This is a genomic window from Sphingomonas sp. Leaf30, from assembly GCF_001422525.1.
Taxonomy (GTDB): Bacteria; Pseudomonadota; Alphaproteobacteria; order Sphingomonadales; family Sphingomonadaceae; genus Sphingomonas; species Sphingomonas aerolata.
Genome location: NZ_LMKZ01000001.1, coordinates 1,224,321 through 1,280,489, shown reverse-complemented (window position 1 = coordinate 1,280,489; position 56,169 = coordinate 1,224,321). Strand labels below are relative to the sequence as shown.

General features: G+C 67.3%; 56 protein-coding genes and 2 riboswitches (1 of these 58 cut by a window edge). Of the genes, 12 read left to right on the top strand and 44 right to left on the bottom strand.

Annotated elements, in window-relative coordinates; genetic code table 11:
* The 3 genes in view from cobM to ASE89_RS05925 are tightly spaced (each overlapping or abutting the next) and all read right to left on the bottom strand, a layout consistent with a single transcriptional unit that may run on beyond the window.
* Positions 1 to 607: the 5' portion of a precorrin-4 C(11)-methyltransferase gene (gene cobM, locus ASE89_RS05935; protein WP_056674834.1), read on the bottom strand. It extends 179 nt beyond the left edge of the window; the window shows 607 of its 786 coding nt (coding positions 1–607); the start codon lies at positions 605 to 607; the stop codon falls past the left edge of the window.
* Positions 604 to 969 (bottom strand): cobalamin biosynthesis protein, encoded by a 366-nt coding sequence (locus tag ASE89_RS05930; RefSeq protein ID WP_056674833.1) that lies wholly within the window; start codon positions 967 to 969, stop codon positions 604 to 606. The genes cobM and ASE89_RS05930 overlap by 4 nt, the downstream gene beginning before the upstream one ends.
* Positions 966 to 2,171: a bifunctional cobalt-precorrin-7 (C(5))-methyltransferase/cobalt-precorrin-6B (C(15))-methyltransferase gene (locus ASE89_RS05925; protein ID WP_056674831.1), complete on the bottom strand. Its 1,206-nt coding sequence runs from the start codon at positions 2,169 to 2,171 to the stop codon at positions 966 to 968. Before ASE89_RS05925 ends, ASE89_RS05930 begins: the two co-directional genes overlap by 4 nt.
* Between ASE89_RS05925 and ASE89_RS05920 the strand changes: the two genes are divergently transcribed.
* Complete coding sequence (locus ASE89_RS05920) at positions 2,161 to 2,910, top strand: cobalt-precorrin-6A reductase (protein ID WP_056675423.1); 750 nt, start codon at positions 2,161 to 2,163, stop codon at positions 2,908 to 2,910. The two genes, ASE89_RS05925 and ASE89_RS05920, sit on opposite strands and share 11 nt — an antisense overlap.
* Here the strand turns inward: ASE89_RS05920 and cobJ are convergent.
* The 7 genes from cobJ to ASE89_RS05885 form a co-directional block, all read right to left on the bottom strand.
* On the bottom strand, positions 2,886 to 3,650 hold the full coding sequence (gene cobJ / locus ASE89_RS05915) for a precorrin-3B C(17)-methyltransferase (RefSeq protein ID WP_197979326.1): 765 nt from the start codon (positions 3,648 to 3,650) through the stop codon (positions 2,886 to 2,888). The genes ASE89_RS05920 and cobJ overlap by 25 nt on opposite strands.
* A complete protein-coding gene (cobI, locus tag ASE89_RS05910; protein ID WP_269082944.1) occupies positions 3,647 to 4,417 on the bottom strand; it encodes a precorrin-2 C(20)-methyltransferase in 771 nt (256 codons plus the stop codon). The genes cobJ and cobI overlap by 4 nt, the downstream gene beginning before the upstream one ends.
* A gap of 5 nt (positions 4,418 to 4,422) precedes the next feature.
* Entirely contained in the window at positions 4,423 to 5,052 is a 630-nt protein-coding gene (locus ASE89_RS05905) for a precorrin-8X methylmutase (RefSeq protein WP_056674829.1), read from the bottom strand.
* On the bottom strand, positions 5,052 to 6,176 hold the full coding sequence (locus ASE89_RS05900; protein ID WP_056674827.1) for a cobalamin biosynthesis protein CobG: 1,125 nt from the start codon (positions 6,174 to 6,176) through the stop codon (positions 5,052 to 5,054). The genes ASE89_RS05905 and ASE89_RS05900 overlap by 1 nt, the downstream gene beginning before the upstream one ends.
* Entirely contained in the window at positions 6,173 to 9,466 is a 3,294-nt protein-coding gene (gene cobN, locus ASE89_RS05895; RefSeq protein WP_056674825.1) for a cobaltochelatase subunit CobN, read from the bottom strand. Before cobN ends, ASE89_RS05900 begins: the two co-directional genes overlap by 4 nt.
* 5 nt (positions 9,467 to 9,471) lie before the next feature.
* Positions 9,472 to 10,521 (bottom strand): cobalamin biosynthesis protein CobW, encoded by a 1,050-nt coding sequence (gene cobW, locus ASE89_RS05890; RefSeq protein ID WP_056674823.1) that lies wholly within the window; start codon positions 10,519 to 10,521, stop codon positions 9,472 to 9,474.
* Between the two features lie 137 nt (positions 10,522 to 10,658).
* A riboswitch (cobalamin riboswitch) is annotated at positions 10,659 to 10,875 on the bottom strand.
* A gap of 160 nt (positions 10,876 to 11,035) precedes the next feature.
* Positions 11,036 to 12,073 (bottom strand): HoxN/HupN/NixA family nickel/cobalt transporter, encoded by a 1,038-nt coding sequence (locus ASE89_RS05885; RefSeq protein WP_443024340.1) that lies wholly within the window; start codon positions 12,071 to 12,073, stop codon positions 11,036 to 11,038.
* A gap of 179 nt (positions 12,074 to 12,252) precedes the next feature.
* Positions 12,253 to 12,465: riboswitch (cobalamin riboswitch) on the bottom strand.
* A gap of 237 nt (positions 12,466 to 12,702) precedes the next feature.
* Here ASE89_RS05885 and ASE89_RS05880 point away from each other — a divergent pair.
* Together ASE89_RS05880 and lexA are read left to right on the top strand one after the other, a co-directional pair.
* Entirely contained in the window at positions 12,703 to 13,887 is a 1,185-nt protein-coding gene (locus ASE89_RS05880; RefSeq protein ID WP_056674821.1) for a molybdopterin molybdotransferase MoeA, read from the top strand.
* Between the two features lie 68 nt (positions 13,888 to 13,955).
* The gene (lexA, locus tag ASE89_RS05875) at positions 13,956 to 14,681 is read left to right on the top strand and encodes a transcriptional repressor LexA (RefSeq protein WP_056674819.1); all 726 of its coding nucleotides are present in this window, start codon (positions 13,956 to 13,958) and stop codon (positions 14,679 to 14,681) included.
* A gap of 502 nt (positions 14,682 to 15,183) precedes the next feature.
* Here lexA and ASE89_RS05870 read toward each other — a convergent pair.
* Positions 15,184 to 17,391: a ComEC/Rec2 family competence protein gene (locus ASE89_RS05870; RefSeq protein ID WP_236701621.1), complete on the bottom strand. Its 2,208-nt coding sequence runs from the start codon at positions 17,389 to 17,391 to the stop codon at positions 15,184 to 15,186.
* A gap of 19 nt (positions 17,392 to 17,410) precedes the next feature.
* On the opposite strand from ASE89_RS05870, the gene gltX reads away from it, so the two are divergent.
* Genes gltX through ASE89_RS05855 form a run of 3 tightly spaced genes read left to right on the top strand, consistent with a single transcriptional unit; the run spans position 17,411 to position 20,427 of the window.
* Entirely contained in the window at positions 17,411 to 18,916 is a 1,506-nt protein-coding gene (gltX, locus tag ASE89_RS05865) for a glutamate--tRNA ligase (RefSeq protein WP_082451244.1), read from the top strand.
* A 25-nt stretch (positions 18,917 to 18,941) separates the two neighbouring features.
* A complete protein-coding gene (locus ASE89_RS05860) occupies positions 18,942 to 20,225 on the top strand; it encodes a citrate synthase (protein ID WP_031395755.1) in 1,284 nt (427 codons plus the stop codon).
* 1 nt (position 20,226) lies between these two features.
* Positions 20,227 to 20,427 carry a hypothetical protein gene (locus tag ASE89_RS05855; RefSeq protein ID WP_056674815.1) on the top strand — a complete coding sequence of 67 codons (201 nt, stop codon included), beginning with the start codon at positions 20,227 to 20,229 and terminating at the stop codon, positions 20,425 to 20,427.
* Here the strand turns inward: ASE89_RS05855 and ASE89_RS05850 are convergent.
* The 4 genes from ASE89_RS05850 to ASE89_RS05835 form a co-directional block, all read right to left on the bottom strand.
* Positions 20,383 to 21,801 (bottom strand): sensor histidine kinase, encoded by a 1,419-nt coding sequence (locus ASE89_RS05850; protein ID WP_056674813.1) that lies wholly within the window; start codon positions 21,799 to 21,801, stop codon positions 20,383 to 20,385. The genes ASE89_RS05855 and ASE89_RS05850 overlap by 45 nt on opposite strands.
* Complete coding sequence (locus tag ASE89_RS05845; RefSeq protein WP_056674811.1) at positions 21,798 to 22,928, bottom strand: DUF2336 domain-containing protein; 1,131 nt, start codon at positions 22,926 to 22,928, stop codon at positions 21,798 to 21,800. The genes ASE89_RS05850 and ASE89_RS05845 overlap by 4 nt, the downstream gene beginning before the upstream one ends.
* A 34-nt stretch (positions 22,929 to 22,962) precedes the next feature.
* Positions 22,963 to 24,144 (bottom strand): hypothetical protein, encoded by a 1,182-nt coding sequence (locus ASE89_RS05840; RefSeq protein WP_037527531.1) that lies wholly within the window; start codon positions 24,142 to 24,144, stop codon positions 22,963 to 22,965.
* A gap of 80 nt (positions 24,145 to 24,224) precedes the next feature.
* Entirely contained in the window at positions 24,225 to 24,518 is a 294-nt protein-coding gene (locus tag ASE89_RS05835) for an Hpt domain-containing protein (RefSeq protein WP_056674809.1), read from the bottom strand.
* 182 nt (positions 24,519 to 24,700) lie between these two features.
* Here ASE89_RS05835 and ASE89_RS05830 point away from each other — a divergent pair, with 182 nt between their 5' ends.
* Complete coding sequence (locus tag ASE89_RS05830) at positions 24,701 to 26,896, top strand: hypothetical protein (protein ID WP_330219044.1); 2,196 nt, start codon at positions 24,701 to 24,703, stop codon at positions 26,894 to 26,896.
* Between the two features lie 23 nt (positions 26,897 to 26,919).
* Here the strand turns inward: ASE89_RS05830 and ASE89_RS05825 are convergent, their stop codons facing one another.
* The 26 genes from ASE89_RS05825 to relB form a co-directional block, all read right to left on the bottom strand.
* Positions 26,920 to 27,201, bottom strand: coding sequence for a DUF1467 family protein (locus ASE89_RS05825; protein ID WP_031393778.1), 282 nt, complete (start codon positions 27,199 to 27,201; stop codon positions 26,920 to 26,922).
* Positions 27,202 to 27,205: 4 nt separating this feature from the next.
* The gene (locus tag ASE89_RS05820) at positions 27,206 to 28,843 is read right to left on the bottom strand and encodes a ribonuclease J (RefSeq protein ID WP_056674805.1); all 1,638 of its coding nucleotides are present in this window, start codon (positions 28,841 to 28,843) and stop codon (positions 27,206 to 27,208) included.
* A gap of 63 nt (positions 28,844 to 28,906) precedes the next feature.
* Entirely contained in the window at positions 28,907 to 29,683 is a 777-nt protein-coding gene (locus ASE89_RS05815) for a type III pantothenate kinase (protein ID WP_056674803.1), read from the bottom strand.
* 72 nt (positions 29,684 to 29,755) lie between these two features.
* Positions 29,756 to 30,523 carry a biotin--[acetyl-CoA-carboxylase] ligase gene (locus ASE89_RS05810; RefSeq protein WP_192002983.1) on the bottom strand — a complete coding sequence of 256 codons (768 nt, stop codon included), beginning with the start codon at positions 30,521 to 30,523 and terminating at the stop codon, positions 29,756 to 29,758.
* Positions 30,490 to 31,935, bottom strand: a complete 1,446-nt coding sequence (gene nuoN / locus ASE89_RS05805; RefSeq protein WP_031440946.1) for an NADH-quinone oxidoreductase subunit NuoN — start codon at positions 31,933 to 31,935, stop codon at positions 30,490 to 30,492. Before nuoN ends, ASE89_RS05810 begins: the two co-directional genes overlap by 34 nt.
* Positions 31,935 to 33,467: an NADH-quinone oxidoreductase subunit M gene (locus ASE89_RS05800; protein WP_056674800.1), complete on the bottom strand. Its 1,533-nt coding sequence runs from the start codon at positions 33,465 to 33,467 to the stop codon at positions 31,935 to 31,937. The genes nuoN and ASE89_RS05800 overlap by 1 nt, the downstream gene beginning before the upstream one ends.
* A complete protein-coding gene (nuoL, locus tag ASE89_RS05795; protein WP_056674798.1) occupies positions 33,467 to 35,575 on the bottom strand; it encodes an NADH-quinone oxidoreductase subunit L in 2,109 nt (702 codons plus the stop codon). Before nuoL ends, ASE89_RS05800 begins: the two co-directional genes overlap by 1 nt.
* Before the next feature lie 5 nt (positions 35,576 to 35,580).
* Entirely contained in the window at positions 35,581 to 35,889 is a 309-nt protein-coding gene (gene nuoK, locus ASE89_RS05790; RefSeq protein ID WP_031393835.1) for an NADH-quinone oxidoreductase subunit NuoK, read from the bottom strand.
* On the bottom strand, positions 35,886 to 36,497 hold the full coding sequence (locus ASE89_RS05785) for an NADH-quinone oxidoreductase subunit J (RefSeq protein ID WP_031440949.1): 612 nt from the start codon (positions 36,495 to 36,497) through the stop codon (positions 35,886 to 35,888). The genes nuoK and ASE89_RS05785 overlap by 4 nt, the downstream gene beginning before the upstream one ends.
* A 119-nt stretch (positions 36,498 to 36,616) precedes the next feature.
* A complete protein-coding gene (nuoI, locus tag ASE89_RS05780) occupies positions 36,617 to 37,102 on the bottom strand; it encodes an NADH-quinone oxidoreductase subunit NuoI (RefSeq protein ID WP_031393837.1) in 486 nt (161 codons plus the stop codon).
* Positions 37,099 to 38,148 carry an NADH-quinone oxidoreductase subunit NuoH gene (nuoH, locus tag ASE89_RS05775; protein WP_031393838.1) on the bottom strand — a complete coding sequence of 350 codons (1,050 nt, stop codon included), beginning with the start codon at positions 38,146 to 38,148 and terminating at the stop codon, positions 37,099 to 37,101. The genes nuoI and nuoH overlap by 4 nt, the downstream gene beginning before the upstream one ends.
* Positions 38,145 to 40,139 (bottom strand): NADH-quinone oxidoreductase subunit NuoG, encoded by a 1,995-nt coding sequence (nuoG, locus tag ASE89_RS05770; RefSeq protein ID WP_056674796.1) that lies wholly within the window; start codon positions 40,137 to 40,139, stop codon positions 38,145 to 38,147. The genes nuoH and nuoG overlap by 4 nt, the downstream gene beginning before the upstream one ends.
* Complete coding sequence (nuoF, locus tag ASE89_RS05765; RefSeq protein WP_056050371.1) at positions 40,139 to 41,440, bottom strand: NADH-quinone oxidoreductase subunit NuoF; 1,302 nt, start codon at positions 41,438 to 41,440, stop codon at positions 40,139 to 40,141. The genes nuoG and nuoF overlap by 1 nt, the downstream gene beginning before the upstream one ends.
* Positions 41,440 to 42,108, bottom strand: a complete 669-nt coding sequence (locus ASE89_RS05760) for a complex I 24 kDa subunit family protein (RefSeq protein ID WP_031393841.1) — start codon at positions 42,106 to 42,108, stop codon at positions 41,440 to 41,442. Before ASE89_RS05760 ends, nuoF begins: the two co-directional genes overlap by 1 nt.
* The gene (locus ASE89_RS05755) at positions 42,108 to 43,319 is read right to left on the bottom strand and encodes an NADH-quinone oxidoreductase subunit D (protein WP_197975229.1); all 1,212 of its coding nucleotides are present in this window, start codon (positions 43,317 to 43,319) and stop codon (positions 42,108 to 42,110) included. Before ASE89_RS05755 ends, ASE89_RS05760 begins: the two co-directional genes overlap by 1 nt.
* A gap of 20 nt (positions 43,320 to 43,339) precedes the next feature.
* Positions 43,340 to 44,188: an NADH-quinone oxidoreductase subunit C gene (locus ASE89_RS05750; protein WP_056674793.1), complete on the bottom strand. Its 849-nt coding sequence runs from the start codon at positions 44,186 to 44,188 to the stop codon at positions 43,340 to 43,342.
* Complete coding sequence (locus tag ASE89_RS05745; protein ID WP_037527518.1) at positions 44,185 to 44,754, bottom strand: NuoB/complex I 20 kDa subunit family protein; 570 nt, start codon at positions 44,752 to 44,754, stop codon at positions 44,185 to 44,187. The genes ASE89_RS05750 and ASE89_RS05745 overlap by 4 nt, the downstream gene beginning before the upstream one ends.
* Positions 44,745 to 45,119 carry an NADH-quinone oxidoreductase subunit A gene (locus ASE89_RS05740; RefSeq protein WP_031393845.1) on the bottom strand — a complete coding sequence of 125 codons (375 nt, stop codon included), beginning with the start codon at positions 45,117 to 45,119 and terminating at the stop codon, positions 44,745 to 44,747. The genes ASE89_RS05745 and ASE89_RS05740 overlap by 10 nt, the downstream gene beginning before the upstream one ends.
* 251 nt (positions 45,120 to 45,370) lie before the next feature.
* Positions 45,371 to 46,183 carry an inositol monophosphatase family protein gene (locus tag ASE89_RS05735; protein WP_031393846.1) on the bottom strand — a complete coding sequence of 271 codons (813 nt, stop codon included), beginning with the start codon at positions 46,181 to 46,183 and terminating at the stop codon, positions 45,371 to 45,373.
* A gap of 162 nt (positions 46,184 to 46,345) precedes the next feature.
* Positions 46,346 to 46,909: an elongation factor P gene (gene efp, locus ASE89_RS05730; RefSeq protein ID WP_037527514.1), complete on the bottom strand. Its 564-nt coding sequence runs from the start codon at positions 46,907 to 46,909 to the stop codon at positions 46,346 to 46,348.
* Positions 46,910 to 46,982: 73 nt separating this feature from the next.
* A complete protein-coding gene (locus tag ASE89_RS05725; protein WP_056674792.1) occupies positions 46,983 to 47,594 on the bottom strand; it encodes a M23 family metallopeptidase in 612 nt (203 codons plus the stop codon).
* 4 nt (positions 47,595 to 47,598) lie between these two features.
* Positions 47,599 to 48,615 (bottom strand): L,D-transpeptidase family protein, encoded by a 1,017-nt coding sequence (locus tag ASE89_RS05720; protein WP_056674790.1) that lies wholly within the window; start codon positions 48,613 to 48,615, stop codon positions 47,599 to 47,601.
* Between the two features lie 126 nt (positions 48,616 to 48,741).
* Entirely contained in the window at positions 48,742 to 49,428 is a 687-nt protein-coding gene (gene thiE, locus ASE89_RS05715; protein ID WP_031440955.1) for a thiamine phosphate synthase, read from the bottom strand.
* Positions 49,429 to 49,503: 75 nt separating this feature from the next.
* Positions 49,504 to 50,424, bottom strand: a complete 921-nt coding sequence (locus ASE89_RS05710; protein ID WP_056674788.1) for a class I fructose-bisphosphate aldolase — start codon at positions 50,422 to 50,424, stop codon at positions 49,504 to 49,506.
* A 20-nt stretch (positions 50,425 to 50,444) separates the two neighbouring features.
* The gene (locus tag ASE89_RS05705; RefSeq protein WP_056674787.1) at positions 50,445 to 50,777 is read right to left on the bottom strand and encodes a type II toxin-antitoxin system PemK/MazF family toxin; all 333 of its coding nucleotides are present in this window, start codon (positions 50,775 to 50,777) and stop codon (positions 50,445 to 50,447) included.
* Positions 50,774 to 51,040, bottom strand: a complete 267-nt coding sequence (gene relB, locus ASE89_RS05700) for a type II toxin-antitoxin system RelB family antitoxin (protein ID WP_056674785.1) — start codon at positions 51,038 to 51,040, stop codon at positions 50,774 to 50,776. Before relB ends, ASE89_RS05705 begins: the two co-directional genes overlap by 4 nt.
* A gap of 154 nt (positions 51,041 to 51,194) precedes the next feature.
* Here relB and ASE89_RS05695 point away from each other — a divergent pair, with 154 nt between their 5' ends.
* The gene (locus ASE89_RS05695) at positions 51,195 to 51,704 is read left to right on the top strand and encodes a TlpA family protein disulfide reductase (RefSeq protein WP_056674783.1); all 510 of its coding nucleotides are present in this window, start codon (positions 51,195 to 51,197) and stop codon (positions 51,702 to 51,704) included.
* Here the strand turns inward: ASE89_RS05695 and ASE89_RS05690 are convergent.
* The 3 genes from ASE89_RS05690 to gap all read right to left on the bottom strand — a co-directional run bounded on the left by ASE89_RS05690 (position 51,701) and on the right by gap (position 54,484).
* A complete protein-coding gene (locus ASE89_RS05690) occupies positions 51,701 to 52,891 on the bottom strand; it encodes a phosphoglycerate kinase (RefSeq protein WP_056674781.1) in 1,191 nt (396 codons plus the stop codon). The genes ASE89_RS05695 and ASE89_RS05690 overlap by 4 nt on opposite strands.
* Complete coding sequence (locus ASE89_RS05685; RefSeq protein ID WP_056675413.1) at positions 52,888 to 53,298, bottom strand: MOSC domain-containing protein; 411 nt, start codon at positions 53,296 to 53,298, stop codon at positions 52,888 to 52,890. The genes ASE89_RS05690 and ASE89_RS05685 overlap by 4 nt, the downstream gene beginning before the upstream one ends.
* A gap of 175 nt (positions 53,299 to 53,473) precedes the next feature.
* A complete protein-coding gene (gene gap / locus ASE89_RS05680) occupies positions 53,474 to 54,484 on the bottom strand; it encodes a type I glyceraldehyde-3-phosphate dehydrogenase (protein ID WP_031396568.1) in 1,011 nt (336 codons plus the stop codon).
* Between the two features lie 144 nt (positions 54,485 to 54,628).
* Here gap and ASE89_RS05675 point away from each other — a divergent pair, with 144 nt between their 5' ends.
* The 4 genes from ASE89_RS05675 (at position 54,629) to ASE89_RS05660 (ending at position 56,108) form a co-directional block, all read left to right on the top strand.
* On the top strand, positions 54,629 to 54,853 hold the full coding sequence (locus tag ASE89_RS05675) for a hypothetical protein (protein WP_031396567.1): 225 nt from the start codon (positions 54,629 to 54,631) through the stop codon (positions 54,851 to 54,853).
* Positions 54,853 to 55,161, top strand: coding sequence for a cell division protein ZapA (locus ASE89_RS05670; RefSeq protein ID WP_031440961.1), 309 nt, complete (start codon positions 54,853 to 54,855; stop codon positions 55,159 to 55,161). The genes ASE89_RS05675 and ASE89_RS05670 overlap by 1 nt, the downstream gene beginning before the upstream one ends.
* 216 nt (positions 55,162 to 55,377) lie before the next feature.
* On the top strand, positions 55,378 to 55,911 hold the full coding sequence (locus ASE89_RS05665; RefSeq protein WP_056674778.1) for a 5-formyltetrahydrofolate cyclo-ligase: 534 nt from the start codon (positions 55,378 to 55,380) through the stop codon (positions 55,909 to 55,911).
* On the top strand, positions 55,908 to 56,108 hold the full coding sequence (locus ASE89_RS05660; RefSeq protein WP_056674776.1) for a DUF2842 domain-containing protein: 201 nt from the start codon (positions 55,908 to 55,910) through the stop codon (positions 56,106 to 56,108). The genes ASE89_RS05665 and ASE89_RS05660 overlap by 4 nt, the downstream gene beginning before the upstream one ends.
* Positions 56,109 to 56,169 lie beyond the last annotated feature (61 nt).

Below are 56,169 nucleotides of genomic sequence, written 5' to 3'. Positions count from 1 at the left end.
CGCGGACGATCTGCTCGTCGGGCCAGCTCGCGCGCCACACCACTGCGACCGGGCAGTCGCCACCATAAGCCGGCAGCAGGTCGGCGACGACCTCAGCCAGATTGTGCACCGACAGGTGGATCGCCAGCGTCGCCTGCGTCGCGGCGAACGCGGCGAGCGTCTCCGCCGACGGCATCGAGCTTGCCCGCCCCGGCGTCCGCGTCAGTACCACCGACTGTGCCAGTTCGGGCAAGGTCAGCTCGACCTCGAGCGCGGCGGCGGCGGCGGCAAAGGCGGGGACGCCCGGGGTGATCGTCACCGGAATGTCCAGCGCGCGCAGCCGCCGCAGCTGCTCGCCCATCGCCGACCAGATTGACAGGTCCCCCGAATGCAGCCGCGCGACGTCCTGCCCCCCTGCGTGCGCGGCGACGATCTCGGCGATGATCTGGTCGAGGTCCATCGGCGCGGTGTTGACGATCCGCGCACCCGGCGGACAATGCTCGAGCAGCGCCTCCGGGATCAGCGACCCGGCATAGAGGCACACCGGCGACATCGCGATCCGGTCGCGCCCCCGCAACGTCAGCAGGTCGGGCGCACCCGGCCCTGCACCGATGAAATGCACGGTCATGGTCGAAATCCTTGGGCGATGGCGCAGGTCGCGCGTCGGCACGGCGAAACATGGCGGGGAGTCAAAAGGCGCGCGCCTTGCCCCGCGGCGGCGAGCGCAGCGGCCTCCGCGACGCTGCCGGTCCCCCGCACCGCAAGGCTTGCAGGCGACCGGGTGACGGGACTGGCCGCAATCAGCGCGGCGGGATCGACCGTGATCAGCGGCAGACCCAGCAGCGCCGCGATCTCGCCGGGCAGCCCCTGCTTGTCATCGGGCGCCGCCAGCGCCTCGACCCGCGGGAGGCCCTGTTGCGCGGCGGCCAGCGCGGCGCGCAACGCGGCGGCATCCGCGGCCGTGTTGAAGCCAAAACCGGCGACGATCATGCCGGATAGGTCCACTGCACCACCGGGAACTGCGTGCGCCAGCCGCGCCGTGTCCCGATCGGCACCGCCTGCGCCACCTCGATCCGCATCAGGCTCCCCCCCTGCGCCGCCTGCCACTGCGTCAGCAGCGCCTCCGATTCGAGCGTCACCGCATTGGCGACGATCCGCGCGCCCTGCTCGACCAGCGGCCACAGCGCGCGCAACAACGCCTCGGACAGCCCGCCGCCGACGAACACCGCATCGGGACATGCCTGCGTGTCGAGACACTCGGGCGCCCGCCCCTCGACCACCACCAGCCGGTCGACGCCCAGCGTCGCGGCATTGTCGCTGATCCGCCGCGCGCGGACCGGATCCGCCTCGAACGCGGTCGCGCGCGTCGACGGATGCGCCAGCAGCCAGGAAATCCCAATCGATCCCGATCCCGCGCCGATATCCCACAGGCTCTCGCCCGGCTTCGGCGCGAGTGCGGCCAGCGTCACCGCGCGGATCGGCGACTTGGTGATCTGCCCATCATGCGCGAACCAGGCGTCGGACAGCCCCGCCTGCGGCAGGACCGCGCCCGCCCCGTCGAAGACGATCCCGACCGCGACCGGATGCGCGATGTCGTCGAACGCGATCGTCGCGGCGGTCGCATCGCGGATCCGTTCGCGCGGCCCGCCCAGCGCCTCGAGCACGTGCAGCACCGACGCACCGAACCCCGCCGCCTCCAGATACGCCGCCAGCCCGCAGACGGCCGCCCCGTCGCGCACCAGCACGATTGCGCGCCGCCCCCGCGCGATATGCGGCCGCAACCGCCCGAACGGGGCGGCGTGTAGCCCCAGGCACGTGCAGTCCTCGAGTCCCCAGCCGAGCCGCGCCGCTGCCAGCGCGAAGCTCGACGGTGCGGGATGCGCGGTCCACTCGCCCGGCCTCAGATGCCGCGTCACTGACGTGCCCGCGCCGAACCAGAACGGATCCCCCGATGCCAGCATCACCACCCGCCGGCCGCGATGCCCGATCAGCCGCGCGATCCCGTCCTCGAACGGCACTGGCCAAGCCTCGACCGCCCCCCTAAGCTCGCCGGCAAGCGCCAGATGGCGGGTCGCGCCCGTCACGATCTCGGCATCGGCCAGCGTCGTGCGCGCCGCGGCGGACAGCCCGGCCACGCCGTCCTCGCCAATCCCGACGATCGTCAGCCACGGAGCCTCAGTCATTCCGACCATCTTGCTTCTCGGCGGCACCACCGAAGCCAGCGCGCTCGCCGCACGGCTGGCGGCGCGCGGTGATCCGACCGTGCTGAGCTATGCCGGCCGCGTCGCCAACCCGCGCGCGCAGCCGGTGCCCGTCCGCATCGGCGGCTTTGGCGGCGTCGGAGGCCTCGTTACCTATCTCAAAGAGCACCGTGTCACGCACCTGATTGACGCGACGCATCCCTTCACCGCGCAGATGCACCGGCATGCGGTCGAGGCCGCGGCACAGGCGGGCGTCGCGCATGTCGCGCTCGCCCGCCCCGCCTGGACCCCGGTTGCGGGCGATCTCTGGCACCGCGTCGCCGACATCGCCGCCGCCGTCGCCGCGCTCGCCGGCCCGCCGCAGCGCGTGATGCTCGCACTCGGCCGGATGCATGTCGACGCTTTCGCGCAGCAGCCGCAACACGACTATCTGCTGCGTTTCGTCGATACGCCCGATCATCCGCCGCAGCTGCCCCGCCACCGCCTGGTCGTGGACCGCGGCCCGTTCGACGCGGCCGGCGACACCCAATTGATGCGCGACCACTCGACAGACCTGGTCGTCTGCAAGAATGCAGGCGGCAGCGGCGCGGCGGCCAAGCTCGTCGCCGCGCGCACGCTCGGCCTGCCGGTGATCATGATCGACCGCCCGCCGCTCACCGCGCAGCACGCGGTCGATACAGTCGACGCGGTGCTCGACTGGCTCGATCATGGCGCCGACCGCGGCGTATAGAGGATCGGCCCCTGCGCCCGCGCGATGATCCGCGTCAGGCTCGAACCGACGATCACCATCGTCCGCATGTCCGCCATCTCCGCCCGCGCCTCGGTCAGCGGTACGATCGACAGCGCTTCCTCGGGCGTCGACACCGCCCGCGCGAACAGCACCGGGCGATCGTCGCCGCACGTCGTGCGAAGGATCTCGAACGCGCGGACCAGCCCGTCGGGTCGCGCCTTCGATCGCGGATTATAGAAGGCGATCGCGAAATCGGCCTCTGCCGCCAGCCGCACGCGTCGCTCGATCAGCGCCTGGGGCTTCAGATTGTCCGAAAGGTTGATCGCGCAGAAATCATGCCCCAGCGGCGCGCCCGCGCGCGCGCTCGCCGCCAGCATCGCGGTGATCCCCGGTAGCACGCGGATGTCGATCGTCCCCCACGCCGCCGGCCCCGCCTCGAGCGCCTCGAACACCGCCGCCGCCATCGCGAACACGCCGGGATCCCCCGACGACACGACGGCGACGCGCGCGCCTCTCGCGGCCAGTTCGAGCGCATGGCGCGCGCGGTCGATCTCGACCCGGTTGTCGCTCGCATGCAGTGTCAGACCGTCGCGCGCCGGAACCCTCGCGACATAGGGGATATAGCCGATCACGTCGGTCGCCTCGGCCAGCGCCGCGCTGACCTCGGGCGTCACCAGCGCGGCATCCCCCGGCCCCAGCCCGCCAATCGCCAGCCAGCCGGTCACTGCATCCAGGGTCATGGCCGCCGCCCCTGCCCGTGGATCAGCAGGATCGCGAAATAGGGCGTGACCGCATCCGCCTCGCACAGCCGCGTGACGCGTTGCTCCGCCATCGCCGCATATTCGACCAGCCACGCCGCCTCCTCGCGCCCCGCCGCGGCGACCGCGCGGCGCAGCTTGGCGAGGTGCCGGCCGATCTTCATCACCACCAGCGCATCGGTGTCGCGGATCCGCCGCACCAGGTCCGCCTCGGGCAGCGTCCCCATCACCACCGTCAGCACGTCGTCGCCCCAGGTGATCGGCGCGCCGCTCGCGGTCCAGGCGCCCGACATGCCGGTGATGCCGGGGACGACCGCGACCGGCGCGACCCCCTGCAACCGCGTATAGAGATGCATGAACGATCCGTAGAAGAACGGGTCGCCCTCGCACAGCACCACCACGTCCTCGCCGCCCAGCGCCAGCGCCGCGAGGTGATCGATGCACCCCGCGTAAAAGCCCGACAGCCGGTCGTTGTAGCGCGGATCGGACAACGCGATCTCGGTGGTGACGGGATATTCCATGGGATATTCGATCACGTCGTCGCGCAGCATCCCCTCGACGATCCGCCGCGCCTGCCCCGGCCGCCCCGCCTTGCGAAAATAGGCGACGTGGCGCGCGCCGCGTACCAGCCGATCCGCGCGCACGCTCATCAGGTCGCACGCCCCCGGCCCCAGCCCGACGCCGTGGATCGTGCCGGTTACGACCACCTGTCCCGGCGGCGGCACCAGGGTCGCGGATGGCTCCGCCACGCCGATCATTCCGCCGCGCTCGCGAGCGCGTTGATCGCCGCGACGGTGATCGCGCTACCGCCCAACCGCCCCTCGACGATCACGCACGGCACCGGCTGCGCCGCCCACAGCGCGTCCTTCGATTCGACCGCGCCGACAAAGCCGACCGGACAGCCGATGATCGCCGCCGGCCGCGGACAGGCGGGATCCTCCAGCATATTGAGCAGGTGGAACAGCGCGGTCGGCGCATTGCCGATCGCCACCACCGCACCCGCCAGATGCGGCCGCCAGAACTCCAGCGCCGCGGCCGAACGCGTCGTTGCCATTTCTCTCGCCAGCGCGACCGTCTCGGGCGTGTGCAGCGTACAGATCACCGCATTGTCCGCCGGCAGGCGCGCGCGCGTGATCCCCTCGGTCACCATCCGCGCATCGCACAGGATCGGCGCGCCCGCCCGCAACGCCGCACGCGCGGTCCGTGCGAAGCCGGGCGAAAAGCGGATATCCTTGGCCAGCGCGACCAGCCCCGCAGCGTGGATCATCCGCACCGCGACCGGCTCCTCCTCGGCATCGAAGCGCGCCAGATCCGCCTCGGCGCGGATCATCGCGAACGACTGGCGATAGATCGCGGCCCCGTCGGTCTCATAGGCATAGGGCATCAGGCGGCTCCGGGCGGCTGGGTGAAATGGGCGATAATCTGAGCGGGTTCGAGCGCGCCGAGCAGCGGCGGCGCGCCCGTGCGCGTGTGCAGGGCAAGGTCGAACCGCCCGTCGCGCCCGGTGAGCGTCACGTCCGCAGGCCGCGCCCGCGCGCAGCCCTTGGCGCATCCCGACACGTGCAGACTGCCAGCAACCAACGGAGCGAGCCGCCGCGCAAGGTCGCGCGTCGCGACGCTCGCCTGCGGGCAGGCGGGCGCACCGACACAGGCGTCGACCCCGGCGCGCACGGCGCTGCGGTCGCGCGCGCCATCCGCCACCCCGCCTTCGAGGATCAGCATCCGCCACGGCGTCACGCGGATCGCCGTGACCGGGTCTGCGGCGATCCGGTCGCGCAACTCCACTGCCGCGATTCGCCCGAAGCCGAGCGCGATCGCCGCGCCCAGCGGATGCGCCCCGGCTTCGGGCGGTGGCGCGGTGGGCGCGGGAACCAAGGTCGCGGCCCCCGGCACGGCCGCCGCATGGCGCGCCATCCGCCCCGCCGCCGCACCGCCGCTGTCGACGAACCACCGCGCCAGCGCGATCAGCGCGTCGACCGCGGTGTCGCGCGTCACTTCCACCCCCGCCGCACGCCCCTCGCCGCGCACCACCAACCTGCCGTCCACCGCGCGCTCGACCCGGAAATCGGCGGGCGCGCGGGTCAGCACCGGTGCAGCGCCGGCATCAATCGCAAAGCCGACCTTGCCGGGCAGCACGGGCAGGTCGGACAGCCGCTCGCGCAACGCGGTGGCGATATGCTGCGTGTCGTCCCCGTCCCGCCAGTCGGGCGCGACCAGAATCGCGCCGCGCGCCTCGCGCTCCGGATCGGGGTCGATCAGCCCGACCGCCAGCAACGCCTCGACCAGCCCCCGCCAGCCCGCCTCGGTCACACCGCGGATCTGCAGGTTGGCGCGGCTCGTCACGTCAATCTCGCCATTTCCCCACGCCATTGCCGCATCACACAGCGCGAGTGTCTGCGCGCGCGTCAGCCGGCCGAGCGGCGGGCGGATCCGCACCAGCAGCCCGTCGCCCGCCGCCATCGGCCGCCACGCATCGGGGCACCATCCCTTGACGACGAACGCGCTCATGCCGGCAGGTCGAGGTGCGCGAGGATCGAATTGCGCCGCGTCGGCCACAGCCCCGCCGCGTGCAGCGCCGCGAACCGCGCGGTCATCGCCGCCAGCGCCGCCGGGTTCGCGCTCTCCAGAAACGCACGCACCGCGTCGCGCCCCAACGTTGCATCATAATAGAGATCGATAAGCTCGGGCGACACCACCCGCGCCAGCTGCGCGAACATCGCCATATGGTCGAGCGTCGCGGCGATCTCCGCGCCCCCGCGAAACCCGTGCCGCATCATCCCCTCGACCCAGGCCGGGTTCGCCGCCCGCGCATGAACGACCCGCGCAATTTCCTCGTCCAGCGACCGCGCACGCGGCCGTTCTGGGTCGCGCGCATCGAGATGATACAGCGCCGCGGCCTTGCCCCCCGCAACCGCCTGCGCGGCCGCAAACCCTGCCTCGTGTGCGGCATAATCGGCGGCGAGCAACAGGTCGGTTTCCGGCAGGTCCTGGACATGGACGAACGCGTCGGCGGCGGCGACCCGGTCGCGGATCCCCGCCGGATCGAACCGCGTCGCACCGTCGTCGCCCGCCCCGTCGAGCGAGTGGCTCGACGCCGCCAGCCACGCCGCACCCGCCGCCGCCCGCGCCGCCTCGCCGTACGTCTCGCCCGCATCGCCGAGCCCGAGCCCGTAGCGACCCGGCTCGGGCCCATAGACGCGCGCACCCACAAGTTCGCCGACGAACGGGTTCCAGTCGCCGGGCTCGTCGCGCAGCGCCAGCGCGCGCACCGCCTGCCCGAACATCTGGCCGAGCGCGGGAAACGCGTCGCGAAACAGCCCCGATACGCGCAGCGTCACGTCGATCCGCGGCCGGTCGAGCCTCGCCAGCGGCAGGATCTCGACCCCCGTGACGCGGTCCGACGCATGATCCCAGACCGGCTCCGCGCCGAGCAGGTGGAGCGCCATCGCGAACTCCTCGCCCGCGGTCCGCATCGTCGCCGACGCCCACAGGTCGACGACCAGCGCGCGCGGATAGTCGCCCTCGTCCTGCAGATGCCGGCGGACCAGCTCGTCGGCCAGCCGCACGCCCTGCGCATGCGCCGCACGAGACGGCACCGCGCGCGCGTCGGTCGCATACAGGTTTCGCCCGGTCGGCAGGACGTCGCTGCGTCCGCGCCACGGCGACCCCGACGGCCCCGCGGCGATCCGCCTGCCCCGCAACGCGCTCAGCAGCCCGTCGCGCTCGGCCTCGCCCTGTTCGCCACGCCCATAAACGTGCAGCCCGTCGCCGAACTGGCTCTCCTTCACGTCGCACACGAACGTGTCGATCCGGGTGATCGCCTCCGCCTGGCTCGTCGACTCGTCGAGCCGCAGCGTCGCCGCCAGCCCGGTCGCGCGCGCCTCGTCGGCGATGTCGCGCTGCAGCCGGTCGCGGCGCGCGGGGTCGAGCCCGTCGGCGGTCGAAAACTCGTCGAGCAACGATTCGAGCCGCCCCAGCCCCGCGCCGCTGCGCGTCGTCGCGGCCGGCGGCGGGACATGGCCGATCGTCACCGCGCCGATACGCCGCCGTGCCTGTGCCGCCTCGCCCGGATCGTTGACGATGAACGGATAGAGCACCGGCATCGCCCCGGTCAGCGCCTCGGGCCAGCATTCTCCCGACAGCGCGACCGCCTTGCCCGGCAGCCATTCGAGCGTCCCGTGCGCGCCGACATGGATCAGCGCATCACTCCCCCGCGCGTGCAGCCACAGATAGAAGGCGACATAGGCATGACGGGGACAGCGCGACAGGTCGTGATACTCCCCGACCCGCGCCGCGCTGCGCCCGCGTTCGGGCTGGAGCGCGATCACCACGCCCCCCCGCTCGACGCCCGCGAACTCGAACGCGCCGTCGATACAGGCCGGATCGTCCTCGGGCGCGCCCCAGCTTTCCTCGAGTGCGTCGCGCAACACGGCCGGCAAGCCCCCAAGCGCCGCGCGATACGCCGCGACCGGCCACGCGATCCGCCCCGTCGCCAGCGCCTTGGACAGCGCTTGCGGCGCCGCCCCTCCGGTCGCGTAACCCGCCGCCGCCAGATCCTCGACGATCGCCTCCGCGGACGCCAGCGCGTCGAGCCCAACCGCATGCGCCATCTGATAATCCTTACCCGGATAGGTCGACAGCACGACCGCAGGCCGCTGCTCCGCGACCGGTCGCTCCGCTAGCCGCACCCATGCGGTCACGCGCGCGACGATCGCGGCGATCCGGCCGGGCTCCGCCCGATGCTCGCGCCGCGCATAGCCGAGATCGTCGTCGCGGACGCCGTCCTCCTTGAAGCTCGCGACGCCTGCGAACAGCCGTCCGTCGACCTCGGGCAGGACGACGTGCATCGCCAGGTCGGCGGGGGACAACCCGCGCGTCGATCCGGCCCAGGCGGCACGATCCGACGTCGCGAGCGCGACCTGGAACACCGGCACCCCCGCCCCGTCGAGCGGCGATGTGTCGTCCGCGCCGCGGCCCGAAAATGCGGTCGCGTTGACGATCGCCGCCGGACACAGCGCGACGACCCAACGCGCCAGCCACCCCGCCGCGCCCGGCGCCTTCAGCGACGGCGCGAAGAGCCCGACGACGTCGAACCCCGCCCCACTCAGCCCGGCATGCAGCGCCTCGATCGGGTCGAGATCGGCAGCGGTCAGGTAGGAGCGGTAGAAGATCAGCAGGATCCGCGGCCGCGTCGCGGTCATCGCGAACGCCGCCGGGCACGTCACCCCGTCGCGCGGCTGCCAGCCGCCGACCTCGGGAACCGTCTTCACCCCCGCGACTGGCCCGGCATAGAGCCCCGCGGCCAGCGCCATCTGCGCCAGCGCCGCCTGCGCCGCGACCGCGCCGCCGTCGTCGCACAGCGCGGCGAGCCGGCGCAACGTCGACACCGGCACCGTCGACGCTGCATCGAGCCGCGCGTCGATCCGCCCGTCCGCAGGCAGCACCGCCAGCGCGATCCCCCGCGCCCGCGCCAGCGCCTCGACCTGCTGTAACCCATAGGACCAGTAGGACCGCCCGCCGATCAGCCGGATCACGATCCCCTTCGCCCCTTCACCCCCCGCTAGCGTTCGCTCAACATAGGTATCGACCGACAGCGGGTGGGTGAGCGCGGACAGGTTGGCGAGCCGGAGCGACGGCAGCGGGCTCCCCCCCGCCGCCGCGCGCCGCCACCCGGCCGCGAACGCGCCGAGATCCCCGTCAGAAAAGGACAGGACGACAAGGTCCGCCGGGCTCTGCGCGAGGTCCTGCGGGACCGCACTCTCCTCCAGCCCGTGGCTTTCGCGGAAGACGACGTGCATCGCCGTCAGCCCTGAAGCGCGGCCCGGATCCTTACGGGGTCGATCCGGTCATGCTCGGCGATCACCACCAGCCGCGTCTGCCGCGCCTCGTCGGCGCGCCACGGCCGGTCATATTGCGTCCGCACCCGCGCCCCGACCGCCTGCACCAGCAGCCGCATCGGCTTGCCCGTCACCGCGGCATAACCCTTCACGCGCAGGATGTCGGCGTCACGTGCCAGCGTCTCGATCCGCGCGGCGAGCGCCGCCGGGTCCGCGATCTCGCCGAGGTCGACGATCATGCTGTCGAAATCGTCATGCTCGTGGTCGTCCGCGCCATCATGGTGCGACGGCCGCGCCGCGATGTCGTCCTCCGCCGCCGCGTTCAGCCCCAGCACGACGCGCGGATCGATCACCCCGTCGGTCAGCGCGATCACCGGCAACGCACGCGGGGACTCCGCCGCGATCACCGCGCGCGCCGCAGCCACCCCCGCCTCGCCCGCCAGATCCGCCTTGGTCAGCAGCACCAGGTCTGCACAGGCGAGCTGGTCCTCGAACACCTCGGCGAGCGGCGTCTCGTGATCGACGCTCGGATCGGCGCGGCGCTGCGCCTCGATCGCGGCGAGGTCGGGCGCGAACCGCCCTGCGGCGACCGCTTCCGCATCGGCCAGCGCGATCACCCCGTCGACCGTGATCCGCGACCGGATCGCGGGCCAGTCAAACGCCTTGAGCAACGGCTTGGGCAGGGCGAGCCCCGACGTCTCGATCAGGATATGGTCGGGCCGCGGGTCGAGCGCGAGCAAAGTCTCGACGGTCGGGATGAAATCGTCCGCGACGGTGCAGCAGATGCAGCCATTGGCGAGCTCGACGACGTTCTCGGCCGGGCAATCGGGGATCGCGCAGCCCTTCAAGATGTCGCCGTCAATGCCGAGCGTGCCGAACTCGTTGACGATCACCGCGAGCCGCCGGCCACCGGCGTTACGGATCAGATGGCTGATCAGCGTGGTCTTGCCCGCGCCGAGGAATCCGGTGACGATGGTGACGGGAATCTTGGCCAGGGTCGGCTGGGGGTCGGTCATGCGATACTCTCCGGGCGTCGGAACGACAGCCACGGACGGACGCACGCCCGCAGCCACACGCGCGCACGACCTGACGGCCGCACGCGTTCGTCGCTCAGACGGAGTACCGTGCCGCGACCATCCCCTGGATCAAGGCAAGAGCGACCATGACGCTGGCAGGTCTCCTGGCTCGCGGGTCGAAGCTCGATGCACGCCTTCCCAGGTCCCGTGACTCAGTGGCTGCCCCCGCATCGGGGGCCTGTGCGTCTCGCTCACCGCTTACAGTTGCAGGGACAGCCGCGGCATTGGGAGGCAAGCCTCCCGCACCGCATTCCCATTCAAGCCCCGAAGGGCACCGGCGCGATCTGTCGAGGTTCGGTAGAACCAAACCTCGAGGTTGGGTTTAGAGGAGTTTGGCGACTGTGCCAATGCACCTCACCTCCGTCATCCTGACGAAAGTCAGGACCCAGAGCCACGCGTAATGCGCTGCCTGGCCCTGGGTCCCGGGTCGAGCCCGGGATGACGACGCTGCCTGTTATCCCCGCACCACCTCGATCTCGTCGAACCGCTTCCACCGGTAGATCGCGAAACTCAGCACCCAGCACGCCACGAACAGCGCGATAATCGCAAAGCCCAGCCCGTTGAAATTCTCGCCCAGCGCCGAAGCGACGTCCCACACGCCCCCGCTGAGGCCCAGCTTCGACGCCAGCAACGCGAGCGTTTCGATCCCGCCGATCGCGATCGCGACGATCGCCGAGATCAGCGTGATCGTGATATTGTAATAGAGCTTGCGGATCGGCTTCACGAACGCCCATTCATACGCGCCGAGCATCACCACCCCGTCGGCACTGTCGACCAGTGCCATGCCCGTCGCGAACAGCACCGGCAGCACCAGCACCGTACCGATCGACAGCCCGTCCGCCGCCTGGCTCGCCGACAGGCCGAGGATCGCGACTTCGGTCGCGGTGTCGAACCCCAGCCCGAACAGGAACCCGAGCGGCGCCATGTGCCAGCTGCGTGTGACCAGCCGGAACATCGGCCGGAACAGCCGCGCGAGCAGCCCGCGATTGCCGAGCAGCAGGTCGAGATCCTCCTCGACATAGCGCCCCCCGCCGCGGACATGGCCGAAGGTCCGCCACACCGATCGCAGGATGATCAGGTTCATCGCCGCGATCGTGAACAGGAACAGCGCGGAGATCAGTGTCGCGATCACCCCGCCCGCCTGCTTGAACGCCTCGAACTGCGCCAGCGCACTCGCGGTCAGCGCGATCGCGACCGCGGCGATCAGGACGATCCCAGAATGGCCGACCGCGAACCAGAAGCCGACCCCGATCGGCCGCTGCCCGTCCTGCATCAGCTTGCGCGTCACATTGTCGATCGCCGCGATATGATCCGCATCGACCGCGTGGCGCAGCCCCAGCCCCCAGGCGAGCATCGCGGTACCCAGCATCAACGGCTGCGCCTGGAACAGCGCGAACGCCCATCCCCAGGCGGCGATGTTGGCCGCAACCAGCATCGCGAACATCCAGCCGATCCGGTGTCGCGTCGAACGACCGGCAGTCCGCCCGGTCATGATCTTGGTCATTGGCACATCCCCGGCGTCCGACGAGGACGGGGGCCTGCCGCGAACGACCGGGACGCGCGCCGACCGGACGCCCTGAGCGGCCGGCATGCGTCGCCGATGCGGCCCCCGCCGCATGGTCGTCGCTCAGACGGCGTTCACCGTGCCTCGGCCACCCCCTGGGCCGGGACAAGAGCGACCAGACGCCGGCAGGTCTCCTGGCTCGCGGGTCAAGGCTCGACGCACACCTTCCCAGGCCATCGGCCCAGTGGCTGCCCCCGTCGCAGGGGGCGCGTGCGTGTCGCTCGCCGCTTACAGTTGCAGGGACAGCCGCGGTCTTGGGGCGAACCCCGCACCGCATTCCCTTTCAAGCCCCGAGGGGCACCGACGCGATCTGTGCGGATCCGGCTTGCGTCGGACCTGCGCCACAGGGCTAGCGCGTTTTGCCTGCGCTGACGACAGGATTTGCGTGCGACGTAACGCAGGGCATGTCGTCCCATCTCACCGCAACGTCTGCCGTACCTCGTACGTTGATCGCGTAACCGACCGGCGTCCTGCCGGTCGCGGCGTTGCCCGCTTTCCGCCCCGCGGCATTCGTGCGAGCAGCGCAGACCTTCATCGCCCCGCTGAACGGAGCCCGCATGCGCCCTCTCGTCCCCGTCGCCGAAGCCCAGTCCCGCCTCTTCGCCATGGCATCGCGCGTGCCGGCCGAAACCGTGCCGCTGCGATCGGCGATGGGTCGCTGGGCGGCGGAGGACATTCTCGCCCGCCGCACCCAGCCTGCGACCGACCTCTCGGCGATGGACGGCTACGCGATCCGCTACGCAGATCTGCCCGGGCCGTGGACGGTCATCGGCGAGAGCGCGGCCGGCCGCCCCTTCACCGGTTCAGTCGGCGCGGGACAGGCGACGCGCATCTTCACCGGCGCGGCGATGCCGGCGGGCGCCGACACGGTGCTCGTCCAGGAGGAAGCCGCACGCGACGGCGACCGGCTGATGCTCGACGGCGAAGGCCCCGCCTTTGAAGGCCGCAACACGCGCCGCAAGGGGCTCGACTTCGCGACCGGCACGCGGCTGATCGCGGCCGGCGACCGGCTGACGCCCGCCCGCATCGCAGTCGCTGCGACCGGCGGGCACGGCGCCTTGTCGGTCGGCCGCCGGCTGCGCGTCGCGGTCGCCGCGACGGGCGACGAGCTCGTCCCTCCCGGCTCGACCAGCGATCCCGTCCCGCTGCCGGAATCGAACGGCATCATGCTCGCCGCGATGCTCGCCGACCTGCCCGTCGACATTATCGATCTCGGAATCCTCCCCGACCGGCTCGACACGCTGCGTGACGCCTTTGCCGGGGTCGATGCCGATCTGCTTGTGACCACCGGGGGCGCGTCGGTCGGTGATCACGACCTCGTCCGCCCCGCGATCGAGGGAGCGGGCGGCGGCATCGACTTCTGGCGGATCGCGCTGCGCCCGGGCAAGCCGATGATGGCGGGCACGCTTGGCCGGACGATGCTGCTCGGCCTGCCGGGCAATCCCGTCTCCGCCTTCGTCACCGCCATCCTCTTCGTCCGCCCCGTGGTCGCGCACATGCTCGGCGCGCGCGATCCCCTGCCGCAGACGACGCACGCGCTGCTCGGCGAGGATCTTCCGCCCAACCAGTCGCGGACCGACTATATGCGCGCCGAACTGCGCGACGGCCGCGCCTATGCCTCGACCATCCAGGACAGCTCGATGCTGCTGACGCTCGCTCGCTCGTCCTGCCTGATCGTCCGCGACGGCGACGCGCCGGCGGCAAGGGCGGGCGACTCGGCGGAAATCCTCGTCATCGCGTGACGTCACCGCTTGACGAAGCTGCAAGTGTTCCATAGAAGTTCCTCGTCTGTTCCGGACGGAGAACCGTTATGCTCACGCGCAAGCAGCACGAGCTTGTCTGCTTCATCAATGACCGCCTCGCCGAGACGGGCGTGTCGCCCTCGTTCGAGGAGATGAAGGACGCGCTCGACCTGAAATCGAAATCGGGCGTGCACCGTCTGATCAGCGCGCTTGAGGAGCGCAACTTCATCCGGCGCCTGCCCAACCGGGCGCGCGCGCTCGAAGTGCTGAGGATGCCCGAGCGTCCCGAGGCTGCAATCGCACAGACTGCGGTGAAGTCGGGGCCGAAGGCGGCGGCATCGGCCGACACAGTATCTGCGCCGGACACGGTCAGCGCCACGCCCGCGTCGCCCGCCCGCATCGCGGCGAACGACGTCGTCGAGATCCCGCTGCACGGCCGGATCGCCGCCGGCGTCCCGATCGAAGCCTTTGAAGGCAGTTCGATGCTTGCTGTCCCGGCCGCTTTGCTTGGCACTGGCGAGCATTATGCGCTGGAGGTTTCGGGGGACTCGATGGTCGAAGCCGGCATCCTCGATGGCGATTACGCGCTGATCCGCCGCACCGAGATCGCACGCGACGGCGAAATCGTCGTCGCGCTGATCGAGGACAGCGAAGCGACGCTGAAATATTTTCGCCGCGAGGGCGCAATGGTTCGGCTCGACCCGGCCAACCGCGCCTATGACCCCCAGCGTTATGCGCCTGCTCAGGTCCGGGTTCAGGGCAAGCTGTCGGGTATCCTGCGCCGCTACGACTGACGAATGCCGGGGAGCGCTGGCGGTCATCACCGCCGCGCAACCGGCTGGCGTGGCGTTCGGTGAACGTCAAATGTCGGCACCGCCTCGATCTACGCCCCGTAAACAGAGCCGCAAGGTTGGCGCGCTTGGCACCCCTTGTTTGGCATGAGCCGGGGCAACCTGACATCACCTTCGCCCCCGTCCCGAGACTCCGGACAAAAGCAACGGTGGAGAAAAGCGGCACGCGCATTAAACCAGCAGGCCCAGTCCCACCTCCTCCGTCATCCTGACGAAAGTCAGGATCTAGAGCCCGGCACGCCACCCTCCATGACTTTGGGCTCTAACCGCAGACCAGATGAAGGTCGGCTCGGCAAACGTCTCAGCAGAAATGCGGACCGACGGAAATGTCGATCCGACGCGCTTACCAGCGGCCCCAAGCATCAACGTCCGGTTTTTGAATCGCGCGAGCGCCAGTCGGGGCCCCAGCCGCGCAGGATCGCAACCCGACATACCTATTCGCAGCCTATCGCTCCGACCACCCCCGGCCCAGCGACCGTAACCGAACCAGCGCCACACCCCCGGCCACTCCGCGCTGATCGCCCGCCGCCCCAAACCGTCGCGTTGACCGCGCCAGCGTCGGTGGATCGCGCCACGGGTGCCGGTCCCCCGGATTGAGCACCGTCACCATCCGCCCCGTGGTCAGCGTCAACGCGATCCCCCCGGTCCGCTCAAGCACCGATCGATCGAGCTTCAGCCATCGCGGCGTACAACCACGCGGCAGCCCGCGCTCGCTGATGACGATGTCCGCGCGCCGGCAGGCGGCAACCATCTCCGCGATCGGCACCCGGTAAACGCTCCGCGTTGCCAGCACACGCCACGCCCGCCCCCGCGCGACGACATCGGTCAGGCACAGGTCGCGGCTGCACCGCGCGTCGGGCTGATCCGCGAGCAGCAGCGGCTCACCATCGACCCCGCCATTCTCCGCCAGTGTATCGCGGACATAATCCCCCGCCCGATCGCGAAGCAGCGCGAGCCCGGCGGCGGTCCGGACCGCGACATGGCGACCATCGCCCGTGACCAGTATATCGGGTGACGGCGTCGTCAGCGCCCAGATCGCGCCAATCGCCAAGGGCAGCATTCCGATCCGTCGCCACCGCGTCCGCCACAGCGCGATCCACACCCCGCCAACGACCATCAGCGCAAACGCCCCGTCGGGCACCGCCGGCAGCGCGCGGACCGCGCCCGGTGCATGCGCCACGCCGCGCGCGAGCCACAGCAGCGCGTCGAGCGCATGCTGGACCAGCCACCAGGCGGGCGCGCCAATCCCGATCGTGTCGAGCAGCAGCGCCAGCGCCTCGAACGGCATCACGACAAACGTGGTCAGCGGGATCGCGACGATATTGGCGACCGCGCCGTACAGCCCGGCCTTGTGGAAATGATAAACCGCGATCGGCATCAGCGCCGCCTCGACAACGAGCCCGGTCAGCAGCAGCGACGCGGCGCCGCGCAACAGGCGTCTGCTGCGGCCCTCGTCATGCGGCGTGAACGTGGCACGGACGACGGGATGCTCGTGCAGCGCGATGATCGCGGTGATCGCGGCGAACGACAATTGGAAGCTCGGCCCGGCGAGCGATTCGGGCAGCGCGAGCATCACCGCGATCGCTCCCGTCGCGACGAGCCGCAACGTCATCGCCTCGCGCCCCATCGCCAGCGCGACGAGCACCAGCAACGCGGCGACGCAGGAGCGGATCGTCGGCACCTGGCTGCCCGTCAGCACGGTGTAGCCGATCGCCGCTGCGGCACCGGCAAGCGCGGCGATCAGTGGCAGTCGCGTGTGCAGCGCGAGCCATGGGCTGAGCGCCAGCAGCCGCATCACGATCAGCATCGTCGCGGCGACCGCCGCGGTGATGTGGAGGCCGCTTACCGAAAGGAGATGCGCCAGCCCGGCGCGGCGCATCGCCTCCGCATCCGCGTCGCTGATCGCGCCGACGTCGCCGGTCGCCAGCGCCGCCGCGATCCCGCCCGCGCTCCCGTCAAGCTGCGCGACGATATGCCGCGACAGCGCCACCCGGACTCCAGCGCCGCCGCGGCCCGGCTCTGCTACCACCACAGGCGAAAAGCCCCGCCCCGTCGCGCCGATCGCGCCGAACCAAGCGACGCGCGCAAAGTCATAGGCGCCGGGCACCGCCGGCAAGGGCGGCGGCATGAGTCGCGCGCGAAGCTTTATGGTCGCGCCGATCGCGAGCGTCGCCGGCGCATCCGCCTCTGCCAGGTTGATGCGGACGCGGCCGGGCAACGCAACCGGCGCGCCATCGGCGTCCTGCCCCGGCCCGACCGGCCGCACCGTCAACCGCGCCAGCCGACGCGCGACGAGCGGTTCGATCGTCTCGACCCGCGCGGACAGCTGCACGAATGTCGGCCCCGCGAGCACCGGTGCCGCCACCCGGTCCGATCGTACCCAGATCAGCCCGATGCCGAGCGCCGCCGCAATCGCGCCGATGGCGAGCATCCGCGCCGCGCGCCCGCCGCGCCCCGCCGCAAGTCCGGCCAACCCGCCAGCGACCAGCACCAGGATCGCGGTGCCCCATGCCGCGGGATCGGGCAGCACGAACCACAGTGCGATGCCGCCGCCAAGCCCGACCGGCAACCAGGTTATGAGCTGATCGCGCTCCGCCTCCAGCCAGCGTTCGATCGCCCGGCCCGGCTCCGCCATCCAGGGCGGCACGCCCATTTGTCGCCGCCGGGGACGCATGCTAGAGGCGGCGACGGCTGATCCGGCCATCGTTTCTACAGTCTGGGAGCACCCGCGGTTGGGCGCAATATCTGATACGGATGCCGTCGTTTCGGCCGCACCCGTGGTTACTCGTTTCGCTCCGTCGCCGACGGGGTTCCTGCATCTTGGCGGCGCACGCACGGCGTTGTTCAACTGGCTGTTCGCCAAGGCGAATGGCGGCAAATTCCTGCTGCGTATCGAGGATACCGACCGCGTGCGGTCGACCCAGCCGGCGATCGACGCGATCATCGACGGGATGCGCTGGCTAGGGATAGACTGGGACGGCGACGTCGTCATGCAGTTCGCCGGCGCCGATCGCCACGCCCGCGTCGCGCACCAGATGGTCGAGGCCGGTCACGCCTATCGCTGCTACATGACCAATGACGAGATCGCGGCGATGCGCGCCGAGGCGCAGGCGGCCAAGAAGCCGCTTCGCATCCGCAGCCCGTGGCGCGACCGTCCGGCGAGCGAGGCCCCCGATCTTCCCCATGTCGTCCGACTGCGCGCGCCGCAGGAGGGTGCGGTCACGATCGAGGATCGCGTCCAGGGATCGGTGACGGTCCGCAACGAGGAAATAGACGATCTTGTCCTCCTCCGTTCGGACGGCACGCCGACCTACATGCTCGCGGTCGTCGTCGACGATCACGACATGGGCATTACCCACGTCATCCGCGGTGACGATCACCTCAACAACGCGTTCCGCCAGCTGCCGATCTACCGTGCGATGGACGCGATCGAGGGCGGCTGGCCCGATCCGATCTATGCGCACATCCCGCTGATCCACGGCCCCGATGGTGCCAAGCTGTCCAAGCGTCACGGCGCGGTCGGCATCGAGGCGTATCGCGACGAGATGGGCATCCTGCCCGAGGCGTTCGACAATTACCTGCTGCGGCTCGGCTGGGGGCACGGTGACGACGAGATCATCAGCCGCGAACAGGCGGTCGAATGGTTCGACCTGTCGGGCGTCGGCAAGTCGCCCTCGCGCTTCGACCTGAAGAAGCTCGAGAATCTGAATGGCCACTATATCCGCGAGGCCGATGATGCGCGTCTGGCCCAGCTCGCCGCCGATCGTCTCGGTCATGCCCTGCCCGATGGCGGACTCGACCTTCTGACTCGCGCAATGCCGGTCCTGAAGCCACGTGCAGCGAACCTGAACGAACTCGCCGAAGGTTCGAATTTCCTGTTCAGCCAGCGCCCCTTGGCCATGGATGACGCCGCAGCGAGCCTTTTGCAGGGTGAAGCGAGTGCGATTCTGACGAACGCGCATGCTGAACTTGACGCGCTCGACAAGTGGGATACGGAAGCGCTCGAAGGCGCGGTACGGCGCGTGGCCGAAGCGCGAAGCCTAAAGCTCGGGCAGGTTGCACAACCCCTTCGCGCCGCGCTGACCGGTCGCAAGACGTCGCCGGGAATATTCGATGTGCTCGACCTGCTCGGGCGTGACGAGAGCCTCGGTCGGATCGCCGACCGGATGGCAGACTGATAAGATTTCGAGGAAGGATACAAGCATGAGCGAGACCGCAAACCTCAAGGTCGACGGCAAGGAATTCGATTATCCGGTCATGTCCGGTACGGTCGGCCCCGATGTCATCGATATCCGCAAGCTGTACGCGCAGACCGACAATTTCACCTATGATCCGGGCTTCACTTCGACCGCCTCGTGCCAGTCGAAGCTGACCTATATCGACGGCGATGCGGGCACGCTGCTCCACCGCGGCTACACGATCGGCGAGCTCGCCGAACAGTCGAACTTTATGGAAGTCGCCTATCTGCTGCTGAACGGCGAACTGCCCAGCGAAGAAGAGCTGTCGACCTTCTCGAACACGATCACGCGCCACACGATGGTGCATGAGCAGCTCGCGCAGTTCTTCCGCGGGTTCCGTCGCGACGCGCATCCGATGGCGATCCTGTGCGGCGTCGTCGGCGCGCTCTCGGCCTTCTACCACGATTCGACCGACATTCATGATCCGGCACAGCGCGTCATCGCGTCGCACCGCCTGATCGCCAAGATGCCGACGATCGCCGCGATGGCGTACAAGTACAGTGTCGGCCAGCCGTTCGTCTATCCGGACAACACGCTGAGCTACACCGGCAACTTCCTGAAGATGACGTTCGCCGTCCCGGCCGAGAAGTACGTCGTGAACCCGATCGTCGAAAAGGCGATGGACCGCATCTTCATCCTCCACGCCGATCACGAGCAGAATGCGTCGACCTCGACCGTCCGTCTCGCCGGCTCGTCGGGTGCCAACCCGTTCGCGTGCATCGCAGCCGGCATCGCCTGCCTTTGGGGCCCCGCGCATGGCGGCGCGAACGAAGCCGCGCTCAACATGCTGCATGAGATCGGCACGGTCGACCGGATCCCCGAGTTCATCGCCCGCGCGAAGGACAAGAACGATCCGTTCCGCCTGATGGGCTTCGGTCACCGCGTCTACAAGAACTACGATCCGCGCGCGGCGGTCATGCAGACGACCGTCAAGGAAGTGCTCGGCGAGCTGGGCGTCACCGACCCCGTGTTCGACGTCGCGATCGAGCTCGAGCGTCTGGCGCTGAGCGATCCCTACTTCATCGAGAAGAAGCTGTTCCCGAACGTCGACTTCTATTCGGGCGTCATCCTCTCGGCGATCGGCTTCCCGACCTCGATGTTCACCGTGCTCTTCGCACTCGCCCGCACCGTCGGCTGGGTCGCGCAGTGGAACGAGATGATCACCGATCCCGACCAGAAGATCGGCCGTCCGCGCCAGCTCTACAGCGGCCCGACGCAGCGCGACTATACGCCGATGGCGTCGCGCTGAGATGAAGCTCCGGCCGATCCTGATGGTCATCGGTGTGCTGTGCGCGCTGATGGGGTTCCTGTGGATCGGCCAGGGGCTTGGCTATGTCCATTGGCCGCGATCGAGCTTCATGCTCGATCAGCGGCCTTGGGCGGACCGCGGCGCCGCGCTCGCGGTATCAGGCCTGGTACTGATCCTGGCTGCGCGCCGCCTGCGTCGGTAACGACAACACGAACCGAGCCCCCTCGCCGATCGCGCTGTCGATCGTCAGGTCGCCGCCCATCGCCCGTGCCAGCCGCCGCGCGATATAGAGCCCGAGGCCGTTGCCGCCCGGCTCGGACGCGTCGACCCGCTCGAACTTCTCGAAAATTCGCGCATGATCCGCGCGCGCCACGCCCTTGCCGGTATCCGCGACGACGACGGTCACCTGATCGCTCCCCGCATGCGCCGTCACCAGCACCGCGCCACCCGACTGTGAATAGCGCACCGCGTTGCCGATCAGATTGACCAGGATCTGCAACACGCGCCGAAAATCCCCGCGCGCGACGACGCGGGCTTCAGCGGCGGGGCGGGTGATCGTCACATTCGCGTTGCCTGCTCGCACCGCCAGCAGCCCGGCCGCACGCCGCGCAATATCGGCCATATCGATCGTCTCGAGAAGCAGCGCGAAGTCGGGCCGCTCGACCGCCTGAAGATCGACCAGATCGTCGACCAGCGCCAACAGATGGCGACCGGCATTGGCTATGTCGGCGGCATAATCGGCATAATCGGGCTGCACCAGACCATCGGTTTGGGCATGAATACTGTCGGCGTTCGCGACGATGCGCGCCAGCGGTGTCCGCAGCGCACGGTCCAGCCCCGCAGTGAAGGTCGGCGACAGCTGGTCCGCCCCCGCAGGCCGGGGCTTGGCGGGCGGCGATGGTACGTCCGCGGGATCGTCGATCAATTGCCCGCTGCCGATGAACCCTGCAAAGGCACGTTCCGCGTCACGGCGAACCACCGCGCTCAGCATGATCGCGCGGCCCGACCCCCGCAGCCGCGCCGGCTGTGCGTCGAGCGGCTGACGGCGCGCGACCGCGTCGAGGATCGGCAGCGCGCCGTCATCGCCGCTGTCGAGCATGACGAGGCTCGTCAACGGCTTGCCGAGCAGCGCGAGCGGGTCGACGCCCATGCGGGGCCCTGCGTCGGGCGATACGAATGTCAGGCGAAGTGCTGCGTCGGTTTCCCAACGCCAGTCGGCACCGCTCGACAGAAAATCGACGCCTGCACCGGGGTTCGGTGCCGCTGGACGCCACGGCTGGAGTTCACGCCAGCCGCTCACCGCAAGGCCTACCGTATCGCCCTCGGGCTGCGCACGGACCCACAGATCGAGATCGACGTCGTCGTCGGCGATCACAACGCTACGCGAAACCGCGATTCCCAGCCGGCGCGCCAGGCGTGCGATCATCGCGAGCTGCGGCACCGCGATCGGCGCGCCGATCACCCCCCCGGCGCGGCTGTTGAGCGCAAGCAGGATCGGATCCGCCGACAGCAACACGCCGTCCCCTGCCACTTCCGCCAGTGCGACCGCAGTGTCGCCTGTCGTATATCCCGTCATCGTCGGTCTGCCCCGGCCAGCGCCCGCAACGCAGCGCGAAACTCGCGGTGCATCGCCAGCGGTGCTATCGCCGCGCGCGCATCGTCGACCGCGACGCTCGCGATGCTGTCGAGCGCGTCGGCGAAACTCTCGATATCACGGCGTGGATCGGCATCGGCCAGCGCCAGCCCGATCCGCGCGATCGTCTCCCGGTCGAGATCCGCCGCCCGCAGCGCCAGCCACAGTTGCTCTCCGTCGGGATCGAGTACGATCACCCGGACCTGTTCGGCATCGATCCCGATCGCATGCGCCAGCACTGCGACGAACAGGGTCAGACGCCGGTCGCCGAGCGCCTCGACCAGCAGCGCCGGCAATTCGTCGCGACGGGCATCGATCGCCGCGGAGAGGCGGATCGCGACGGCCTCGGGGCGCTCCGCGTCATCATGCGCGGCAAGGCTGCGCAGCGCCGCTTCGGTGATCGCCTGATCACTCTGGCCGCGGCCCTGCATCGCGACCATCTCGCCAGCGTCCTTCAAGGCATCGTCAAGCCCGTCGCGCACCGCCGCGGCAACCCACCAGACGAGGCGGCGATGCAGGTCGGCGGGCACGTCGCTTCCGGCGATCATTCCCGATTCATTGGCAGCACGACGCCGACTTTCCGCCGCGAGCAGCGCGCCGGCCGCGGTGGCGACGGTCGTATCCGACACCCCCGTCAGGCGGATCAACAGGCTCGGCTCCTCGGGACCGGCAATCGCGGCAGGAAGGGCGTCTGCGATCAGGTCGTGCCGGACGCGAGCGATCAGGTCCTTCATCAGGTCGCGATCGCGCAACACCCCCGACCGCGTCAGCCGCAGCAAGGCGCCGCCCTGCGTCAGGATCGCCTCCGCCCGCGTCGTCTCCCCCAGCCCGGCGAGAACGCGGGCGGCATGACGGCGGATATCCGCCTCGATCGCCCCGATGATCCCGCGCAGGACATGCGCCAGCATCAACCTCGTACGTTCCTCCAGCCGCGCATCGGCGGTCAGGAAAAAGTCGGTGATTGTGGTTTCCAGCCGGTCGTCGGCCCGCTGACGCGCACGCGCGGCGCGCGCGATCGCACTCGCGCGTGACAGCGCGGGATCAGGCAAGGGTTCAGAGCCAACCGACATGCGCCGTGCCTACCCCCTTATTGTTAAGGCGGTACTAAGGCTGAAGACGAAGATGCTCGATTGCCGCAGCCAGCGTGACCGTCGCGTACAGCCCGGCGATCGCAAGGCCCAACAGCGGAAATCCGAGGATCGCGACGATCGTGACGATCAGCAGATAGGCCGGCGCACTGCCCCACCACATGCGGCGCGCGCGCTCGACGATCGCGCGTTCCCCCAGTGCCGCGATCGCAAGCAGCGCGGCCGCCATGACAAGCGCGCTGTTGTCGGCCGAATAGCCCGCCCACAGAAAGGCAAACAGCAGAACGGCGAGCGCGCTGACGACGCCGATTCCGCGCGTCTGCATCGTCGCGACCGACTCATCGTCGCGCAGCCCGCTCAGCACCGAGCCGATCGCCAGACCGACACAGGCCGTGCTGGCAAGCACCAGTCCGGTCGCCAGCCAGCCGAACAGCATCGCGCCGAGCCCGGCGGCGGCAATACCCAGTGACGTCGCGCCGACGGTCGTGCCAGCAACGCTCTTATCAACCAGGAACGGCAGGCCGAGCCTGGCGATCGGCGCGAGCACGAAACGGTCGAACCAGCCGCTGCGCCCCGACACGATCGTCGCCAGCACGGCACGACCGCGTTCTTCCAGCGTCCGCGCCTCGCGCTCAATGCCGTGCCCGCTGCGAATTGCATCGGTCGGCAACAGGATCTGCACCGCGCGCGCCTGCACCGCGATCCGCAGCAGCGTCGATTGCAGGTCGTAATCATTGGGCAGGCCCGCGACTTCGGCGATCCGTGCGGGCTCCAGCCGGGCGACACCGGCCCATGCCATCTGGCCACCGACGCGCTCGAACCCGGGTCCGGCATCGTCCTCCGGCACGACGAGCAGTGCATCGCCACCCTCGTTCGCCATCGCCGCGACGATACTCTCGGTCGTGACCAGCCCGTCGCCGAGCATCAAGACGCGCGCCAGCGGATGGAGCTTCTCCATCGCCTCGGCCGCAGTCCGGACGGTATCGACCGCGACGCCGCGGCGGTTGATGCGGTTGATCGCGCCCAGCAACTCGGGCGTCAGCCGCGCGACGACGACGATGACCTGACGCACGCCGGCTGCGATCAACAACCGCGCCTGATACTCGATCAGCGTGACGCCGCTGAACGGCAGAGTGGCAGCCAGGCGATCGGGACGATCGTCGGCATCGTGAATAGCAAAGAGAAGCCCGGCAAGCATCTGCGGCTGTTAGGCGTCGAAACGGCGGATGCAAAGCCCGCGCGTCGGAAGCGCGTGCAGATCGACGCCCTGCATGCGCATCAAAGCTGCTCGACCGCGTCGCGCAGCCGGCGCAGCATGTCGTCGTCGCCGGGCGGGGTGTCGGCCGCCGCACGCGCCAGCGTCATCAGCGGCATCGCGCCAAAGCTCGCGGCCAGCCCCTTCAGCCGCCATGCCGCGGCGCGCCACGCCTCGGCGTCGGATGCGTCCACCATAGCGTCCAGCGCGTCGGCGGCGCTGTGGGTGAAGGCGAGGTGCAGGTCGGCGATCAGCAGCGGATCGTCCCCGACCGCGGCTGCCAGGGCGGCGTCGATTGCTCCGGGATCATAGGCCATGAGATGGGGCGTACACGCGACCGACTTAACGGGAGGTTGCGCTATTCGCTTTGTCAAAGCCGATTTCATGGTAAAACCCGGGCATGAACGGGGGTTCTTCCATCATCGGCCTACGCGCGGACCCTGCCCGGGATCCGGACCTTGGCGACGTCCCACCACCGCCTTTGAAGGAACGCGCACCCGTGTTTATCGACGACTATATCCTGCCGGCGGACGACGACGGCGCCGATCGCGGGCGGATCTTCGCGGGTGCGGCGATCGCCGCGGTCCTGCTCTGGCTCGCCGTCATGCTCTGGCTCGTCCGCGGCGAGATCGGTGCGATCGGACCGGTCGCGCTGGTCCAGTTCCTCGCAGCGCTGTGCGTCGTGCCCGCGCTAATCGGCATCATCTGGTTGCTCGCGATGCGGACGAGCCGGGCCGAGGCGGCGCGGTTCGGCGTCACGGCGCGCGCAATGCAGGCGGAATCCGCCCGGCTCGAACAGGCGGTCGCCGCGACCGCGCAGACGATCGACCGCAATCGCCGTCATCTGGCGGACCAGGTCGACACGCTGATGACGATGGGCGAGACCGCGCATCAGTTTCTCGGCGCGATCGGCGAAGGCTTCGCGACCGAGATCGAACGCGCCGACGCGCACACGCGCAGCCTCGTTGCCGCGGCCGACGCGACGCAGACGTCGCTCGGTGTCCTGCTCGCCTCGCTGCCGCGCGCGCATGCCGAGACCGAAGCGATGGCGGACCAGCTCGAGCGCGCCGGCCGTTCCGCCAGCGAGCATGCCGGTGCCCTCGATGCGCAGATCGGCGCGCTGGCAGCCCGTGGCCGGGAGGCCGATGCGGTGGCGAGCGGCGCGGCGCAGCGGCTGGCCGCACATATCATCCGGATGGAGGCGACCAGTGAAACCGCCGGCGCCCGGCTCGAGGCGGTTACCGAGACGATGTCCGCGGAGGTTGACGCACTGCTCGGGCGTACAGCGGATGCGGTCGACGACGCACGCAAGGGCATTGCTGCGCAGGGTGACGCGGTGCTGGCGATGGTCCGCGCCAATCAGGTGGCGCTCGACGGCGCGACGCGCGCGAGCGCCGAGGCGATTGCCGACCGGATCGCCGGCGTCGATTCGGCGATCGCCCAGGTGGCGCGCCGCCTCGAGGATCAGCGTACAGCCGGGGAGGATATCCTCGGCTCGCTCGGTTCAGGCCTCGATCAGGTCGAGACGCGGATCGAGACGCTCCACCATCATGGTGTCGAACGAACCCAGCTGCTCGCTGCGTCGATCAGCGCACTGGGCGGCTCGGCGGACGCGATGACCGAGGCGCTCCGCTCGGGCGAGGCGATGGCAGGGCGGACGATCGGCACGACCGAGTCGCTGCTGATCGCCCTCGACGCCGCGGCGCGCGAGATCGACGAAACGCTGCCCGACGCGCTGTCCCGGCTCGACCGGCGCGTTGCCGACAGCAAGGCGATCGTGGTCGCGGCAAAGCCCGAACTGCTCGCGCTCGTCACCGCGGCCGAAAGCACGCACGACGCGATCGAGGCGATTGCCGGGGTCATCGCCGAACAGCGTAGCGTGCTCGATCGCTTGTCGAACACCCTGCTCGACACGCTGGCCTCGGGACGCGCCAAGGCGGACGCACTTGGCCAGATGGTCGACGAGACGATCGACCGCACCAACAGCTTCTCCGAGGAAGCCGCACCCCGTCTCGTCGAGGCGTTGCTGCGCGTCCGCGAGACCGCGACCGCGGCGGCGGATACAGCGCGCCACACGCTCGCTCAGGTCATTCCCGACGCCGCGCAGGCGCTCGAGCTCGCCAGCAGTGCTGCGCTGCGCCGCGCGACCGGCGACACCGTCGATCGGCAGATCCAGGCGATCGGCGACGCGACCGACGCCGCGGTCGACGCGACGACGCGCGCGACCGAGCGGCTGGCGGCACAGGTCGAGGCGATTGCGCAGCAGACCGCGGTCGTCGAAACCCGGCTCGAAGAGGCGCGCAACGACCGCGAAACCGCCGATCGCGATACGTTCGCACGGCGGGTCTCGCTGCTCATCGAATCGCTCAATTCTGCTTCGATCGACATCGCCAAGGCGTTCGCGCCCGAAGTCGCCGACAGCGCCTGGGCCGCCTATCTCAAGGGGGATCGCGGCGTCTTCACGCGGCGGGCGGTGCGCATCTTGGATGCGAACGACGTCCGGTCGATCGCGAACCTGTATGACGACGATGCGGGCTTCCGCGAGATGGTGAACCGCTACATCCACGACTTCGAATCGATGTTGCGCGCGATCCTGGCACAGCGCGACGGCTCGCCGCTCGGTGTAACCCTGCTCTCGTCGGATATGGGTAAGCTCTACGTGGCGCTCGCACAGGCGATCGAACGCCTCCGCTAATAAGGGCGCCCGCCCCGGTCGCGCTAGCGGCGGACCATGTCGCGTGTGTCGAACAGGTCGAACATCTGCGGCGTGATCCAGCCGTAAGCGTAATTCAGCTGGAACAGCACGAACAGCGTCGTCGCGACGATCGTCACGCGCCAGGCAACGCGACCTGCGTGGAAATCATGCGGCGCGCTTTCGGACTGGCCGGGGACGGTTTCGCCCCCGACCTCACGCGTCGTCCGTACACCGAATGGCAGGACCAGGAACACCGAGAACGCCCAGAACAGGACGTAGATCGCGAGTGCCGAGGTCCAGCGCATCGGCTCAGCCTTCGATCAGCAGAACGTCGACGATCGGCTTCTTGCCGGTCCAGCGCGTCGAGACCTTGCGGACCGCAAGCCGGACCTGCTCGCGCATCTTGTCGATATCGCGCTTGCCGCCCCGCACGGTGTCGGCAACCGCCTGGACCGCATCCGCGACGAACGCGGCACGATCTTCCTCGACAGGCACGCCCTGAACGCGGACCTGCGGCTGGCCAAGCATCCGCCCGTCCTTGCCGATCGCCACCGCGACCGAAATCTGGCCGTTAATCGCCAGCTTGCGACGCTCGTTCAGCGTCGTGCCGTCCGCCGGCAGGATCACGTCACCATCAAGCACCAGGCGGCCGACCGTCGCATTGCCGATCTTGACCGGCCCCTTGGGCGCCAGCCGGACGATGTCGCCGTTGCTCTGCACCAGCGCACGGGGAATCCCCTGCTCCAGCCCGAAGCGCGCATGCTCCATCATGTGGCGCATCTCGCCATGCGTCGGGATCAGCGTGTCGGGACGCAGCCACTCGTACATCTGCGCCAGTTCCGGCTGGCCGGGATGGCCCGAGACGTGGACGTGCGCCTGGCGCTCGGTCACCATCCGGATGCCCTTGGCGGCCAGCGTGTTCTGGATGCGGCCGATCTGGACTTCGTTGCCGGGGATCTGCTTCGACGAGAAGATCACGGTGTCATCGGCCTCGAGCGTGATCGTGTGGCTGCCATTTGCAACCCGCGCGAGCGCAGCGCGCTCCTCACCCTGCCCGCCGGTCGCGACGATCAGAACCTTGTTCTTGGGCAGACGCATCGCGGTGTCGGGATCGATCGTCTCCGGGAAGTCCTTCAGATACCCCGTCGCACGCGCGACCTTGATGATCCGGTCGAGCGACCGTCCGGTGACGCACAGCTTGCGCCCGGTTTCCTTCGCCACTTCACCAAACGTGTGGAGCCGCGCGGCGTTCGAGGCGAAGCTGGTGATCATCACCCGGCCCTTGGCCTTGCTGACCTCTTCGAACAGGCCCTTGCGGACCGTGCTCTCGCTGCCCGATGCGGTGGTGTTGAAGATGTTCGTCGAGTCGCAGACCAGCACGTCGACGCCCTTGTCGCCGATCGCCATGAAGCCTTCGGGCTTGGTCGGATTGCCGATCACCGGGTTCTTGTCGAGCTTCCAGTCGCCGGTGTGGAACACGCGACCATAGGGCGTGTCGATCAGCAGCGCGTTCGCCTCGGGGATCGAATGCGACATTTCGACGAAGGTGAAGCCGAACGGCCCGAGCTGGAAATTGCCGCCCATCGGGATCATCTTGAGCTTCACGCGGTTGGCGATCCCCTCTTCCTCGAGCTTGCCGCGGACCAGCCCCATCGTGAACGGCGTCGCATAGATCGGCACGCCCAGATCTTCGGCGAGATAGGGCAGCGATCCGATATGGTCCTCATGGCCATGCGTGATCACGATGCCGAGCAGATCGTCGATCCGCTCCTCGATGAAGGACAGATCGGGCAGGATGACGTCGACGCCGGGATATTGCGGATCGGCAAAGGTGATGCCGAGATCGACCATCACCCATTTGCCCTGGCAGCCATACAGGTTGACGTTCATGCCGATTTCGCCGGAGCCGCCAAGGCCACAGAAAAGGAGTTCGTTCTTCGGAGTCATTGATTACTTTCAGGATTACAGGGGAATGTGGCCCGCAGGCCGGTTGGCGCGAGCCCAATGGCCCTAGATATGGTGACGGTCCCACATCATCGCCAGCCCCTGGATCGTCAGGTCGGCCTCGATGACGTCAAACACGTCGGTCTGTTTTTCGAAGAGCGTCGCAAGTCCGCCGGTCGCGATGACCTTGACCGGACGCCCGACCTCGGCCTTCATCCGCGCGACCAGCCCCTCGATCATCGCGACATAGCCCCAATAGATGCCGATGTGCATCTGCGAGACCGTGTTCAGCCCGATCACGCTGGTATCGGCGGGCGCCTCGATCGCGATGCGCGGCAATTTGGCGGCAGCGGTGACCAGCGCGTCGAGCGACAGATTGATCCCCGGCGCGATGATGCCGCCCTTATACGCGCCGCGATAGTCGACGAGGTCGAACGTGGTCGCGGTGCCGAAATCGATGACGATCAGGTCGCCGTCGTGCAGCGCGTGCGCGGCGATCGTGTTGACCGCACGGTCGGCGCCAAGCGAAGCGGGCTCGTCGACATCGATCGCGATCCCCCATTCGACCGGCGCGCGGCCGGCGATCAGCGCCTCGGTCGCAAAGTATTTCGACGCGAGCACCTGCAGATTGTGCAGCGCGCGCGGCACCACCGTCGCGATGATCACGCCCTCGACCGTGCCCCGGTCATGCCCGCCAAGCTGCATCAGCTGGCTCAGCCACACCGCATACTCGTCCGCGGTACGACGCGGATCGGTCGCGATCCGCCACCGCGCGACGATGACGCCCTTCTCGACGAGCGCGAACACGACATTGGTATTGCCGGCATCGATGGCGAGCAGCATGCGGGGACCTTCAACCTTTCCGTGCGGATAGTGCATAGTCGAGACCCGCGGCGATGGCGATGACACGCCGCATCACAGCAGGAATATGTCGGCGGCGTGGATGACACGGCGCTCGCCAGACGCGGTGCGCAGGATCAACGCGCCATCGCTATCAAGCCCCACGAACAGTCCCTCGACCGCGTCGCCGTCCGCGAGCCGCGCGGTCAGCGCGGTGCCCGCCGGATGCGCGCAATCGACCCAGCGCGCGCGGACCGGCGCCAGCCCCTCGGTCCGCCAGCGCGCGACCCAGCGCGCAAAGCCGTCGGCAAGGATGTCGAGGAACGGCGCGGGCTCAATGACGACGCCATGCACCGTGAGATCGGTCGTCTTGCGATCGGCCAGCTCGGGATGGTGCGCAATGTTGACCCCGAAGCCGACGACGACCGCATCGTCGGCCCGCTCGAGCAGGATACCGGACAGCTTTGCATCGGCAAGTAACAGGTCGTTCGGCCATTTAAGCAGCAGCGTCGCGTTCGGGTCCGTCGTCCCCTGCCGGATACCGGCGACGAGGACGGTCGACACGGCCTCATACAACGCGACCGCCGCGACCAGCGCGAGGCTGGCGGCGGGCGGATCGCCCGGACGCAGCCGCACGAGCGTGCTCGCATAGAGATTACCGTCGGGGGACGACCATTCCCGCCCCTGCCGGCCGCGCCCCGCAGTCTGCCGGACCGCCCTCAGCCAGAGGCCGTCATCGGCACCGGTGCGGGCCAGCGCCAGCAGGTCGGCATTGGTCGATCCTGTCTCCGCAACGGTACGGATGATGCTCAGAACAACGCCCGCGCTGCCGCCATCGTCCATGCTCCAAGCACGGGGATGAGCAGATAGCCGGCCGGCGAGACGAACACTGCCGCCAGTGCAATCAACCCGCCCTCGACCTTGTTCTCCATCGGCGCAAAGGCGGGTGCCGGATCGTCGAAGTACATCGTCTTGACGACGCGCAGGTAATAATAGGCGCCGATCACCGATGCCGCGATGCCGACCACGGCGAGCGGGAAGAGGCCTGCATCGACTGCCGCACTGAACACCGCGAACTTCGCATAGAAGCCGAACAGCGGTGGAATACCGGCAAGGCTGAACATGAAGATCGCGAGTGCGGCGGCAAGCCCCGGCCGCGTCCGCGACATGCCCGCCAGGCTCGCGATCGTCTCGACCGGCTGCCCGTCATCGCCGCGCATCTGCAGCACGACCAGGAACGAGCCCAAGGTCATCGCGACATAGATCGTCAGATACATCAGCACGCCCGACACACCTTCCGGCGTCCCTGCAGCGAGACCGATCAGTGCGAAGCCGACATTGTTGATCGACGAATAGGCCAGCAGGCGCTTGACGTTGGTCTGACCGATTGCCGCGACCGCGCCGAGGATGATCGAGGCAAGCGCCGCGAAGATCACGATCTGACGCCACTGGTCCGTCGCCGGCCCCATTGCCTCGATCGCGACGCGTACCGCCATCGCCATTGCCGCGACCTTGGGAGCCGAGGCGAAGAAGGCGGTGACGGGCGTCGGTGCGCCTTCATAAACGTCGGGCGTCCACATGTGGAACGGCACTGCGCTGATCTTGAATGCGAGGCCTGCGAAGACGAACACCAGACCGAACAGCAAGCCAAGCGACTTGGTCCCGGCATAGGCGTCAGCGATGCCCGAGAACAAAGTCGTGCCGCTGAAACCGTAGACCAGCGAGATGCCGTACAACAGGATGCCGCTGGCGAGCGCGCCGAGCACGAAATACTTGAGGCCTGCCTCGGCCGAACGCCCGTCGCGCCGCATGAAGCTGGCGAGGACGTACGCCGCAAGGCTCTGCAGCTCGAGACCGACATAGAGCGTCAGCATGTCGCTGGCCGAGACCATGATGCCCATGCCGCACGCCGACAACAGGATCAGCACCGGATATTCGGGGCGAAGATCCTCACCCTGCGACCGTGCGAAGAAGCTTGGCGCCATCATGATCGCGACCGCTGACGCGATGTAGATCAGCACCTTGGCAAAGGCACCGAACGCATCGGCACGGTAGAGGCCGTCGAACGCATAGCCGCCCGACGATGCCGGACCGACCAGCGCGATTCCGGCGCCGACCAGAACGAATACGGAGGCGATCGACACGGCGCGCGTCGACGTGTCCCCGCCCCAGGCCGAGACGAGCATCAGCGCGATCGCGCCCAGTGCCAGCACCAGCTCGGGCAGCGTCATTGCGATGTTAGCGGCGTATTCCATCAGTGTGCCTCCCCGTGCGCGGCTTCACGCACGGTGGCGGGCTTCCCCGCAGTTGGGTTCGAATCGCTGGCCGGCTTGGCGCGGTCGACGCGCGCGAGCAGGACGCTCACATCCTTGCGCATCGGCGCGAGGAAGCTCTCGGGATAGACGCCCATCCACAGCACGACGGCTGCGATCGGCGCGAGCAACCAGAATTCGCGCGCCGACAGGTCGACCATGCCGCGAACCTCGTCCGACTTGATCTCACCAAAGACCACGCGACGGTACAGATACAGCATGTACGCCGCACCGAGGATGATGCTCGTCGTGCAGAGCAGCGCCGTCCAGGTCGAGACCAGATAGGTGCCCATCAGCGACAGGAACTCGGCGACAAAGCCGCTGGTGCCCGGCAAACCGATCGACGCCATGGTAAAGAACAGGAAGAAGATCGCATAGCGCGGCATGTTGATCGCCAGGCCGCCATAGCGCGAGATCTCGCGCGTATGGAGCTGGTCGTAGATCACGCCGACGCACAGGAACAATGCACCCGATACCAGCCCGTGGCTCAGCATCATGATCATCGCGCCTTCGATACCCTGGCGGTTGAACGCGAACAGACCGATCGTGACGATCGCCATATGCGCCACCGACGAATAGGCGATCAGCTTCTTCATGTCCGACTGCACGAGCGCAACGAGCGAAGTGTAGATCACCGCGACCGCCGACAGGCCGAAGATCAACCAGGTGAGCTGGCCCGAGGCTTCGGGAAACATCGGCAGCAGGAAGCGCAGGAAGCCGTATCCGCCGAGCTTCAGCAGCACGCCCGCCAGGATCACCGACCCTGCGGTCGGCGCCTGCACGTGCGCGTCGGGCAACCAAGTGTGGACCGGCCACATCGGCATCTTGACCGCAAACGACGCGAAGAACGCCAGCCACAGCCAGGTCTGCACATGCGCCGGGAAGTCGTAGTTCAGCAGTGCCGGGATGCTCGTCGTGCCCGCGGTCTTCGCCATGTACAGCATCGCGATGAACATCAGGACCGAGCCGAGCAGCGTGTACAGGAAGAACTTGTACGACGCGTAGATTCGGTTCGCCCCGCCCCAGATGCCGATGATCAGGTACATCGGGATCAGGCCGGCTTCGAAGAAGACGTAGAACAGGAACAGGTCCTGCGCCGCGAACGTGCCGATCATCAGCACTTCGGTGAACAGGAACGCCGCCATATATTCCGGCACGCGCGTCGTGATCGAGCGCCAGCTGGCGCCGATGCAGATCGGCATCAGGAACACGCTGAGCATGATCAGCATCAGCGCGAAGCCGTCGATGCCGAGTGACCAGCCAAACGGCCCGAAGATGCCGGGGGCATGCTCGACGAACTGCCACTGCGCGCCGCCGATGTCGAAGTTCATCCACAGCATGATGCCGAGCACGAAGTCGATCAGCGTTGCCGCGAGTGCGAGCATCCGGGCCGTGTTCGCCGAGACGAACAGGCACGCGATGGCCGCGATCATCGGAATCGCGATCAGGACGGAGAGGATAGGAAAGCCGGTCATCAATAGAGTCCGATCGCCCAGGTTACGGCGGCTGTCAGGCCGATCAGCATGACGAAGGCATAGGTGTAGAGATATCCCGTCTGGAAGCGGCCGGCGACGCGCGCGCCGACCTGGACCAGCCAGGCCGACCCGTCGGGGCCGAACCGGTTGATCGTCTTCTCGTCACCGCGGTGCCACAAAAAGCGGCCGATCGCGAAGGCGGGGCGGACGAAGATCAGGTCGTACAGCTCGTCGAAATACCACTTATGCAGCAGAAAGTCGTAGAGCACGCCGAACTGTTCGATCACCTTGCCCGGGAAGGACGGGTTCTTGATATAGGCGTACCAGGCGGTCAGCAGGCCGAGCAACATCGCGATCGTCGCCGACAGCTTGATGATAAGCGGCACGCCGTGCATCTCGTGCATCAGATGTTCGCGGAACGCGAGCGCGCCCTTCCAGAACTCTTCGCCTGCACTCGGCTCGATGAAGTAACCGTGGAAGACGAAACCTGCGAGCACCGCACCGATCGACAGAACGATCAGCGGGATCAGCATCGGCAGCGGGCTCTCATGCGGGTGATACCCGCCATCGCCTTCCGCCGGCGCATGCACGGCATCGTGATGATCGTGCGGCGCATGGCCTGCGTCCTCGGCCTTTGCCGGGTTCGCGTGGTGATCGTCGACATGATGCGCGTCGTGCGCATGATCGTCGTGACCATGGGCGTCGTGGAGCGCATGCTGGATGTGCTCCGATGCGGCCCAGCGCGGCTTGCCCCAGAAGGTGAGGAACATCACGCGCCACGAATAGAAGCTGGTGAGCAGCGCGACGAGTACACCGACGAACCACACGCCCGGCTGACCCGCGGCCCAGCTCGCCTCGATGATCGCATCCTTCGAATGGAAGCCAGCGAACCCGAATGCGGTGTTGCCGAAGATGCCGGGGATGCCGACGCCGGTGATCGCGAGCGTACCCGCCATCATGCCCCAGAACGTCACCGGGATCTTCTTACGCAGGCCGCCATAATAGCGCATGTCCTGCTCATGGTGCATCGCATGGATCACCGAACCCGCACCCAGGAACAGCAGCGCCTTGAAGAAGGCATGCGTGAACAGGTGGAACATCGCCGCGCCGTACGCGCCGACGCCCGCTGCGAAGAACATGTAGCCGAGCTGCGAACAGGTCGAATAGGCGATGACGCGCTTGATGTCGGTCTGGACGAGGCCGCAGGTTGCGGCAAACAAGCAGGTCGCGGCACCGACCGAGGTGACCACGGTCAGCGCGACCGGGCTCATCTCGAACATCGGCGACAGGCGGCACACCATGAACACGCCTGCGGTGACCATGGTCGCCGCGTGGATCAGCGCCGACACCGGCGTCGGCCCCTCCATCGCGTCCGGCAGCCAGGTGTGCAGGCCGAGCTGTGCCGACTTGCCCATCGCGCCGACGAACAGCAGCAGGCAGAGCACCGTCATCGTATCGAGGCGGTAGCCGAGGAAGCCGATCGTCGAACCGGCCATGCCGGGTGCAACCGCCAGGATCTCGGGGATCGAGACCGTGCCGAACACGAGGAACGTGCCGAAGATGCCGAGCATGAAGCCCAGATCGCCGACGCGGTTGACGACGAACGCCTTGATCGCCGCGGCGCTGGCCGAGGGCTTGCGGAACCAGAACCCGATCAGGAGGTAGGACGCGAGGCCCACGCCTTCCCAACCGAAGAACATCTGGACGAGGTTGTTCGCAGTCACGAGCATCAGCATCGCGAAGGTGAACAGCGACAGATACGCAAAGAAGCGCGGCTGGTCGGGATCCTCGTCCATATAGCCCCAGCTATACAGATGGACGAGTGCCGACACCGACGTGACGACGACGAGCATCACCGCGGTCAGCGCATCAACGCGCAGCGACCATGCGACGTTCATGTCGCCCGACTGGATGAAGTTGAGCAACGGCTCGACGGTCGCGCTGCTGGTGCCCGCCATGAAACCGAGGAAGATCAGCCAGGACAGCAGGCACGACGCGAACAACGCGGCCGTGGTGACGATTTTCGCCGGCACGTTGCCGATCGCGCGATTGCCGAACCCGGCAACGATCGCGGCCAGTAACGGCAGGAAGACGATAAGCTGGATCAACCGTATTACCCCTTCATCCGGTTGACGTCGTCGACCGCAATGGTGCCGCGACCGCGGAAATAGATGACCAGAATGGCCAGGCCGATCGCGGCCTCACCCGCTGCGACCGTCAGCACAAACATCGCGAACACCTGTCCGACGAGATCGTTGAGGAAGGCCGAGAAGGCGACGAGATTGATGTTCACCGCGAGCAGGATCAGCTCGATCGCCATCAGGATGACGATGAGGTTCTTGCGGTTCAGGAAGATGCCGAGCACCCCCATGGTGAACAGGATCGCCGCGACGACGAGGTAGTGGACGAGACCGATCGTCACAGTTCGACTCCCTGCCCGACGACCGGGCGCGTGTTGCGCGTTGCGTCCTGCGGACGGCGTGCGTTCTGACGGCTGATGTTCTGCGCCTTCACGCCGCCACGCTGGCGATGCGTCAGCACGATCGCACCGATCATCGCGACGAGCAGGACGAGCCCGGCCGCCTCGAACACGAAAAGATAGCGCGTGTAGAGCAGGTTGCCGATCGCCTGGATGTTGGGCACCCGCGCATCGATCGGCGCCGCGCGCCGTGCGAGCTGGATCGGCCCCGTGCTCCATGCGCCGATCGCGATCATCACCTCGGCTGCAAGTGCGACCGCGAGCGCCAGCCCGATACCGAAATACCGTGCCACGCCGGCGCGCATTTCGGCAAAGTCGATGTCGAGCATCATGACGACGAACAGGAACAGCACCGCGACCGCGCCGACATAGACGATGACGAGCAGCATCGCGATGAACTCGGCCCCGACGAGGATCATCAGACCCGCCGCGTTGAAGAAGGCGAGGATCAGCCACATCACCGAATGGACCGGATTGCGCGACGCGATCGTCATGGCGCCCGACAGGACGACGACGAAGGCGAAGAGATAAAAGGCTAAGGCCTGGATCATGAGGTCCTCGTCACCCCAGCGAAAGCCGGGGTCTCACGCCGCGCGGGCGCGCTCGGAAACGGGGAGATCCCAGCCTGCGCTGGGATGACGGAGTTAATCTGTGTCATCGCGGCGCTCGCTTAACGGTACGGCGCATCGGCGGCAAGGTTCGCCGCGATCGCGCTTTCCCAGCGATCGCCGTTATCGAGCAGCTTCGACTTGTCGTAGATCAGCTCTTCGCGCGTTTCGGTCGAGAATTCGTAATTCGGACCCTCGACGATCGCATCGACCGGGCACGCCTCGGCGCACAGGCCGCAATAGATGCACTTGGTCATGTCGATGTCGTAGCGCGTCGTGCGGCGCGAGCCGTCGTCGCGCGGCTCGGCCTCGATCGTGATCGCCTGGGCGGGGCACACGGCCTCGCACAGCTTGCACGCGATGCACCGCTCTTCACCATTGGGATAACGACGCAGCGCATGCTCACCGCGGAACCGCGGGGACACCGGGTTACGCTCGTACGGATAGTTGATCGTCGCCTTTTCCTTGAAGAAATAGCGAAGCGTCAACGCGTGCGCCTTCACGAATTCCCACAGGGTGAACGACTTGATGATCTGAGCAACGCTCATGAACCCACTCCAACGCGCGTCAGCATCAACACGCCCGACACGAGGAAAACCCAGAACAGCGAGACGGGCAGGAAAATCTTCCAGCCGAGCCGCATCAGCTGATCATAGCGATAGCGCGGCACGGTCGCCTTCACCCAGCTGAACAGGAAGAAGAAGAACAGGATCTTGGCGAACAGCCAGATGATCCCCGGCACGTAATAGAGTGGCGCCCAGTCGACCGGCGGCAGCCACCCGCCCCAGAAGAGCGTCGCATTGAGCGCGCACATCAGGATGACGTTGGCGTACTCACCCAGCCAGAACAGTGCGAACGCCATCGACGAATATTCGGTCTGGTAGCCGGCGACGAGCTCGCTCTCCGCCTCGGTCAGATCGAACGGTGCACGCTGCGTTTCCGCGAGGCTCGAGATGAAGAACATCACAGCCATCGGGAACAGCAGCGGATTGACGATATAGCCGTTGATATGCAGCCCGAACATGTTCTGCTGCGCGGTCACGATGCCGGACAGGTTGAACGTGCCCGACCACAGCACGACCGAGATCAGGATGAACCCGATCGCGACTTCGTAGCTGACCATCTGCGCGGCCGCACGTAGCGCCGAGTAGAACGGATATTTCGAGTTCGACGCCCAGCCCGCCAGGATGATCCCGTACACGCCGAGCGACGACGCCGCGAGGACGTAGAGCAAGCCGACATTGATGTCCGCGAGCACGACGCCCGGCTGGAACGGGATCACCGCCCAGACGATCAGCGCGACCGTGAAGGTGATGATCGGCGCCAGCAGGAACAGCGCGCGGTTGGCGGCTGCGGGAACGATCGTCTCCTGCAGGAACACCTTCAGGCCGTCGGCAAAGCTCTGCAGCAGGCCGAAGGGACCCACCACGTTCGGACCACGCCGAAGTGCCATCGCCGCCCAGATTTTGCGATCGGCATAGATGATCATCGCAACCGCCAGCATCACCGGCAGCGCGATTGCGAGAATGTCGATGATCGTCGCGAGGAAGAACGCCCAGTCGTAACCGAGCGAGGATTCGAACCAGGAGATCATTCGGCTGCCTCCGCAAAGTCTTCCCCGTGGAGAAGTTCAGCCGAGCAGCGCTGCATCGTCGGCGATGCGCGGCAGATCGCGTTGGTCAGGTAGAAGTCCTTGATCGGATAGCCGGCCAGAACCCCCTCACCCGCACCGCCGAGCGACGGCGGGTTCCACTCGAACGTCGCGAGCGCCTGGTGACGCAGCGCGGGAACGGCAGCGAACATTTCTTCGCGCAGCCCCTCGAAGCTGTCGAACGGCAGCGTGTGGCCAAGCGTGTCGGACAGCGCGCGGAAGATCGACCAGTCGTCGCGCGCATCGCCGGGGGCGAACACTGCACGCTCGCCGCGCTGGACGCGCCCCTCGAGGTTGACCCAGGTTCCCGACTTCTCGGCATAGGTCACGCCCGGCAGGATGACGTCGGCAGCCGCCGCACCCTTGTCGCCGTGATGACCCACGAACACCTTGAAGCCTGCGAACTGGCTGAAATCGACCTCGTCCGCGCCGAGGAAGAAGCCGAGCTTCGCCCCCATCACGTCCGCGATCCCGCCCGTCTGCGCATAGCCGAGCATCAGCCCGCCCATCCGCGACGCGGCCATATGGACGACGTTGAAGCCGTTCCAGCCGTCCTTTACGAGGCCCAGCGTGTCGACGAGCTTCAGCGCGGCGCCGTGGCCACCCTTCAGCGCCGCGCCACCGACGATCACCATCGGACGTTCTGCTTTCGCGAAAGCCTCGGTCACCGCCTCGGGCAGAGTGCCGAGCAGCGCCAGATCGTCGCCGAGCCACTCGACCTTGTAGGTCAGCTCGGTCTCGGGGCCGATCGCGAAGACCTTTGCGCCCTTCTTGATCGCCTTGCGGATCCGCGTGTTCACCAGCGGCGCTTCCCAGCGCAGGTTGGTGCCTACCAGCAGGATCGCGTCGGCACGCTCGGTACCGGCGATCGTCGTGTTGAAATTGACCGCGGCGATGTTCGACGCGTCATAGGCCATGCCGGTCTGGCGGCCCTCGAGCATCGTCGAGCCCATCTTCGCGAGCAGCGCCTTGGCGGCGTACATCGTCTCGCAGTCGAGCAGGTCGCCTGCGACCGCGGCCACGCTCGACCCGGCGTCAACCGCCTTGATCGCTGCGAACGCCTCGTCCCAGGTCGCGGGCTGGAGCTTGCCGTTCACGCGGACATAAGGCTTGTCGAGACGACGACGGACGAGACCGTCGATCGCGTGGCGCGTCTTGTCGGTCGCCCACTCCTCGTTCACGTCCTCGTTGATCCGCGGCACGCAGCGCAGCACCTGGCGACCACGGCTGTCGAGCCGGATGTTGGTGCCGACCGCGTCCATGACGTCGATCGTCAGCGTCTTGCGCAGTTCCCACGGACGCGCTTCGAACGCGTAGGGCTTCGAGGTCAGCGCACCGACCGGGCACAGGTCGACGACGTTGCCCGACAGCTCGCTCTTGACCGCGTTTTCCAGATACGAGGTGATCTGCATGTCCTCGCCGCGGAAGATCGCACCGATCTCCTCAACGCCGGAGACTTCCTCGGCAAAGCGGATGCAACGCGTGCACTGGATGCAGCGGGTCATGACCGTCTTCACGATCGGACCCATATACTTCTCGGTGACCGCGCGCTTGTTCTCGTCATAGCGCGAATGGCCGCGGCCATAGGCGACCGACTGGTCCTGCAGATCGCACTCGCCACCCTGATCGCAGATCGGGCAATCGAGCGGATGGTTGATCAGCAGGAATTCCATGATGCCCTCGCGGGCATTCTTGACCATCGGCGAGTTGGTGAAGATCTCCTGCTTGTCCGCCGCCGGCAGCGCGCACGACGCCTGCGGCTTGGGCGGACCAGGCTTCACCTCGACCAGGCACATCCGGCAATTGCCGGCGATGCTCAGACGCTCATGGTAACAGAAACGCGGGATCTCCTTGCCGGCAAGCTCGCACGCCTGCAGCACGGTGGCACCCTGCGGCACCTCGATCTCTACGCCATCGACTTTGACTAAGGGCATTACTCTGCGGCTTCCATCATCGGCGCGGTGTCACCACCACGTTCGCGGATACGGCGTTCCATCTCTGGGCGGAAATGCTTGATCAGGCCCTGGATCGGCCAGGCTGCGGCGTCACCGAGCGCGCAGATCGAGTGACCCTCGACCTGCTTGGTGACCTGCTGGAGCATGTCGATCTCGGACAGCTCGGCATCGCCGGTGCGCATCCGCTCCATCACGCGCCACATCCAGCCGGTGCCTTCGCGGCACGGCGTGCACTGGCCGCAGCTCTCATGCTTGTAGAAGTAGGAGATGCGGCTGATCGCGCGGACGATGTCGGTCGACTTGTCCATGACAATGATCGCCGCGGTGCCGAGGCCCGAGCCGACCGCCTTCAGGCCGTCGAAATCCATCGCGCAGTCCATGATCTGCGCGGCGGGCACCAGCGGCACCGAAGACCCGCCCGGGATCACCGCGAGCAGATTGTCCCAACCGCCACGGATACCGCCGCAATGCGTCTCGATCAGGTCGCGGAACGAGATGCTCATCTCTTCCTCGACGACGCACGGCTTGTTCACATGGCCGCTGATCTGGAACAGCTTGGTGCCGCGGTTATTCTCCGCGCCGAAGCTGGAAAACCAAGCCGCACCGCGCCGCAGGATCGTCGGTGCGACCGCGATCGATTCGACGTTGTTGACCGTCGTCGGGCAGCCATAGAGGCCTGCGCCCGCCGGGAATGGCGGCTTGAGGCGCGGCTGGCCCTTCTTGCCCTCGAGGCTTTCGAGCATCGCGGTCTCTTCGCCGCAGATGTACGCGCCTGCACCACGATGGACGAACACGTCGAAGTCGTAGCCCGAACCGCACGCATTCTTGCCGATGAAGCCGCGATCATAGGCCTCGGCGACGGCTGCGAACAGCGTCTCCGCCTCGCGGATATATTCGCCGCGAATGTAGATGTACGCGGCACGCGCACGCATCGCGAAGCCGGCGATCAGCGCCCCCTCGATCAGCTTGTGCGGATCGTGACGGATGATCTCGCGATCCTTGCAGCTGCCCGGCTCGGATTCATCGGCGTTGATGACGAGGAAGTTCGGCCGGTCGGGCTTCGGCTCCTTGGGCATGAACGACCATTTGGTGCCGGTCGGGAACCCTGCCCCGCCGCGGCCACGCAACCCGCTCGCCTTCATCACGTCGATGATCGCGTCCTGGCCGAGCGCCATCAGGTCCTTGGTATTGTCCCAATCGCCGCGCATGATCGCCGCGTCGATATTCCACGGCTGAAAACCGTAGACGTTGGTGAAGATGCGATCCTTGTCGGCGAGCATCAGGCCCACTCCCCCCGGTAATCGTGGTTCGCGTCGACCATCGCCTTGAGCGAGGTCGGGCCGCCTTCGGGGCAGCTCGCGCGGCGACCGAATTGCGGCCCCGGCGTCGGCGTGCCGCCACTAGCAAGCGCCTCGAGGATCTCGGTCGTCTTGTCGTAGTCGAGATCTTCGAAGTTATCGTCGTTGATCTGGACCATCGGTGCGTTCGCGCAGGTGCCCAGGCACTCGACCTCGGTCAGCGTGAACATGCCGTCCGGCGTCGTGCCGCCCTTGACGAGGCCACGGTTCTTGCACGCAGCCAGCACGTCGTCCGACCCGCGCAGCATGCACGGCGTCGTGCCGCACACCTGCACGTGATAGCGGCCGACCGGCGCGAGGTTGAACATCGTGTAGAAGGTCACGACCTCATAGACACGCATGTACGGCACGCCGATCTGGCGCGCGACGAACTCGATCACCGGAACCGGCAACCAGCCCTGGGTCTGCGTTTCCGCACCAACCTGGCGCTGGGCAAGATCGAGGAACGGGATCGACGCCGACTGCTCGCGGCCCTTCGGGTAGCGCCCGAGGATCTCGTTCGCCTTCACCTGGTTCTCGTCCGTCCAGGCGAACGAGCCCCAGCGTGCGCGGGTCTCTGCCTCGTCGGGAATTTTCGGAGCTTCAGCCATCAGCGGTCACATTCACCAAAAACGATATCCATCGCGCCGAGGATCGCGGTCGTATCCGCCAGCATGTGACCCTTCGCCATGAAGTCGAAGGCCTGGAGATGCGAAAACGCGGTCGGGCGGATCTTGCAGCGGTACGGCTTGTTGCTGCCGTCGGCGACCAGATACACGCCGAATTCGCCCTTGGGGCTTTCGGTCGCGACATAGACGTCGCCGGCGGGCACATGGAAGCCCTCGGTATAAAGCTTGAAGTGATGGATCAGCGCTTCCATCGACTGCTTCATCTCAGCGCGCTTGGGCGGCACGACCTTGCGGTCGAGCGACGCGATCGGACCCTCGGGCATGTCGCGCAGGCACTGCTTCATGATCCGTGCCGACTGACGCACTTCCTCGACGCGCACCATGAACCGGTCATAGCAGTCGCCACGCGTGCCGACCGGCACGTCGAAGTCCATCTTGGCATAGACGTCATAGGGCTGCGACTTGCGCAGATCCCAGGCAATGCCCGAGCCGCGGATCATCGGGCCCGAAAAGCCCCATTTGATCGCATCGTCACGGCTGACGATCGCAATGTCGACATTGCGCTGCTTGAAGATGCGGTTGTCCGCGACGAGCGAGATCGCATCCTCGAACAGCCGCGGCAGGCGCGTGTCGAGCCAGTCGCCGATATCGGCGAGCAGCTTGAGCGGTGCATCCTGATGCACGCCACCCGGACGGAAATAGTTGGAATGCATGCGCGCGCCGCTGACGCGCTCGAAGAAGTTCATGCAGTCTTCGCGGATCTCGAACAGCCACAGGTTCGGCGTCATCGCGCCGACGTCCATGACGTGGCTGCCGAGGTTGAGCATGTGGTTCGAGATACGCGTCAGCTCGGCAAAGAACACGCGCAGATACTGCGCACGCTCAGGGACTTCAAGGTCGAGCAGCTTCTCGACCGCGAGCACCCAGCTATGCTCCATGCACAGCGGCGAGCAGTAATCGAGACGATCGAAATACGGGAGCGCCTGCGTGTAGGTCTTGTACTCGATCAGCTTCTCGGTGCCGCGGTGAAGCAGCCCGACATGCGGGTCGACTCGCTCGACGATCTCGCCGTCGAGCTCCATAACCAGGCGGAGCACGCCGTGCGCCGCCGGATGCTGCGGACCGAAGTTGATCGTGTAGTTCTGGATCGTGACGTCGCCGGTCGTGGGATCGGCCGCATCGCCCTCGCCCAGAAGCTCATCTACATAGAGACTCACTGGTTCTGTCCTCCGCCCTTGGTCGGGATCACGTCTGACTCCACGGGCTTGTCCTGCTTCTGGTTGCCCGGATCGGGCTCGCCCGCACCGCTCTGCGTGGTGTTCTGGACGTCCTTCTTCGCATAGGGCTCGCTCGGCGCGTCGGGCGCCTTGGTCGCGCTCTGTGCCGCATCCGCCTTGACGATCGTATCGGCCGACAGCGGGGTCTGAGCCCCCTTGGCCTGTGGCAGCGCGCCCTTCTCGTCACCCGGAAGCACGTATTCGGCGCCCTCCCACGGGCTCATGAAGTCGAACGTGCGAAAATCCTGCGCGAGCTGCACCGGCTCGTACACGACGCGCTTCGCCTCTTCCGAATAGCGCAGCTCGACATAGCCCGTCAGCGGGAAGTCCTTGCGCTGCGGGTGGCCGCGAAAGCCGTAATCGGTCAGGATACGGCGCAGGTCCGGGTTGCCGCTGAACAGCACGCCGTACATGTCGTACACTTCGCGCTCGAGCCAGCCGGCGACCGGCCAGATGTCGGTCACCGACGGCACCGGCTTGTCCTCGTCGGTCGCGACATGGACGCGCAGGCGGTGGTTCCGCGTCAGCGACAGCATGCAATAGACAACCTCGAACCGCTCGGCACGATCGGGATAGTCGACGCCGGCGATTTCCATGAGCTGCTGGTAGGCAAGCCCCGGCGTATCACGTAGCGCAATCATCGCGTCGTACAGATCTTCACGACGGACGTGCAGAGCGACCTCGCCGACCTTGTCGACCGCGTCGAGCAGCATGCCGCCGAGCGCGGCGCGGGCCGCGTCAATCACGCCGTCATTGGCGGCATAGGCTGGTGCGGGCGCCCTCACCGTTCGATGCTCCCGGACCGCCGGATCTTCCGCTGCAACTGCATTATACCGTACAACAGCGCTTCCGCAGTCGGCGGGCACCCGGGGACGTAAATGTCGACGGGCACGATCCGGTCACAACCGCGCACGACGCTGTAGCTATAATGATAATAGCCGCCGCCGTTCGCGCATGATCCCATCGAGATCACGTATTTCGGCTCCGACATCTGGTCGTAAACCTTGCGAAGTGCGGGCGCCATCTTGTTGCACAGCGTGCCGGCGACGATCATCACGTCCGACTGACGCGGCGACGCGCGGGGTGCGGCGCCGAAGCGCTCGAGATCGTAGCGCGGCATGTTGACGTGGATCATCTCGACCGCGCAGCAGGCGAGCCCGAACGTCATCCACCACAGCGACCCGGTACGAGCCCACTGGAACAGCTCCTCGGTCGAGGTGACCAGGAAACCCTTGTCGGTCAGTTCACCGTTCAGGCCGTCGAAAAAGCCCTGGTCGGGCGGCACGATCGCGCCACCGCCGGCGGGTGCCAGCAGACCGGAACCGGGCTGCGATGTGAGCTCTACTCCCAATCGAGTGCTCCCTTCTTCCATGCATAGGCGAGGCCAAGGGCCAGTTCGCCGATAAAGATCATCATCGAGATCCACGCGGTCCAGCCGAGCGTGAAGACCGAGACGGCCCAGGGAAACAAAAACGCCGCCTCGAGATCGAAGATGATGAAGAGGATGGCGATCAGGTAGAAGCGCACGTCGAACTGGCTGCGCGGATCCTCGAATGCGGGGAAGCCGCACTCATATTCGCTCAGCTTCTCGGGCGTAGGCTTGTGCGACCCGGTGAGCCTGGAGACAGCCATCGGCAGGAACACGAACGTGCTCGACAATGCGATGGCGACCCCGAGGAACAGGAGGATCGGAAGATAGTGCGACAGGTCGACCAAATGGCTTCTCGCAGATGCGAACAGATGGGGAGCCTTTAGGCCGATGGGCCCCGTGGGGCAAGGCTGGCGGCCCGTGAGAATCACTCGCAAGAGCTGTATGAGCCCCACGGGAAACCTGCGTTACCTGCATGGTTCTTCAAGCAACGGCAGCCGCCGGGCGCCGGTCGTATCCCCCAGCAAGACCGTTACCCCAGCAAACGCTGGGGTAACGGTCAATTGGCAGGCCGGCCCGGCCTACCGACCCCAACGCATCAGCGCAGCGCGCCGGCCACCAGCTTATGCAGCCGCGAATGCAGCGCATCATTCGCCGCGAGGAACTCGTTGCGCTCCATCGCGCGGTCGCCACCGCGGAAGTCGGTCACGTAGCCGCCCGCTTCCTTGACCAGCAGCATCCCGGCCGCGACGTCCCACGGCTTCAGGTTCGATTCCCAGAAGCCGTCGAACCGCCCCGCTGCCAGCCAGGCGAGATCGAGCGCCGCCGCGCCGAGACGGCGGATCCCCGCCACCTCGGGCGCGACCGCACCGAAGATGCGGCTCCACTGCGCGAAATCGCCATGACCGAGGAACGGAATACCGGTCGCGATCAGCGAATCGGCCAGATCGCGCCGCGACGACACGCGCAGGCGCTGGTCGGTCAGCCACGCGCCGCGGCCTCGCTCGGCCCAGAAGCTCTCGTCGGTGAGCGGCTGATACACGAGCGCAGTCGTGACCTCGCGCTTGCCGTTCGGCATCGGCTCCTCGACCGCGATCGAGATGCAGAAATGCGGGATGCCGTGGAGAAAGTTCGACGTGCCATCGAGCGGGTCGACGATGAAGCGCGGCTTGTTGGGATCACCCGCGACCTCGCCGCGCTCCTCCATCAACATGCCCCAGTCGGGGCGTGCGTGGCTCAGCTCTTCGAAGATCGTCTGCTCGGCGCGCTGGTCGGCCTGGCTGACGAAGTCGGCGGGACCCTTGCGGCTGACCTGCAGCTGCTGGACCTCGTTGAAATCGCGGCGCAGGCGCGGCGCGGCCTTGCGGGCGGCGCGCTCGATGACGGTCATGATGCCGGAATGGCTGGGCATTTCAATCCTTTCAGCCCCTCCCCTTCAGGGGAGGGGTTGGGGTGGGGCAGTGCCGCAGACCCAGGCCGCGGGCAAGGCCCGCGTCGTCGGCCGGGCCATGCCCGCCGGCCGGGCCGGCGGGTCGTGCGGATAGCTTAGGCTATCCGTCTCGGCCGCTCGGCCTTAATCAGCACGTCTTACATAGGTCTGCTCATAGACATCGACCACGATCCGCGTGCCGGCACCGATGTGCGGCGGCACCATCACGCGCACGCCGTTCTCGAGCACCGCGGGCTTGTACGACGACGAGGCGGTCTGCCCCTTCACGACGGCATCGGCTTCGACGATCAGCGCCTCGATCGTGTCGGGCAACTGGACCGAGATCGGCCGCTCTTCCCAGAGCTCCATCACGACATCCATGCCGTCCTGCAGGAACGCCGCGGCGTCGCCCAGGATGTCGGCATCGAGCGTGATCTGCTCGTAATTGACCTTGTCCATGAACGTCAGCGCGTCGCCGTCGCGGAACAGATACTGGAAGTCGACCGTGTCGAGCCGCACCTTCTCGACGCTCTCGGCAGAGCGGAAGCGCGTGTTGCTCTTGCGGCCGTCGATGAGGTTCTTCATCTCGACCTGCATGTAGGCGCCGCCCTTGCCGGGCTGGGTATGCTGAATCTTCACGGCGCGCCAGATGCCGCCTTCATATTCAAGGATGTTGCCGGGACGAATCTCGACCGCGTTGATCTTCATGACCGATTCCTGCTGGAAAGAGCTAGGGGCCGTCCGCCAGGCAAGGCCGTGCGGAAACCCGAAGCCGCGCGCTTTAGCGGGATGGCCGCGCGCGAGCAAGCAGCGGGTAGGGATTGACCTCCTCGCCCTGCCACCAGCGTTGGCCCGGCTGCATCCGGCTTACCCCGAAATGCAGGTGATAATTGCCTGCGCCCGCGTCCCCGGTGTCACCGACATAGCCAAGCCGGTCCCCCGCCGCGACCGCCATCCCTTCGCGCACGCCCGGCGCATAGCCTCCGAGGTGCGCGTAATAATAGGTCCAGCGCCGGTCGGGTGACCGGACATAGACGGTGATCCCGCCAAGCGCGCTCTGGAACAGCTTCTCGATTCGTCCCGGCGCCGCGGCGACGACCGGCGTGCCGCCCGCCGCCATAATGTCGGTGCCATGATGCCCGCGCAGCCCGCCGCCGCGCGGATCGTTCCAGCTGTTGCCGACCGCGGTGCGTGGGACACCCAGCACCGGCATCGTCAACGAACGGGGCGCGTCCGCAACTTCGTCCTCCGCGACCGCGACGTTCGAAGCCGCCGGCGACGACGCGCGCCACGCCACCGACCGTCGCCCGCCATCCCCAAAAGACAGCATCGAAGCGAACGCACCGACCACCAGGACGATCAGCGCGAGAATAACCCAGAACGTCCGCGTCATCCGATCAGGCCTGGAATACCGCCTTGGTCCCCGGCTTGATCATCATCGACAGCCGCGCCGCATCCCAGTTCGTTAGGCGGATACAGCCATGGCTTTCGGCGCGCCCGATCGTCTCGGGGTTAGGCGTGCCGTGAATGCCGTAATGATCCTTCGACAGGTCCATCCAGACGACGCCGACCGGACCGTTCGGCCCCGGCGGCAGCATCTCCTTCTTCTGCCCCTTCTTCGCATCCCAGAACAGCGCCGGGTTGAAGTGGAATTTGGGGTTATAGTCGGAGCCCTTGATAGTCCACGTCCCCAACGGCAGCGGGTCGTGGCTCGACCCCATCGTCGCGGAGAACTGCGCGATCAGCTTGTCGTTCGCGTCGAGCACCCGCAACACGCCGTCGGACTTGTCGACGACGACGTGATCCGCCTGAGGCTGCTTCGCATCGACGTTGAGCATGTTGAGCGTCGCGCGCCAGTCGGGGCGGAACTTGGGATCATAGTCGCGCGACGTCGGCAGAGCGTTGGGGAACACCACCTTTGTCCCCGCCGACAGCTTGGTCGACGGCGAGTTGAGGGCCATGATCACCGCGGGCGTGGTGTGGAACATCTCACCCAGCTTCTCCATGACCGTCCGGTAGCCGATCGTCTGAAGCTCGGCCTGCTTCGCCGGGTCCTTGGGCAGCGGATTGACGAACGGCCCCGCGAGCATCTCGGGCGTCAGCGCGACCGTGACGGTCGGCCGTGCCGCACGATAGGGATACAGCGCGCGCATCGTCTGCGTGTCGGGCTTGCCCGTGATCGGCAGACCCTTTGCCTCTTGAAACCCCTTGAGCGCGGCCACGAGCGATTGCCCGCCGCGTCCGTCAAGCACCCCGGGCCCGAAGCCCAGATGGTCAAGAATGACCTGCACATGCAAGACGTTGCGATCGATCGGCACGGGCGTAACGGAGGTCGACTGTGCGGATGCAGACGTGGTCGCACCGAGCAGAACGGCGGCCAGAACCGAGGTCTTCGTCAGAAATGCTGTCGTCATGCCGTGATCCCAAACCGTTACGCCTGTGGATCAAACGGTCGGGACGTCTGTTGTTTCCAACGGCTTGACGCAAGCACCGTCAAGCGCTGGAAGTGCAGTCCGTGTAATACCAGTCCCGCATCCGGCTCAGCGCTTGGCGAGCACTTCGCCAAATGCCTTGACCGCAGCGACCTCGTCACCATTCCAGACGGCGCCCGACACCGCGATGAAATCGGCCCCCGCCGCCGCCAGCGCCGCGGCATTGTCCGGCGTGATCCCGCCGATCGCGACACACGGCATTTCGAACAGCGTCGACCACCAGGACAGAAGCACGGGCTCGGCCAGATGCTCGACGGTCTTGGTCGTGGTCGGATGAAAGGCCCCGAACGCGACATAGTCGGCGCCGGCCTCGCCCGCTTCCATCGCCAGATGCCGGCTGCCGTGACAGGTCACGCCGATCTGCGCATTGGGGCCGAGCTGCGCGCGCGCCTCGCGCGGATCGCCATCGCTCTGCCCGAGATGCACGCCGTCCGCGTCGAGCCGCTTCGCCAGCCCGATATCGTCGTTGACGATGAACGCGACGTCGCGCTCGGCACAGATCGCACGCAGCGGCGCGCCGAGCGCGGCGGCGGCATGCTGGTCGATGTCCTTCACGCGGAACTGGAACGCCGCCACCGGCCCGGCGTCGAGCGCGCGTGCCAGCCGCTCCGGAAAGTCGCCGCCGACGTCGAGTGGCGAGACGAGATAGAGCTGACATGGCGGCCGCCGCATGTCGCGGCGGAAATTCTCGGCGAATGTCGGGTCGAGCGGGCCCAGCGGATCTTCTTCGGTCATCCCCCGCCCCTAGCGGGTCGCGCCGCGCCCGTCACCCCGGCGCAGAGCCGGGATGACGGGCGGGCGAAGCCGCGCTTATTCCTCGTTCTTGTAGATCCGGATGATCCGGTCGAGCATCGCCAGTGCCTCGTCGCGCGGGCGCTGGAAGGTGTTGCGGCCGATGATCGAGCCATTGCCACCGCCGTCACGAATGTCGCGTGCATCCTGGAAGACCGCATCGGCACCCTTGGACGCGCCGCCCGAGAACACGTTGATGCGACGCCCGGCAAAGCTCGACTGGACGACGTGTTTGACGCGATCGGCCTGCTTGGACCAGTCGGTCCCGGCATAGAGCGGCTTGGCTTCCTTCTGCTCGATATGATCGGTCGGCAGCTTGGTCTTGATGATGTGCGCGCCGAGCAGCGCCGCCATGTGCGCGGCATAGGCGCCGACGTCGAGCGCGAGCTCGCCGTCCTTGGTCAGCTTGCCGCCGCGCGGATAGGACCAGATGACGGTCGCGATGCCGACCGACTTGGCCTCTTCGCTCAGCTCGCGGATTTCCTCGACCAGGTCGAAGAACTGGTCCGCGCCCGGATAGATGGTAAAGCCGATTGCCGCCGAGCCGAGCCGCACGGCGTCCGCCACGGTCGCGGTCACCGCCTGGTCGATCGTCGTCGCCCAGCTGTTCGAGCTGTTGCACTTCAGAATCGTCGGGATCTGCCCGGCGAACGTGTCCGCGCCCGCCTCGAGCATGCCGAGCGGCGCTGCATAGGCGCTGAGCCCGGCGTCGATCGCGAGCTGGTAATGATAGTGTGGGTCATAGGCCGCCGGATTGACCGAGAAGCTGCGTGCTGGGCCGTGCTCGAAACCCTGGTCGACGGGCAGGATCACCAGCTTGCCGGTACCGCCGAGCTTGCCCTGCATCAGGATGCGCGCAAGGTTCGCCTTCACGGCCGAACTCGTGGCCTCATACTTGTCGAGGATGGTCTTGATTTGCGGTGTGATCGTCGAGGTCATGATAAGTCCTTTTCCAAAATCTAAAGGGCGAGCCACCGGCGCAGCGCCTGATCGACGGCAAACATGGTTTCGTCGGACGCCGCGCCGACCCGTCGACCGATGCGATGCCGCCAGACCGATTGCACTTTGTCGATACTGACCTCACTCGACTTGAGGAGCCCCGTATCGGCATTGGCCGCGATCGGTATGCGGAACAGTCCGAGGCCGGCAAGCTGGCTGGTGATCAAGCACACAGCAACGCTGTCGTGATCCTGCAGGAACGCATCGGCCTGAACCACGAGCGCAGGGCGCGGCTTTCGCGCAAAATCCCCCGCGCCGGCATCAGCAATAGTCACGATATCGCCGCGTTTCATTCGGCGGCAGACAGACTGTTGGTGGCAGGCTCCGGATCATCCCAGGCTACGCCCAGCCGCTCCCATGCCTCGTCGTCTTCGGTCCAGCCAAGTGCTGCGGCCGCAAGCGATTGCCGCCGCGCTTCGGCAAGGAACGCCTCATCGTGGCGTTCGACGTAGCGGCGCACAGCTTCACGTGCGATATCGCTCTTGCTGCGTCCTTGCGTGCGGGCAACCGCCGCGAGTCGTTCTTCGAGGTCGCTATCGAGCCTGACGCCGAGCATCCGAGTCTCCGTTTAACATGTTAAACATAGGCAAGGGGCGGCGCTTGATCAACCCCTGCTCGACTGTACTCGAACGCGCGCCAGGGACGGATTGACGCACCATCCCCGGACGCCAAGGATGGCGTCGGGAAAACCTCCGGGGGGAGAGCGGGCGATGACGGTTTCGACAAAGGGCGTAGTCGCGAGCGCATTGGCGTTGGCAATCGCGATGACGCCGTCCCACGCGTCAGCGACGATCAAGGTCGGCGACCGGGCGCCAAAGTTCGAAATGACGCTGATCGACGGCAGCAGGATCAGCAGCACCGACCTGCACGGACAGGTCGTCATCCTCAATTTCTGGGCGACATGGTGCGGGCCGTGCAAGGCTGAATTGCCGCTGCTCGATACCTATTACCGGCTGCGCAAGGGCAATGGCCTGCGCGTCTTCGCGGTTGCAACCGAAGACTCGCTCCCGGCGTACAAACTGAAACCGGTCTTCGCGGCGCTGGCGATACCATCGGCGCGGCGGATCAAGGGCGCGTTCGGCGTCATGGGCGCGCTGCCGACCAACTACATCATCGATCGCGCCGGGGTCGTCCGCTATGCGAAACCCGGCGCGTTCGACCTGGCCGACCTGAACAGGCTGCTCGTGCCCCTGCTCAACGAGCCGGCGCCGACGCCTTAACGCGTCAGCGCGGCGACGCCGGGCAGGTCCTTGCCCTCCATCCATTCCAGGAACGCACCGCCGGCGGTCGATACGAAGGTGAACGCATCCGCGACCCCGGCATGGTTGAGCGCCGCGACCGTATCGCCACCGCCTGCGACCGAGACCAACGAACCACCCTCGGTGAGTGCCGCCGCGGTCCTGGCGAGCGCGACCGTGGCGGTGTCGAACGGCGGCGTCTCGAACGCGCCGAGCGGACCGTTCCAGACCAGGGTCCGGCAATTCTTCAGGACGTCGCCAAGCGATTCGACCGCAGCCGGGCCGACGTCGAGGATCATCTCGTCCGCTGCGACCTCGTGCACGTTGATCGTGCGCGTTGCGGGGTTCGGCTTGAACTCCTTCGCGACGACGACGTCATAGGGCAGATGGACGGTGCAGTTCGCCTTGTCGGCAGCCTCCATGATCTGTTCGCAGGTCGCGGCGAGCTCATGCTCGCACAGGCTCTTGCCGACATCGACGCCGCGCGCGGCGAGGAAGGTGTTGGCCATGCCGCCGCCGATGATCAGGTGATCGACGCGCGTGACCAGGTGCCGCAGCACGTCGAGCTTCGACGAGACCTTCGCGCCGCCCACGACTGCTGCCACGGGATGCTCCGGCGCACCCAGCGCCTTCTGGAGCGCGTCGAGCTCGGCCTCCATCGCGCGGCCGGCAAAGGCGGGCAGGACATGCGCCAGCCCCTCGGTCGACGCGTGCGCGCGGTGCGCGGCGGAGAAGGCGTCGTTGACGTAGAGATCGCCCAGGCTGGCGAAACGCGCGACCACCGACGGATCATTCGTCTCCTCGCCGCCGAAGAAGCGCGTGTTCTCCAGAACCGCGATATTGCCGGGTTCGAGCATCGCGACCGCGTCGTCCGCGCCTTCCCAGTCGACATAGCGAACCTCGCGGCCCAGCACGTCGCTATACGGCCGGACGACCTGCGAGAGGGAGAATTCCGGGCTCGGATTGCCCTTGGGGCGGCCGAAATGGGCGAGGATCAGGACGATCGCGCCCTTGTCGGCCAGTTCGCCGACCGTTGCGACGGTCGCCCGCAAGCGCGTGTCGTCGGTGACGGCGCCTTCGGCCATCGGCACATTGAGGTCTTCGCGGACAAGCACGCGCTTGCCCCGCACATCGCCCATGTCGTCGAGCGTCTTGAATGGCTTGCTCATGGTTTTTCGATCCTGATCTCGTCACCGACGGCGATCCTGCCGCCCATCAAAACGCGGGTACACGCCCCGCCCCGCCAGTCGGGCGTGAGCGCGGCGAACAATCCTGGCGCCAGGGCTTCCATGCGTTCGCACGGATCGGTGTGGCGCGTCACCTCCAGCACCACGTCCGCGCCGATGCGAAGCCGGGTGCCAGGTATCTGGGGAAGGTCGAAGCCGTCGACGAGAAGGTTCGCGCGGCGTTCGTACCAGGGAATATCACAGCCGACCTCGGCCATCGCGGCGTCCCAGTCGCCGCGTTCGAGCAACGTGACCTGACGCCGGCCCCTGCCGCCGGGCTTTACATAGCCGCGAAAGTCACCGTGCAGGCCGGCCTCGATGGTGATCTCGACATGGTCGATGATCTCCATCGGGGCTTTCGCGCGAGCGTGACGCGCGATGCCGGCGATCGTGCCTGCGGCCCCGGCCTCTTTCCCGTTCGTGTCGAGCGCAGTCGAGACACCAGCTGTCACGAGCGGCGACTTCTCGACTTCGCTCGAAGCGAACGGCAAGGGAGGAAGCGGAACCGCATTCTCGTATTCTACCTCAGATGAACTTCGCCATCGCGGTGGCCGTGTCGACCATGCGGTTCGAGAAGCCCCATTCATTGTCGTACCAGCTGACGACGCGGACCAGCTTGCCGTCGATCACCGCGGTCTCCAGGCTGTCGATCGTCGACGAGGCCGGGGTATGCTGAAGATCGATCGAGACGAGCGGCTCGTCCGACCAGTCGAGCACGCCGACCAGCGGGCCGCTCTCGGACGCCGCCTTCAGCACCGCGTTCACTTCCTCGCGAGTCGTGTCGCGCGAGGGCGTGAAGGTCAGGTCGATCAGCGACACGTCCGGCACGGGCACGCGGATCGCCGAGCCGTCGAGCTTGCCCTTCAGTTCGGGCAGCACTTCGGACACGGCGCGCGCGGCGCCCGTCGTGGTCGGGATCATCGACATCGCCGCAGCACGTGCGCGACGCAGGTCCGGGTGGATCTGGTCGAGGATCTTCTGGTCGTTGGTATAGGCGTGGATCGTCGTCATCAGGCCGCGCTCGATGCCGATCGCGTCGTTCAGCACCTTGGCGACAGGGGCCAGGCAGTTGGTCGTGCACGACGCGTTCGACACGATCGTGTGCTCGGCCGTCAGCTTGTCGTGATTGACGCCATAGACGACCGTCAGGTCGACGTTCTTGCCCGGTGCCGAGATCAGCACCTTCTTGGCGCCGGCGTCGAGATGCTTCTGGCAGCTTGCCTTGTCGGTGAAGAAGCCGGTGCATTCGAGCACGATGTCGACGCCCAGTTCGGCGTGCGGCAGGTTGGCGGGGTCGCGCTCGGCGGTGACGCGGATTCGCTTGCCGTCGACGACGAGTTCATTGCCCTCGGCCGACACGTCGCCCGGATATTTGCCGTGAACGCTGTCGCGCTTGAACAGCCAGGCGTTCGACTTGGCGTCGCCGAGATCATTGATCGCGACGAGTTCGAGTGCGCCGTTCGACTGCTCGAGAACCGCGCGGGCAACGAGCCGGCCGATCCGCCCGAAACCGTTGATCGCAACCTTGACCGTCATTGCTGTATCTCCGCTACGCCCGTGAGTCCGTTCCGGGCGCGCTGCCTTTGCGGGGCGGTGGGGCGCCCTGTCAACACCATGGACGGTGTGCGGCACAGGCGAAAGCCGCTTGCCGCGCCCCCCGGCCATGCTATCTCGCAATCTATGCCAGATACTCTTCCCGACGCGCCGACGGCCGTCGACAGGCCTCCCGACGGTCCAACCGCGGTCGACAGGATCGACGCCGCTATCGGCCGGATCGAAGCCGCGATCCACGCACGCGCCGAAAGCGGCGACGCACTCGCCAGGCGGCATGCCGCGCTGAAGGCGCGCATGGCGGAGGCGGTCGCCGCGCTCGACGACGTCATCACCCGCGGGAGCCCCAACTGATGGCACAGGTCATGCTCGATATCGGTGGCCGCCCGCATGCGGTGGCGTGTCGCGACGGCGAGGAATCGCGCGTGCGTCTGCTCGGCGCGATGCTCGCCGAACGCTGGCCGGTCGCGGACCGCGCCGCCGGGGGGCTCAGCGCCGAACGCGCGATGCTGTTCGTCGCACTGATGCTCGCCGATGATCTCGACGAAGCTGCTCATCGTCCGCCCGAAGGATCGGCGGTCAGCGAAATCGCGCTGACGCGCATCGCCGATCGTCTCGAAGGACTTGCACAGGCCCTTGAGCAAAGCCCGCCGAGCGCCTAGATTGGCCTTGGCGGGTTCTGCCCGGTACGAGCCTTTATTATCCCTGAGGCTATTCATCATCCATAGGGGGCTGTCCCTGTTAGGACCCTGGTCCGAAGCATATGGTCCCCACCTGACGTACCGTGCGTCAGTGGATAACCCGGCACACGGCCATGGTGGGCCCGCCACATCACCATTCCCGTCATCGGACGATACCCGCATGATCGATCCGCACCCGTGAGCGACAAGGCCGCGCGCCGCACCGCATTGCGGGCCGCCCGTGCGGCCGCCGCGCCGGTCGAGATCCGCGTCCCGGACGCGTTCCTGGCCCGGCTTTCGCCCGGCCTGACCGTCGCCTCCTATGTTCCGATGGCTGGCGAGGCGGATCCCTCGCCGTTCGCACGCGCCGCTGTCGAGGCAGGGTGCGTCATCGCGCTTCCACACGTCGTGCAACGCGACCAGCCGATGCGGTTTCTCGCCTGGGAGACGGAGGCGGCGCTGATCGCAGGCCCCTTCGGGCTTCACCAGCCCCCGGCCGATGCCGCCGCGCTCGCCCCAGACATCATCCTGACCCCGCTGGTGGGGTTCGATCGTCACGGCAATCGCATCGGCCAGGGCGCAGGCTATTACGACCGCGCATTTCTCGCGCATCCCGACGCATGGCGAATCGGCATCGCGCTGGCGATCCAGGAGGTCGACGCGCTGACGCCCGACGCCTGGGACGTGCCGCTTCACGCCATTGCCACAGACAAGGACTGGATCACGCCATGACACCTAGCTGGCGCAAACCCGCCGGGATGCTCGGCATCCTCTTGCTGATCACGCTGTGGTGCGTCGCGATCGTCAGCCTGTCGACGATGCTCGGCAGCTGGCACTGGCTGGGCCAGCTGGCATTCTATCTCGTCACAGGGCTGATCTGGATAGCGCCGCTGAAACCCGTGCTGCGCTGGATGGAAACGGGGCGCTGATCCCGGTCGCTGTCCGGACGGCGGCTAAAATTTTAAAGGGGGGCTCGGCCACCCCTTAGGG

Bases quoted from the DNA above. Each gene is read 5' to 3' on its own strand.
- ASE89_RS05930 (WP_056674833.1), bottom strand. From the start codon at position 969: ATGATCGTCGCCGGTTTTGGCTTCAACACGGCCGCGGATGCCGCCGCG.
- ASE89_RS05925 (WP_056674831.1), bottom strand. From the start codon at position 2,171: ATGGTCGGAATGACTGAGGCTCCGTGGCTGACGATCGTCGGGATTGGC.
- cobJ (WP_197979326.1), bottom strand. From the start codon at position 3,650: ATGACCCTGGATGCAGTGACCGGCTGGCTGGCGATTGGCGGGCTGGGG.
- ASE89_RS05905 (WP_056674829.1), bottom strand. From the start codon at position 5,052: ATGCCCTATGCCTATGAGACCGACGGGGCCGCGATCTATCGCCAGTCG.
- ASE89_RS05900 (WP_056674827.1), bottom strand. From the start codon at position 6,176: ATGAGCGCGTTCGTCGTCAAGGGATGGTGCCCCGATGCGTGGCGGCCG.
- cobN (WP_056674825.1), bottom strand. From the start codon at position 9,466: ATGCACGTCGTCTTCCGCGAAAGCCACGGGCTGGAGGAGAGTGCGGTC.
- cobW (WP_056674823.1), bottom strand. From the start codon at position 10,521: ATGACCGACCCCCAGCCGACCCTGGCCAAGATTCCCGTCACCATCGTC.
- ASE89_RS05885 (WP_443024340.1), bottom strand. From the start codon at position 12,073: ATGACCGGGCGGACTGCCGGTCGTTCGACGCGACACCGGATCGGCTGG.
- ASE89_RS05880 (WP_056674821.1), top strand. From the start codon at position 12,703: ATGCGCCCTCTCGTCCCCGTCGCCGAAGCCCAGTCCCGCCTCTTCGCC.
- lexA (WP_056674819.1), top strand. From the start codon at position 13,956: ATGCTCACGCGCAAGCAGCACGAGCTTGTCTGCTTCATCAATGACCGC.
- ASE89_RS05870 (WP_236701621.1), bottom strand. From the start codon at position 17,391: ATGGGCGTGCCGCCCTGGATGGCGGAGCCGGGCCGGGCGATCGAACGC.
- gltX (WP_082451244.1), top strand. From the start codon at position 17,411: ATGCTAGAGGCGGCGACGGCTGATCCGGCCATCGTTTCTACAGTCTGG.
- ASE89_RS05860 (WP_031395755.1), top strand. From the start codon at position 18,942: ATGAGCGAGACCGCAAACCTCAAGGTCGACGGCAAGGAATTCGATTAT.
- ASE89_RS05855 (WP_056674815.1), top strand. From the start codon at position 20,227: ATGAAGCTCCGGCCGATCCTGATGGTCATCGGTGTGCTGTGCGCGCTG.
- ASE89_RS05850 (WP_056674813.1), bottom strand. From the start codon at position 21,801: ATGACGGGATATACGACAGGCGACACTGCGGTCGCACTGGCGGAAGTG.
- ASE89_RS05845 (WP_056674811.1), bottom strand. From the start codon at position 22,928: ATGTCGGTTGGCTCTGAACCCTTGCCTGATCCCGCGCTGTCACGCGCG.
- ASE89_RS05840 (WP_037527531.1), bottom strand. From the start codon at position 24,144: ATGCTTGCCGGGCTTCTCTTTGCTATTCACGATGCCGACGATCGTCCC.
- ASE89_RS05835 (WP_056674809.1), bottom strand. From the start codon at position 24,518: ATGGCCTATGATCCCGGAGCAATCGACGCCGCCCTGGCAGCCGCGGTC.
- ASE89_RS05825 (WP_031393778.1), bottom strand. From the start codon at position 27,201: ATGCGCTGGACCTCGGCACTCGCGATCTACGTCCTGTTCTGGGCGTTC.
- ASE89_RS05820 (WP_056674805.1), bottom strand. From the start codon at position 28,843: ATGACTCCGAAGAACGAACTCCTTTTCTGTGGCCTTGGCGGCTCCGGC.
- ASE89_RS05815 (WP_056674803.1), bottom strand. From the start codon at position 29,683: ATGCTGCTCGCCATCGATGCCGGCAATACCAATGTCGTGTTCGCGCTC.
- ASE89_RS05810 (WP_192002983.1), bottom strand. From the start codon at position 30,523: ATGGACGATGGCGGCAGCGCGGGCGTTGTTCTGAGCATCATCCGTACC.
- nuoN (WP_031440946.1), bottom strand. From the start codon at position 31,935: ATGGAATACGCCGCTAACATCGCAATGACGCTGCCCGAGCTGGTGCTG.
- ASE89_RS05800 (WP_056674800.1), bottom strand. From the start codon at position 33,467: ATGACCGGCTTTCCTATCCTCTCCGTCCTGATCGCGATTCCGATGATC.
- ASE89_RS05785 (WP_031440949.1), bottom strand. From the start codon at position 36,497: ATGATCCAGGCCTTAGCCTTTTATCTCTTCGCCTTCGTCGTCGTCCTG.
- nuoI (WP_031393837.1), bottom strand. From the start codon at position 37,102: ATGAGCGTTGCTCAGATCATCAAGTCGTTCACCCTGTGGGAATTCGTG.
- nuoH (WP_031393838.1), bottom strand. From the start codon at position 38,148: ATGATCTCCTGGTTCGAATCCTCGCTCGGTTACGACTGGGCGTTCTTC.
- nuoG (WP_056674796.1), bottom strand. From the start codon at position 40,139: ATGCCCTTAGTCAAAGTCGATGGCGTAGAGATCGAGGTGCCGCAGGGT.
- nuoF (WP_056050371.1), bottom strand. From the start codon at position 41,440: ATGCTCGCCGACAAGGATCGCATCTTCACCAACGTCTACGGTTTTCAG.
- ASE89_RS05760 (WP_031393841.1), bottom strand. From the start codon at position 42,108: ATGGCTGAAGCTCCGAAAATTCCCGACGAGGCAGAGACCCGCGCACGC.
- ASE89_RS05735 (WP_031393846.1), bottom strand. From the start codon at position 46,183: ATGCCCAGCCATTCCGGCATCATGACCGTCATCGAGCGCGCCGCCCGC.
- efp (WP_037527514.1), bottom strand. From the start codon at position 46,909: ATGAAGATCAACGCGGTCGAGATTCGTCCCGGCAACATCCTTGAATAT.
- ASE89_RS05725 (WP_056674792.1), bottom strand. From the start codon at position 47,594: ATGACGCGGACGTTCTGGGTTATTCTCGCGCTGATCGTCCTGGTGGTC.
- ASE89_RS05720 (WP_056674790.1), bottom strand. From the start codon at position 48,615: ATGACGACAGCATTTCTGACGAAGACCTCGGTTCTGGCCGCCGTTCTG.
- thiE (WP_031440955.1), bottom strand. From the start codon at position 49,428: ATGACCGAAGAAGATCCGCTGGGCCCGCTCGACCCGACATTCGCCGAG.
- ASE89_RS05710 (WP_056674788.1), bottom strand. From the start codon at position 50,424: ATGACCTCGACGATCACACCGCAAATCAAGACCATCCTCGACAAGTAT.
- ASE89_RS05705 (WP_056674787.1), bottom strand. From the start codon at position 50,777: ATGAAACGCGGCGATATCGTGACTATTGCTGATGCCGGCGCGGGGGAT.
- relB (WP_056674785.1), bottom strand. From the start codon at position 51,040: ATGCTCGGCGTCAGGCTCGATAGCGACCTCGAAGAACGACTCGCGGCG.
- ASE89_RS05695 (WP_056674783.1), top strand. From the start codon at position 51,195: ATGACGGTTTCGACAAAGGGCGTAGTCGCGAGCGCATTGGCGTTGGCA.
- ASE89_RS05690 (WP_056674781.1), bottom strand. From the start codon at position 52,891: ATGAGCAAGCCATTCAAGACGCTCGACGACATGGGCGATGTGCGGGGC.
- ASE89_RS05685 (WP_056675413.1), bottom strand. From the start codon at position 53,298: ATGGAGATCATCGACCATGTCGAGATCACCATCGAGGCCGGCCTGCAC.
- gap (WP_031396568.1), bottom strand. From the start codon at position 54,484: ATGACGGTCAAGGTTGCGATCAACGGTTTCGGGCGGATCGGCCGGCTC.
- ASE89_RS05675 (WP_031396567.1), top strand. From the start codon at position 54,629: ATGCCAGATACTCTTCCCGACGCGCCGACGGCCGTCGACAGGCCTCCC.
- ASE89_RS05670 (WP_031440961.1), top strand. From the start codon at position 54,853: ATGGCACAGGTCATGCTCGATATCGGTGGCCGCCCGCATGCGGTGGCG.
- ASE89_RS05660 (WP_056674776.1), top strand. From the start codon at position 55,908: ATGACACCTAGCTGGCGCAAACCCGCCGGGATGCTCGGCATCCTCTTG.